The sequence below is a fragment of the Enterobacter cloacae complex sp. ECC445 genome (genome assembly GCF_021892025.1).
In the GTDB taxonomy this organism is placed as follows: Bacteria; Pseudomonadota; Gammaproteobacteria; order Enterobacterales; family Enterobacteriaceae; genus Enterobacter; species Enterobacter chengduensis.
Window position 1 is genome coordinate 1 of the sequence record NZ_JAKLRZ010000011.1, and the last position, 57,671, is coordinate 57,671.

A 57,671-nucleotide genomic window follows, 5' to 3' on the forward strand; every position below is an offset into this window, starting at 1 on the left:
GGCTCAGAGGCGGCAAGTATCGTTCGTTACGCCCATGTTCCTGTTTTCGTTATTCGTTAATTGCATGAAAGCAAGGTGATTTCTGAATGGAACCTGAGGAAGGAACGATGAAAACAGGAAAACCTGACCGTCCGTACTATCAACAAACCGTTGACGAAACCCTGTCGACTATCCACTCCACTCTGGAAGGGCTTAGCGGCACTGAGGCATCCGCCCGACTTCAGCAGCATGGAGAGAATGCGTTACCGCAAAAAGAGGGCAAGCCTGCCTGGCTGCGCTTCCTGGCACATTTTAACGATGTGTTGATTTACGTTCTGCTGGTGGCCGCGTTGCTTAAGCTCTTTATGGGCCACTGGGTAGACATGCTGGTGATCCTTGGGGTTGCGATCGTCAACGCGCTGATTGGCCATATTCAGGAGAGTAATGCTGAAAAATCGTTGCAGAGTATTCGCAATATGCTTTCCAGCGAAGCCGTGGTGGTAAGACAGGGGAATCATGAAACAATCCCCACCACGGCGCTGGTACCGGGTGATATCGTGGTGATCCGCGCCGGGGACCGCATCCCTGCGGACCTGCGCGTGATTGAAGCGCATAACCTGCGCGTGGAGGAGGCCATCCTCACCGGTGAATCCACCGTTGTTGAGAAAAACAGCGATGCGTTAAGCGGGGAACTGCCTCTGGGCGATCGCTACAATTTGCTCTATTCAGGGACCACCGTCAGCTCCGGCGGCGGTAAAGGCGTGGTGGTGGCGACCGGGGGCGAGACCGAGCTGGGCCACATCAACCAGATGATGTCCGACATTGAAAAGCACCGCACGCCGCTGATGGTGCAGATGGATAAGCTCGGTAAAACCATCTTCATTACCATTCTGGTGATGATGGTGGCGCTGTTTGTTTTTAGCCTTCTGTTCCGGGATATGCCCGTTTCTGAACTGGTGCTGTCGCTTATCAGCCTCGCCGTTGCTGCCGTGCCGGAAGGTCTGCCCGCCATCATCTCCATTATCCTTTCGCTTGGCGTACAGGCCATGGCGCGCCGCAAGGCCATTATTCGTAAGTTGCCTACGGTGGAAACCCTGGGCGCAATGACGGTCATCTGCTCGGATAAAACCGGCACCCTGACCATGAACGAAATGACGGTCAAGGCGGTGATTACCGCTGATACGATCTATCGCGTGGAGGGAGAAAGCTACGAGCCGGTCGGCAATATTCACCCCGTATATGATCCGACGCCCGTCAGCGTGACGCAGGGTTCCCTGCTGGAACGCTACCTGCGGACCATCGACCTCTGTAACGACAGTCAGCTGATCAAAGACGAGCAGGGACTGTGGAAAATAACCGGCGGCCCGACCGAAGGCGCGCTGAAGGTGCTGGCGGCGAAAATTCCGCTTCCCGCGCTGGATACCGAAATGCGCAGTAAAATCCCGTTTGATTCGCAGTATAAATACATGTCCACCCTGTACCGTCTGGGCGAAGAAGAGGTGATTTTACTCACCGGCGCGCCGGACGTCCTGTTCCGTCTCTGCCAGTACCAGCAGACGAATGACGGACTGCAGCCGTTCGATCAGCCATACTGGGAAGGGAAGATTGAAGAGTATGCTCGCGAGGGGCTGCGCATGGTGGCTGCGGCCTGGAAACCTGCCCGCGAGGGACAGCGTGAGCTGGATCACCCTGACCTGCAGGATGGCGTTATTCTGCTCGGTATCGCCGGGATGATGGATCCCCCGCGTCCGGAGGCCATTACCGCGATTGCCGACTGCCTGCAGGCCGGAATTCGCGTGAAAATGATCACCGGCGACCACCCGCAAACGGCGATGAGCATTGGGCAAATGTTGGGGATTGGTAACGCCGCAAGCGCAATCACCGGACGTGAGCTGGAGGCGATGGACGATCGTCAGCTGAGCGACGCCGCGCAACAGTACGATATTTTCGCCCGCACCAGCCCGGAGGATAAATTCCGCCTCGTGCAGGCCCTGCAAAGTAAACAGGAAGTGGTGGGCATGACCGGGGATGGCGTAAATGATGCCCCGGCGCTCAAGCGGGCGGATGTGGGGATCGCCATGGGGATTAAGGGGACTGAAGTCACCAAGGAAGCCGCGGACATGGTGTTAACGGATGACAACTTTGCCACCATTGCCAGTGCGGTGCACGAGGGGCGTAGGGTTTACGATAATCTGAAAAAGACCATCCTGTTCGTTATCCCCAGCAACATCGCCCAGGCCCTGCTGATCATCATCGCGCTGCTGGCGGGGAACCTCATCCCGCTGACGCCGGTCCTGATCCTGTGGATGAACATGGCGACGTCGGCAACGCTGTCGTTTGGCCTGGCGTTTGAAGCGGGTGAGAAGGACATCATGAACCGGCCACCGCGCAAGGCGAATTTGCATGTGATGGACGGCTATGCCATCTGGCGCGTGGTGTTTGTCGGCCTGATGATTGCCATCAGCGCCTTCGTGCTGGAAGCCTGGCTACAGCCGCGCGGTTACTCGGCGGAATTTATCCGTACCGTGCTGCTGCAAACCCTGGTGACCGCGCAGTGGTTCTACATGCTTAACTGCCGCGTTAACGATGGCTTCTCGCTGAGCAAAGGCCTGCTGGAGAATAAAGGGATTTGGATCGTGAGCGGCGTACTGCTGGCGCTACAACTTCTTATTATTTACGCGCCGTTCATGCAGATGCTGTTTGGCACCGAAGCGCTGCCGTTCCGCTACTGGGTCATTACCTTCCTGATTGGTTTTGTGATGTTCCTGATTGTCGAGGCGGAAAAGGTGCTGACGCGCAGGTGGCGCAAAAAACATTTCTGACCGCCTTTATTCAAAGTTATCTCAGGTTGAGTGCATGTAGATACATACTTTTGGGTGTGTATCTACTCGCGACCAGCAATATAGAGATAATACGTTTAATAAAACCCAGGTGGTAAGGAATATTGAGTGACACGAATATCAATAAAGCCGTTAGGTTTATGTATGACGCGACCGGTGTGTCACGACGTCGTGTCTGCGGGCTTACAGGTATGTTTCTGTCGACCTGCGGCTACAGAGCTCAGCGTCCGGCGATTGATGCGTATTTATCAGGCGCATCACTGAACTGACACTGGAGTGCAGGCCGCTGTATCTGGCAGTGACTGCGCCGTGAAGGGCTTGCAATGGAACGTCTGCCGTTGTTCGGACTGGCGGCGCCCAACCTGAGCTGGTCAATGAACTTCGTCATGGACGCGCTGGCCCCCAGTCGCTGGAGCAAGTGCCTGACCTGTGTGGACGACATCACGAAGGCGTATCTGACCATTATCATCGTATTCGGGATTTTGGGGGCGTTCAGGTGAGGCGTATTCCTGACGGTATTGCACTGTTTCGAAGCTATCCGGGGACGATGAAAACAGACCCGGGCCACCCGGTGAAGAGGCGTTCAGGATAAAATACCGCTTCGCAGATCGTAATAGCTCAGGCAGTATTCAAAACCCATCATCACTATGTTTTCCTCATCCGTCAGCGTAAATGTGCCGATGCGTTCCGGTTACGGCCAGCGGCCAAATTTTTACTGCCTTCCTTAGTCACCTGAAGAGTTGTCTCATCATCGGGCGATCCATTATTTTTGCGGACAAAGCCGGCGTACAGACGTATTACACTTTGTGCAGGAAACAGAAACGCTGTCTATACCCGTCAGCGGGCATTTGCTGACTGGATAGATGAAATCTTTAGTTGATATGCCTGTTACCGCCATCCGGAGCACATTAAAAGTCAGCAGTATTCAGGGAATCTGGCAGGACGGCTGGCTTTGCTTCGCGGATGCGTCCATTCCGGAACGGCGGCTTCACAAATAAAGAGCTGTACCCAAAAATTCAATTCTCCGTTTTAAAAGTAACGCCTCCGGCTAAGAACGCCAGCCGCATCCGGGGCCTCTTTTAACTGAAATGTCTGAGTAAAATATCTTTAAGGATGTGAAAAACGGTCCTGATGCGTTGCGGTACAAGGGTCTGATAGGGCCGGTAAAGATAAAGCTGCCAGGTTTCCAGTTTTAGTTCCGGTAAAACATTCACCAGCCAGCCGTCTTTGATATCTTCCCTGCAGGCCAGATTACTCGACTGGATCACTGCTTTACCGGCTAATGCAGCCTGAATCTCAGACTGGGAGTCGGTAGTCATAAATTCAAGATGTCGTGGTACAAAAGTATCGACGCCATCGAGCATATATTCGAATACTTTGCCGGTTTCAGGATTCAACAGGCCACTGAAAGGATAGCGCTGGCGCAGATCGTCGAAATTTTTTGGCGCATCCAGCCTCTCAATGAGCCCGGGTGATGCCATCAGCGCGTGATGAACAAGCGTAATGGGCCTGATAATAAAGTTTGGATTTGGCTCCCGCTCAATACGGTTCCAGAATGTCATCGCTTAAAGGGAAAGGATTAGGGTCAATCCCACACACGATACCAATCAGCGAAAGGCCACCTGGAGACGCTGACAGAGCCATTCCAGGTCAGTGGGAAGATGACTTGATTCAGGGCTCGAAAAACTCCTATATCATCACCCTCGTAGAACGTCATTCCCGTTTTGTTATGCTGCCGATTCATCTCTAACCGGTCCCGGCTCCACAGTCATCTCAGCGGTGTCAGTCCGGAGACCTTTGATAAGGCCACACCATGAGGACTGAATTTATCTATGTCCAACTATAGGGCAGGGTGGGCAGTCCATCTGGGGTATTTGAGAAACGGCAGCAATGCCGCCTCGCCTTCAAATAAAAGGACAAACACGGTTTCAAGAAGTTGTTATGAAAGGAGTAAAGGCCCCCATTGGAAGCCTTACTTGTTGATCCGGATCATGACTATTATCGGAGGCATACTGGTTTTACCGTTCAGTCAGTATTTGCCAAAGGAACTCTTCGATCATCGCATGGTAAAATGCGACCTGACTATTCTCTGGCGCGCTACCGTGGCCAGCCTCAGTTTCTTCATACAGCCAGACATTGCTATGGCCCTGCTGCTGCATTAGGGCCACCATTTCCCGCGCATGTGCCGGACTGACACGGTCGTCCTGAGTCCCTGTGGTAAACAGCACTGGTGGATAGCATTCAACGGGAGAAACTTTGTCGAAGGGTGAATATCTTTGCAGCCATTGTCTTTCTTCGACAACATACGGATCTCCATATTCAGCAATCCATGAGGGGCCCGCCAGCCAGCGATGATAATTGGTCATGTCCAGAAGCGGAACTTCACATACCAGCGCACCAAACTGTGTGGGATAGTCTGTCAGCATGTTGCCAATCAACAATCCTCCGTTGCTCCCCCCCTGTGCTGCCAGGCGGGTTACACAGGTCACCCCACGTATAATCAGATCATTAGCAACTGCCGCGAAATCTTCATAGGCGCGATATCGATACTGTTTTAGTGCCGCCTGGTGCCACTCCGGGCCGTATTCACCACCACCGCGAATATTGGCCACGACGTAAACTCCCCCTTTTTGCAACCATGTGCCCCCTTTAGAGCCCATATATTCGGGTGTTAAAGAGACTTCAAAACCTCCGTAACCATTCAACAGAGTGGGATGCTGGCCAGTGGGCGCAAGCTCTTTAGTGGCTATCTGAAAATAGGGAATACGGGTACCATCAAGCGATTTGGTAAAATGCTGAGTAACCTGAAAATCAGTTTTATCAAAACATTCTGGGGCTTGCTTCGCCACACGGAGCGTTTTGTTATCCAGATCGCCATAACTCAGGCAATAGGGCTGCAAAAAACCATAACTCACGAGTTGATAACGGTTGCTCTCCATATCAATACCTGAAGCAGAAATCGTCGTAAAGTCCGGTAATGCCAGCGTCTGGACGCAGGTCCACTGCCCCTTCTCTATTTTTAAAACGTCAACGATTCCAACCACATCCCGGATCAAGTTCAATAGAAGATAATCACGGGTCGAACTGTAACCCTGTAATGTAGTCTGTGAATCCGGCGTGAACAGGACGGTTAAGTCGCGCTGGCCTTGTTGAAATTCAATGAAATCTGTCACCAGCAAAGCCCCTGCCGGATAAGTTTTATCCGCTATTTTCCAGGTGCTGGTGAGTGTGATAAGCAGCCATTCATTAAAAAAATCGCAGGATGCATCCTCCGGGATATCGATGAATTCCAGTCTGCCCTGTAGAGTGAGCTGGTACGTGCGACTGCGATAAAAATCCTGACTGCAATGCACCAGTGTTTTTTCAAAACCCGGCGTATGATCATGCCAGCTCGAAACCATCATATCAGTAGTTTCGCCAGCATAAATCAGAGCGGCATCCCGGGCTGAAGTGCCACGCGTCCATCGACGAACACACCGCGGATAACCTGATGTGGTCAGCGTATTTCCCCCCGCATCCAGAGCCAGTAGTAAAGCGTTTACATCAAGCCAGGCAACTGAACTTTTACTCTCCGGAAGAAAGAAACCGTCCCTGATAAAGGTCTTGCTGAGCAGATCGAACTCTCGGATCTCGCAGGCATCGCCACCGCCAGATAAAAATACTAACGCCCGCGTGAAATCAGGATAAAGCAGATCAGCCCCACTGAAACTCCAGTTTGCGCCTTCATCTTTATTCAGACGATCTATATCAAGCACGGTTTCCCATTCTGGCTCTGCGCTCAGATACGATGTTTCATGGGTTCGTCGCCAGATGCCGCGAGGATGATGGTCATCCTGCCAGAAATTATAAATAGTATTGTGATAATGGGTACCCCAGGGAATGTTCGCCTGATCGTTTAAAGATGTCAGGATGAGCTGTTGCATCTGTTGAAAACGCCTGCTCTGGGTAAATTGCGCTATAGTTTTGTGATTTTGTGCTGCTACCCAGGATAGTGCTGCATCGCCAAGTGGTTGCTCAAGTTTACTGAGCAAATCATGAAAATGACTTTGCGTCATAACGATTCCTTTTATTGATAATTCAGGCCTATCAATTATTGAATGAGTTGAAGTCCAGTGATGTGAATAGCAATGCTACACAGCATCACAATTGATTTTGATAAAAAACCGTCTCGAAGTGGCGATATTTTAGACTATAAGTTCCCTAACGTTTTTTTTGTACGATTGACCTAAAAATACTTAATCGGCGAGAAATAAATAAAAGCGATTCTATACTAATTGTCCTTAAAAACTCACATGTAAAACTGCATAGAAAACACGAAAAATTAAAAATTATTCAGCAAAAAAAACAGGGTTATGATTAAAAATAAAAACCAAGGAAAATTTATTTTTAGAATATAGTTTGCCATCCCCCCCCACGAATCGTTAATATTTGATATGTGTTTATAAAAATTGTCATTAAAAATATTTACCACCAAAACCATTTCCAGAAGTCACACAAAATTACATATCTGTGGTTGTAAAGTGCTCGTGTTTTTTTAACCAATTGTTTATGGTATATTGAGCTTTCATCGTGTATGTTTGCGCTTTGTTAAGCTGGGTCATCGCTGTGCATCATTGATTACTTATTGACTGCATCAGTTTGTAGGAACATACATCCACCTCATTCGTTGAATTTATAAGGATATATTTATGAGAATTTTAGTTCTGGGGCTAGCCATTGTCATATCAGCTTCTTATTCTGCTATTGCGGACGTTAGTAACGATATTTCACAGCCGGGACGTTTTAGCGGAGACCTTGCCTTAGGTAGCTTAAGCGGTAAGACCAAGGAGCGTGTATACGACCCAGTTTCAGGTGGACATAAGAACAGCCAGCTCAACTGGAAATACAATAATGCTGCAATCATTAAAGGTTCTCTTGACTGGGATTTAATTCCCTGGCTATCGATAGGTGCCTCTGGCTGGACAACTATTGCTAGCCGTGGTGGTTATATGGACGATACTGACTGGATGGATGAGAGTAAAAAATCATGGACAGACCAGAGCAGACATCCTAATACACGTTTAAATTACGCAAATGAATTTGATTTGAACGTTAAAGGATGGTTGTTAAACGAACCTACCCATCGTTTTGGTATGATGGCCGGTTATCAGAAAAGCCGCTATAGCTTCAAAGCCACTGGAGGGTCCTTCAATTACACCGATGAAGATACAGGCCTGTCTGACGCTGGGACTTTCCCGGCCGGAACGACGGTTATCGGTTACAAACAACATTTTAAAATGCCATACATCGGCATTGTAGGTAGTTACCGTTATGAGCGTTTCGAGTTCGGCGGTAGCTTCAAATACAGTGGATGGGTGCGCGCAACTGATAACGATGAGCACTACCTCGGAGATACAACTTTCAGAACAAATATCAAGAACCAGAAGTTTTACTCTCTTGTTGGTAATGCAGGTTATTACTTAACGCCTGACGCAAAAATTTATCTGGAAGGGGCATGGAACCGAGCAACCAACAAAAAAGGAAGTTTGTCAGCTCATGATTATGGCTCAGGCGAAAAAAATAGCGCGGAGAACAGCGGTGGTATTGAAAGCTATAGCTTTATGACAACAGTCGGTCTGAAGTACTCTTTCTGAGTATACACAAGGCCCGGCTTGATATAAGGCTATCACTCAGTGTGAGTTCTTTCCCCAGCGTTAAAAACTGCACAGCCAATGTACCTCGTAAAAATTATGTAGTATCGTGGATTTGAGGGGCAAAGGAACGAAAACTCACGTTAAGCAATGATTTCTTCCTCAGCCAGTTTTTTTTAATGGCCGTAGATACCATTTATTCATATGTTCTATCAGCGTGGAGGAGTGTTTCGCTGTAACCGTCACGATCCATAATTTTTTTCACTAAGGGTTTAGCCTGGATATCAAACATTATTGTACGTTATGATTATTTTTGACTTTTTGACTCTCGCTGGTCTCAGTCGACGAAAGCTACCGAAAGTGAGTATCCGGTTTTCTTTCCAGATATAAACATCTGTCATATTGGTGTGTTCTCAGCTTAAGGGCAACAGGTGCGCCGAGAGGTATGTCAACCACCATACTTCACAGTTAAACAACTAAGTTAATGAAGCAACGTCAAATTTATCTTTGCGCATCACTGCCCATTTTCCAGCAGAGAGTGTTCTCATACCCAGTCTGTTAAGCATCTCGATTAGTGTCGGATATCCTATTTCCTCCTGTCATTCACGAGCATCAATAACGCCAGGTCTAAAACCTATATCCCGTATAGCCTGACTCTCAGTGTATTCGTAACGTAGTTAAGTTCGGTTGTTATATTCGTTTATTTTTTTCGATTATCGGGTGCGTAAATCAGGGCAGTATTCAGGTATTTCACACTGTATTAATTTACTAATTATCCATCAATTAGATTTATCAAGAAGAGGCTGCCCGCGACCGTCTGTAATGTTATCCCTCCATGAATTCCGTATGTTATTGATAACCGAATCAGGTAGCATCGCATAATCTAGGTCTTGGGCCAGCCAATGTCCGTTATGAAATGACCAGTCAAAAAAATTAAGGACTCCGCTTCCTCTGGCTGCATTTATTTGCTGCTTATGGATTAATATAAATGTTATAGCAGTTATTGGCCACGCGTTTTCACCTTTTTGATTTGTCAGATCCAGAGCTAATTGTTTTCCCCAGTTCGCTCCTTTCCCTGCAGCACTAAAAGACGATTGACTTGGATTGACAGTTTTACCATCAGCATTTATCATTCTAGTATAAGACATATTGTCAGGTTTTGCGTAACTATATTCGACAAAGCCGATGGCGCCACGAACACGCTGAACAAATACAGCAACGCCACTGTTTCCCTTACCTCCCATTCCGGTTGGCCAGTTAACGTTTGCTCCGGCTCCAATCTTTCTATTCCATTCAGGGTTAACTTTTGACAGATAACGAGTAAATATATATGTCGTACCTGAACCATCAGCCCGGCGAATAACTGCAATAGGAATGTCTGGCAAATTAAGGCCAGGGTTCAACCTTGTGATAGCTTTATCATTCCAGCGTCTTATGTTGCCAAGATAAATATCACCCAACACAGCTCCATCAAGAATCAGGTCTCCAGAAGAGATACCAGGAATATTAACGGCCACAACAACACCACCGATAACTGCGGGAAACTGGAAGAGCTGGAGCTTGTCAAGCTCTTCATCTTTCAGTGGAATATCTGTACCTGCAAAGTCAATTGTTCTGGCTTTTATTTGCCTGATGCCCCCAGAAGAACCAATTCCCTGGTAATTTACTCTTTTGCCGCTTATTATTCGATATTCAGCTGCCCATTTCTCATAAATGGGGACAGGGAATGTACCGCCCGCACCTGTCAGGCCACTTACTGCATGGGCTGGAATTAAAAAAAAAGAAAAAATAATAGTGGCGCTGGAGGTAAAGATATTGCGTGTGAAGCTCATATTTTACTCCAAATCAATTTTGATTCTTAACGAAAAAACCACTCAATGTCAATTTAGTGTCTGGTTGCGAGCTTTACATAATTACAAACTTACAAATTATGTGACATGGTTCAATATTTTATAATTTTATTCATTACTGGACTGACCCCACGCCCATAGACAAATTCTGTCCTCACGACGAGGCTTGTTCGAAGGCCTCCGGACTGACGCTGCCGGGTGACTGTGGCGCCGACCCGGTTGAAGAACACTTCAATGTAATCGAAGATATCCACCCGGGCCAGAACCCGGGTTTTGTATATTCTTTTCCTGATGCGTTATTTCTTCAGTGAACTGAAGAACGATTCGGCCACGCATTATCCTGGCAGTTGCCACGCCTGCTCATGCTCTGCGCCAGGTTATTGGCCCGGCAGAAGCGCAGCCAGTCGTCACTGTCGTACTGGCTGCCCTGATCGCAATGTGCGATTAACCTCGCCATCTGGTTTTCGACGCCAGACGGCCATCATCAGCGCGTCCAGCGCGAGCTCGCGAGAGAGAGTGGGCTTCCTCGATCAGGCAACCACGTTACGGGCGAAGATATGTTGGATAAATCGAACTTTTGCCGAGTAGTAAGATCAGATCCCGCATACCCTTATTACGTAAGCAATCCCGTAGCAAAGCAGAAGTTCAGAGTAACCAAGTGGCCCACCTACAGCAAAGCCCTTATCAACCGTGACTTCATGTCTGTCTGGCTGGATGACGGGGCTATTCAGCCCTGTGAATCACCATCGATCATGCAGAAACTTTAAGCCATTATTTGGGCTGACCTACACTGGGAGCATATAAATTGGCTGCTTCTTAAAACCCCAAACCCTTCGACTGGCTGGGAAAGGTGGATACAGAGACAGGGATAAAATAGCATACCTCCCGTGGTGTGATCTCCTGGTCTGGTTGACGGCGGGAAGATACAGGCCGGACGAAGTGTGCTGGGATAGTTGCCAACTGAGACTTAATTACAGGGCGTAGATTATACTCACTCGTGTTATTGGCCACCTCATTCTATAATGGGGGGCGTTATACGCGTACGGAGCACCTGATACCAGAGATATGTTCGACTGACGAAAAAAAACGAGAAATAAATTTAAATTACTACAATAGGATGAAAGTGTGATTATGACAGAAAAGAACAAGAATGAGCGTTCGACAGAAAGTTTCGTACGGATCTGTTTTGTTGTTAGTGTGATGGGAATTGGTTGGGTATTGGGTGTTTTAACTGGTCCGGATGCGTGGTACGCCAGCCTTGTTAAACCCTCATTTAACCCGCCTAATGCTGTATTCGCTCCCGTATGGACCGTACTTTATTTCATGATTGCGATGGCTGGTTGGCGAGTCTGGCTGCGCGCCAGAACGAGTTTCCCCATGTTGTTATGGGGAATGCAGATGTTGTTGAACTGGATGTGGTCTTCTGTATTTTTCCTAGCACATCAACCAGGGATTGCGCTGATTATTATCACGATGGCTTTGGTTTCAGTTCTCCTGTTTATTATCCTTGCCAAAAAATATGATAAATTAGCCTCTTGGCTTTTCGTCCCCTATGCTTTATGGCTTGTCTTTGCCACAATAGTGAATGCATCTATTGTCTGGTTAAATTAAAGCTGTGCTTATAATTTACTACGGACTGGTAGTTTAATCTGGTTAATATTAACTTCACTTCATGGTCAGGTATATCAATAGCATGTGTATAATCCTGGCCATGAACATAACGATCGATGCGAGCATCATCCTCAGAACCGCACTGACCGGGTGGGTTAAATTTATTTACCGTGCGGTAACTTTATATAAAACAGCAGCTATCTGGCGAGTTTACCTTTCCTTTCGCCGATATAGCGCCCGGTCAATATTATGCGGTTTTTCTGAAGAGAATATCAGTTGTAAAACATTAAACAGGAACAATGTAATGCGTTGAAATCAGGGTGTATCATCAATAATAGATGCTTACATCCGTCAAGGATATTACTGGAAGGTGACAAAAAATGTTGTTTGTTGTTTCTTTATTGTTGGTGATTTGTTTGTGATATAGGCGTTTACAGTACTTTTTTAATTTATACAATAAAAGCACTCTTCTGCATAAAAGTACTGCTAAGATTTTTCTTAACGAGTAATACTTAGATGGGAAATTAACCTTTTAAATACTCACAATGACGTGGCACAGGATGTTGTTCATCCATCATCAACGTATCTACTCGTGAGCGATTAACTGTTTATTCAGTTTATATTGTTTAATTCTGACAGAGAAGGTAATAAAATGATGTTGAAACGATACACATTGGCATGTGCCACTTTGCTGCTTCCTGGTTTAGCTTTTGCTTCGGGTAACACTATTACATTTCAGGGCGAAGTGGCGGCTCAAACCTGTTCGATATCAGTAAACGGGAATGATGCATCACCGGTTGTTTTGTTGCCGACTGTAGGTACCGCTCAGCTTAATGAAGCTGGAAAGGTTGCGGGCGCGACGACTTTTGATATTGGCGTTACGGGGTGTACCGCAAGCGATGACGGAATGAGTTTCTCAACTGTCTTTGTCGGTAATCAGGTAACCAAAGCAGGTAATTTAGGTAATACGGGGACTGCCCAGAATGTTGAATTGCAAATTCTTGATACTAAAGGCATAGAGATTGATTTTACGAACGGTTTCACTGGAAACCGGGATTTGGTTCTTGCATCGGGACAAACCAGCACGAACTCAACTTATACTGCGCAGTATTTTGCAACAGGGGCCGCAGTACCCGGCAGCGTAATGTCAACGATGCAGTACGCAATTTCTTACCAGTAAATTACAGGGGCCTGATTGAGGGCCCTTTCTCCTTGACGATCAATACCCCTGAACAGGGAGCAAGCTAAGTTTGATTGTGCGGCAGTTTTTTCAACACTGACTTATAATCATCGTACCCAGAAAACTATTTTCCTCTTGTCAGAACAGGGTATGAGTATGATTGCATCAAAGCCATCGTATTTTCTGCGTTGCCTTACTCTCGCTCTCCTTGCGTTAATGGTGAGCGTGTCCAGCTGGGCCAATGTGACCATGACCGGAACACGTATTATTTATCGTAGTGATGTACGCTCCGTTGATGTCAATCTGGCAAACAATGGAAATATCCCTTTTGTAGTACAAACCTGGTTTGACGCTGGAAACATCAACGATGGCCCGGAAAGTAAAACAAATGTCCCCTTTGTCGCAACTCCTGCCTCATTTCGTATCCAGGCCCGGGCCGGGCAGGTTGTGCGCGTCTCTCACACCGCTTTGCGTCGTCTACCCGAAGACCGTGAATCCGTTTTTTACTTTAATTTCCAGCAAATCCCACCGTCTAATGCCGGTGGTTCTGCCGCTGAGGGCAGAAATAAAATGTTGGTGGTTTTACGTAACAGGGTAAAATTATTTTATCGTCCTTCACGGATAGGTAGTCCTCCCGCGAATGTCATTTCAACTATTAAAGCCTCTACTGCGAGAGAGGGTAATCGCATCGGTGTGACACTTACCAATACTTTACCTTTCTATCTCAATTTAACGCGCATACAGCTAAACGGAGCCAGTGGCTTGAAGCTGACCGCTGGAGATATGGTAACACCGTATGGTAGCCGCACTTTTTGGTTTACTCGCGCCGCGAATTCGGGGAATAACACGATTTCGCTGACCGTTATCAACGATCAGGGAGCTGGCATCAGTGGTGACATACCGTTATAGACGGTCCGTTTGCCCTCTTAAAAAGGCCGCTTTCTTGTTAATTCTGGGTACTGGAAGTTATGTTCCGCTTTCACTGGCAAAGGACTACTACTTCGACCCGGAATTATTAAAAGGAGCATCATACGGGCAGGATTTGGCCAGGTTTAACCAGACGCAACCCGCTGCCGAGCCGGGAAAACATGTACTGGATGTCTTCGTTAATGGTCAGCTTGTTGCAACGGGCCAAACCATCATGTTCCATGCGGAGGAAAGCGGCGAGATTTCAGCTTGCCTGTCCCCGGATCTTATGCAAAAAACGGCTATTCGCGTTCAGTCACGAAAAGAACGTAAATATCCTGATTGTTTATTGCTTTCGGAAACAGGCCAAGCCGTCACTGAAGCGCTGGATATGACGACTCTGCGTCTCGATCTTCGTGTACCACAACAGGCTCTAGTGCATATGCCGCGTGGTTATATTCCCGTGTCTGAATGGGTCAGCGGCGTACCGGTAATGTATTTACGTCATAACACCAACTTTACCCGAACTGATGATACTCGTAATGACTTTAGCTATAACTATCTCTGGAGTGCCGTAAACGCAGGGACAAACCTGGGTCTTTGGCAGGTACGTCATCAGGGTAATTTACGGTATTACGAAAGCGATGTAGCTGGCAGTGAATATAAATACAATTCAGTACGCTCCTGGATTGAGCGTCCTCTTCCCGGGATCGATAGCGTGCTGGCAATTGGAGAAAGCTATACCAGTAACAGTCTGTTTGGCAGTTTATCTTTTAACGGGATTAAATTAGCGACGGATACGCGAATGTGGCCCCAGAGCAGGAGGGGCTTTGCGCCCGAAGTACGCGGGGTTGCGGCAACCTCGGCACATGTTGTAATACGGCAGCTAGGACAAATTATTTATGAGACAGACGTACCGCCCGGTGCGTTTGTGATCCGTGACTTGTATAACACGCGCGACCAGGGCGATCTTAGTGTCACGGTCAATGAAGCTACGGGGCGGGTTTCATCCTTTACCGTCCCTTATACCTCCGTCCCTGACTCCATGCGCCCCGGCAATTGGCAGTATGAACTTGCTGCCGGGAAAGTCAGGGATTTCTCCTCCGTTGATAATCAGTTTGTTGAAGGTGTTATACAGCGCGGGATAAGTAATACGCTTACTTTGAACAGTGGCGTGCGTGTCGCGGATGATTATTTTGCTGGCCTTATCGGAACGGTTGTTAGCACCCGGGTGGGGGCATTCGGATTAAATGCCACCTGGTCTCGCGCAGAAATAATCGATCAAAGCGAAACAGGATGGCGCAGTGAGTTAAGCTACAGCCGAAACTTTAATACCGGAACCAGTATTGTCCTGGCGGCCTGGCGCTACTCCACGGACGGCTTTCGTGACCTGCAGGATGTACTCGGCCAACGTCGTCAATACCAGAACAGCGTGGAGTACTGGTCTGACAGTTTAAATCAGAAGAATCGTTTTTCTGCTTCGGTTAATCAATCGATGAATAGCTGGGGTATGCTTAACTTCACTGCCAGTACCAGCGATTACTACCATGATTCATCGCGGGTAACGCAACTACAGCTGGGATACAGCAATAGCTGGAAAAGTATTGGGTACAATCTCAATGTTGCACGTCAGCGTACTGTCATGGACAGGGGGCGTTTTTTCAATAGCGTTAAAGATGCAGACTTTGATACGACAGGAGAACAGCGAGTCACTGAGACGCTCTTCTCGTTTGGGGTCTCGATCCCGTTTGATTTTGGTAAAACAAAAGCCATCGCCTCGCTGGACATGACACGCACCGGTGATTCCCGTTCCGGAATACTCAATATTGCGGGGACGACAGGTGACGACAATCCGCTAAGCTGGTCAGGATATACGGGACTGGAAAATTATCAAAACAGCCATACTGCCACGACTGCTGGAGGCAGTCTTCAGCAAAATACGTCGCTGGGTTCACTACGCGCGTCAGCCAGTACCGGGGAAGGTTACCGACAATATGGTGTTGGTACTTCCGGTACATTGCTTCTGCATCAGGGGGGAGTCACGGCAGGGCCTTATGCGAGCGATACCTTCGCACTCATAAATGCGCCAGGTGCGAGGGGGGCGAAAATCCGCAATGGACAGGGAGCGCAAATCAATCGGTTTGGCTACGCGATTCTCCCGTCCTTGACGCCCTATCAGTATAACACCATAACGCTGGACTCTAGCCAGATGGATGAAGACACAGAATTGTTGGGAGGCAGTGAAAAAGTCGTCCCTTACGCTGGCGCGGTGGCGAAAGTTACGTTTGCCACGCTGCGAGGGCAAGCAGTTTTAATCACCACCCATTTACCAAAGGGGGAGTATCCCCCAATGGGGGCTGATGTGGTTGATGTCAGCGGAGATAGCAAGGGAATGGTTGGCCAGGGAGGGCAGATTTATGCGCGAATTGATGAGCAGAGCGGGATTCTGGTCGTTAAATGGGGAGAATCTATGAATGAACAGTGTGAGGTGCATTACGTCTTACCTTCACGTTCCGGCGAGCGCTTTATCCATTTAAATCAACCCTGTGTTCCACGGGGAGACAGATGAGCATGGGTATTTTAAAGATTTCAGGAGTGCTGGCGCTATTGCTAATGTGCCAGATGTCCTGGGCAGTATGTAGCCGCGTCACGAGTAACAGCACGCTTTCTCAGGCCGCGATAAACGCCGGATATACGGCGACAAGCTGGACCGGGGCCTGTGATACATGCAACGGCAGAAATATTGGTATTCCCGGAGTTATCAGCTTGAGCAGCGGAACATTTCAGCCTTCAGGCACATTGCTCGCCAGTTCATCTATTAGCTTTCTGAACCAGGGGGCAACAACGGCCTATACTGCAAATCAGATCTTGTTTCGCTGTAACGTGGCCGATGCCGATAGTTTATATGAAATGTATGCCACGAACGGAGACAATACCTGGACAGGAATGTATGCAGCGAGCGAAGTGGAGGGGGCTTACTATAGCTATGTGCGTAACGTTGCCGTCCGGCTCACTAACCTGAAAACAGGGGCTTACTTTTCGCGTTTCTGGCAAGGAAGGAAGCTTTCTGAAGAAGACTGGTTCTCCGACGGCACCTATATTTATATACCAGCCAGTGCGTTTAGTGACGTCATGATGGAAATTTTTCGTATCGACAGCACAACTTATTTCAGTAACGCCTCCAATCGATACACCTATATGTATTCGCAACCTCATGGTTACACTGCTTTTAAAGGCCCTGGGCTGAGCGCCAACGTCACGGAGGGGGCCGACTCCGCCTCAAACTACAATGGTTGGTACAACGCTTGGCCGGGAGCGTGGAGCCTGTATAGCACCGGTGTGACGTTTGTTCGCGGCGCGACCTGTCGGGTGAGTGATTTCCCTAATGTGGTGGCTCTCCCCACCATTACGGCAGCGCAGTTGAGCCAGGGGGGATCCAGTCAGGCGGGATTTAACGTCACCATTGAATGCGAAACCGGCGCGTTGTCCAGTACCAGTCAGTCAACAACCAGCGCGGCAAACGTCGCAATGGGATTTTTAGTGAATCAGCCTGGCGCGGTAGCCGCGGCCAGGTCGCTAGGGTTGATCACCTCCGGAGGAGGATTAACCTGGCTGCTGGATAACCATTATGGTGCTGGTGCAGGTGAGGCCTCCGGAGTGGGGATTCGTATTTATATGGGCAGCGGCAGCGCGTTAAATCTGTTGCCGGACCTCACCTCTTATGGCACGGGCAACCCTCGGGGATGGTATGCATTCAGAGATTTAACGACCCTTGTGTCGAGTGGCAATACGGACATCTACACGGGAAGTTTTACTGCGTCGCTTGAAGCTCTGGGCCAGCAACCAGTTACGCCAGGTACGGTGAATGCGCAATTGCAGATTATGGTCAGCTTTCAATAGAGGGAAAGAAATGAAGTTTTTACCCGCCTTGTTGATTATGTTTACGTTTCTGCCCGTTGCTCGGGCGGTGGTTAACGTTGAGGGAACCAGGGTAATTATTCATCAGGGCGAACTTTCGGCATCGCTCACACTCTCTAATTCAGAGGAACAGCCCACGATGGTCCAAATCTGGAGTGATAATGGCGATCCCCTCACGCCGCCTGAAAAAACGACCACGCCGCTTATTGCTGTTCCTCCGGTATTTAGTATGAAACCAGGTGAAGTTCGTGTGGTGCAACTTATGCTGACGTCTACAGGAACTTTATCGAAAGATAAAGAGTCACTATTCTGGCTGAATATTTACCAAATCCCACCTAATACCGCTGCTGTATCTGGGGTCAGGCAAGTAGTGTTGCCACTGCGTCTGAGGATGAAAGTCTTTATTCGTCCGGAAGGGGTAGATGATCCGGTAGAGCAAGATGGTAATAAACTTCGCTTTATTTTACAGTCAACCCAAAATGGAGAACGAATGTTAGTCACAAATCCCACGCCGTGGCATATGACTTTGACAAATATGAGTTTTATGAGGTCTGGCCTCGGAGGCGTAATGGTGGCACCGGCGTCGAGTGTTAACATTCCTGTTGAACCAGGAAAGGGAACGCGACCGTTCAAGTACGAACTTATTAACGACCTGGGCACCCGCTGGGTGTACAGTGTGAGATAGCAAATAACTCACACTTAATGATACAGTCCACTGTGCTGAAGATAGCTAATTATTGCATATATCCTCCCGTTCTCGTGTGGTCACAATATATTTGATAATTAATACTGTGCGCAAAGCGCGCAACTATGATAAACAAAGATCAGCGTAAATGAGTCTCAACTGAGTATTGTTTTTTAGTCCGGAAGCCCAAGACCCTTTAATCCCATTTGCTTAATGACTCGCAAGTTTTGCTCGTGAAAACGGGTATCATTCTGGTCTTTTTCCTGCCGTCTGTCGGCTTTCTCAACCAGGTAGCAGGTATCTTTACTTATACCTTTTGCCTCACAGTTTTTTAATCGTTCTTCTTCTGTTGTCATCATTGAACATCCTGCCAGTAAAAAAATAAACCCAACCGAAAAAAGTGATAAACCTTTCATTTTCTTCCTTAAAATAAACGAGGTTGTCTAAGGGGAAATACACGGTGTGGAATCCTACAGCGTATACCTGAGAGAATTATTCACTTTGTTGATGTACAGTCAATGTCATAATGCTGGTTCGTTTAATAATTATTAATATTTATAGTGTTTTTTTTGAGAGTAAAGTGGGAACTAAACATATAACCCATTATTTTAGGGGGTTATTGCCTTGGTTGAGAAATTTCTGTTCGCTGAGTGCAGTTGGATATCTGTGCATAAATCATTTTAAGAAGACAGCGAACAGCAGTTTGGGGTGCACATTTTTGCGTTTAATTCAACTGTTATCATTAAGTGTAAAATAAAGTAACGATAACTGTGTGTTATTGTTTTCAGTCTATATGCTTGCTACTTTTTCATTTCAGGACCTATATTTTAATAAAGGAAACATATGAAAAAGATGATCGGTATTATTGGTTCGTTAATGTTAATTTCTGGAACTGCAGGTGCAGCTACCTCTACAGCAACTTGTGTAAAGACAGACAATGCCGCAATAGAGGCGCTATTTGATCGCTGGAATGCTTCGCTAAAGACCGGTGATCCGCAGAAAGTGGCTGAAAACTACCTTTCCGATGCCGTATTATTACCAACAGTCTCAAACCAGGTACGCCTGACAGACGCAGAACGTGAGGATTACTTTAAACATTTCCTGGAAAAGAATCCCGTAGGACACATTGACAGTCGTACTATTCGTATTGGCTGCAATAAAGCCATTGATACCGGAACTTATACATTTACTTTTGCCGATAATTCAAAAGTTTCAGCCCGCTATACTTTCACTTACGCCTGGACCGGTGACGAGTGGAAAATTTCATCGCATCATTCTTCCGCTATGCCGGAGTCCTAATGTTGAACGGGTGGTGGCCGAGAGGCTACCACCATAAGAATGCACCCACCTCATGTTCAACCCTGCATAATACCGTCACCATCCAGCCAAAGTTTATATATTGTTGAACTTTTTAGGTGATATTAGACTCCTAATACGATTAAACTATTCATGTCTTCGATGATGTAGCGAGGTGGGGCAGAGTCATACCTGCTATCACTGTTTTGAAGACAGGTCAATATCATTATTTCCTGTTTTTTAATGTTTCCAGGGGGGGAAGGCTTTGAGTGGCGTTGTAATTAAAAAGAATGATAAAGGTAGCTCAATCTTGTTGGTTATATCAATACTGAATTTCGCGATTTGGTTCGTCACGGGCTGGATCTTTTTGCATAAAGATTTTGCTGAGTATGAAATAATAATCCCTATGATTATTTTGTTATTACATACAATAGTAGCACTAACCACGTTTGTTTTTGGCGCCTGTTGTTTAAGAAGACATAACAAGCTTAAGGTATTGATTGCTATGTTTATTTCTTTATACTTGATCTCAATCGTTTTGAGCATAATCTATCAAAACTGGAGTTCAATTATAAACGTGTGAAGCTTGGTTTTGGATGTGTCGGGTTGTTTTTCTGGCGTGTGCACATTTACGTAGCGTGCTTGTCAAAAAAGAAACCGTAAAGTCCATTCTTCTCTGAGCACTGACGTGAGCAAAAGAAGCGTTTAGCTCTCTTCTGGCATCCCAAAATTCGCTATCCGCGATCGCCCAGGCTCTTTTGCTCGTTACAGTGTGTGCTGAGGATTGCTGGCGATGCGGTACTATTGCATCTAAGTGAACGGCGGAATGGCTTACCGTGACATAGAATGAAAGCCAATTGATGTAAACTACATTGCAGAAGATAACGGTTATTTAGTCCCTGTATACGTTGTTACATGTAATCTGGTGGTGCAATTAATATTCATTTTCTTATATAAGGATGTAATAAATGAAAAAGCTCACTAAAGTTCTTCTCTCCTCGTTTGTTCTGTTCTCGTTTTCTTCATTGGCGGCCGAAGATTTACACAATAAATTGACTATCCAGGCTATTCCTTCTTCAGAGGGAACCGTTGTGGTTGAAGGGAAGCCAATGTACGAAAAAACGTTCAACGTTGTTGTGTACAGCAAAGCTAAAGAACCGATTGAATTAACTGGTTTTGTAGGCTGTTACAAAGCTTTTGATGAAAACGGTAAGGAGTTCGATGTGAGAATGGTGCAGGCAGATCTGCTCGGAACTCTGAAGGCAGGAGCTAAAGAAGGTGAAATATCTTTCGTCAGCAACGATGCATCTGTCTACAATGCCAAATTTGTAAAATGGTCTTCCCGGTGCCCCAATCTGGCAGAACGTCCATAATAAATATGATCTGACCCCACACTTTCCTCACGATGATTGATTCTAAAGAAGATGGCGCTGGCTCACCGGTGTGGGTCTCTCAGCGCAAGGATGGTCATCAACGTTTTGCATCGTCTAAGTCGTTTACGAATCCAGATATATTTCTCAAGATTTTGCGTGTAACGAGAGGCTCTAAGCCAGTATCGGCAGGCATTAAAATATTCACCACTACACTCGTAGAATGATGCCATTTCTATATATATTTCTTCTCTTTCCATTCCTGACCTGCGCATGACCTGTAATCAGCATGTTAGTGTCATGCTGGTTATCTCGCCGATATTTGATTTCCCGGTTGGCTTACGTCACTTAAATTAATCGGTGATAAAGAAAAGGCTTCAGCCATACTGCAAGCTTTTCACGGCGAGATTTGTTGGATTTTGCCGGTCGTGCCTTTTGGTTGGGGCTCGCACCGGCATGATAGGGTTCAGTCCACAGGCTTGGGCTTGGCCTGGCAGGTATCACTGATCTTTATAAATTTGTCGTTATAGACAAGATAGTGATTTCCCGGCAGACGCAGCGCTGGCTGACGAACCACATCACCGGGACGCAGATACCACGCGTCACCCTCATCTTCGGTCGAATCACAACCGGGTTTGATCAGTAATTTAAACCAGGTATTACCGGTATTACTCACTGTTCCTGCTACCTTATCGAACGTCCATTGGAACTGAACCTGACGCGGTCGTACTACCAGAATGGTATCCATCACCACCACCGGCTCCATGCTGACCTCACCGCCAGTCGGACTTCGCATCGTCAGGTTGCGCGTAGGGATCTCGCGAAATGAAACCCGATAGTAGCGTTCGCGGTTATCTCGGGGGCCGTGATAATAAAATTTGAAATATTCACTTTCACCAGCCTGTAACGTGAGCTGTCGTGGGGCAAACAACAGTTCACCATCCCCAGGCCGGGAGCGCACTTCGCTCCCACCCGGGCGATCGATGGCGCTGATGGTGATGCGATACAGCCGCGCACTTTTGTTATTGTTCACTACTCGTTTACTGGCGAAATCCATCTCGGCCGGCAGGGAGAAGGTGAGGTTGCCGACCGAGATAGCCTGCGTCTGAGTGGCTGCCAGAAGACAGACCAGGCTCAGCAGGGCCTTAGTCAATGTTACGCCACGTCGCCTGAACATGAATTTCTCCTGAAGCGCTGACTTCGCCAAACCAGCCGTTATCGTCCACCGTACGCAGTGAAATGGGGTTATTCATCGGAATAGAAAATTTTACCGTCGTCTTATCCAGTTGCCCGACGTCCCCGGAGATATCGGTCCATGGCGTAGTGAGCCAAAGTGCTTCGGACATATCCCGCCAACTGTCATCGCACCCGGCATCGTAGGACTGCTCCGTTCCGTTGCGGGTAATGAATGAAAGCGTCGCCGGAAACGGCACTTTTTCCGTGCCGTCATCGGAGCTGAAGAGACAGTAGGAACGCCCACCAATCACCTGTGCCGGTCCGGTCACCTTAATGAGCACTTCGTCGGCGGCTGTTTTACCGCTGGTGGTGACGATGTAGCCGAAATCAAGTGCTGGTTCCTCGCTCCCGACAAATCCCTCTCGTGACGGAGAGGTTGTATATTCGTCGGAGACAATGCTGACGCTAAAATCACGTGGTTTGATAATCAGTGTATTGGAGGTGGAAAACTCATACCATCCCGACTCCGGCGAGGTGGTGTTCTGGAAGCGAAAATTGAACAGATCCTTGGTGTTGATATCGCTGATTCCGAGGTTCACCATCTGCTTAAAGAAGTTGCTTGAAAAGAAAACATAGACCGAATCGGCGCCTTTCATCTCATTAAAGTTATAAAAATAGGTGGTGTTGCTCACTGGCTTCCAGGAACTGCCATTCAAACTGAATTGCATATCGTATATGCCTACGGCAGAGGCAAGCGACGAGTTAGCAATTGCCGGGAAAATACGAATCGAGGTGTTACTTAACCCATTAGTCTGCAGGGTGTAGCTCACCATTTTGCAGCTTAATCCCGATCGGCTGCCAATGGTTTGGGGCCGACAGTCGGCATTGCCCTCACCGAGGGTCGGTACGCCGTCACTGTTGATAAAGACCTCCGCAAGGGAATTGGTGTTGATCAACCTCAGATTTGCGGCTTTAGTATGAGTGACGTTGCGCACAAACCAGTTGCCGGAGGCCTGATCTTTACAGCGCGCACCGCTGCTGGCGTCATAATTCACAGAGGTCTGACAGGCATTGATGGTCATCGTAAAGCTACCGCCGACCGGCATTTGTTGCAGATACTGATAGAACGCGTCAGACATCATGCCATGCATCCACTTTGCGTTTCCGCTGGTCACTGTCGCGCCATAAAATCCGCTGGCGTCGGTGGTTTGTGGCAGAATAAGGCTGGTGGCGATATCACAACCGGTATACCAGTTGATGCAGCGAAGACCGGTCAAAGGGTGCGACACTGGTGAGTTTTCCACCCACATATCAAACTTCCATCCAGCTGTCAGGGGGGTGTTGTAGCCATTATCGATATAGCCCAAGCTCACCTGATATCTGCTTCCAGAGCCGTTATATTTCAGCCCCGTCCATCGGTTTGACCCGGTCATACGTGGATCCAGCGGGCCGCCGGGCGTGACAAAATAGTTATCATCCGAGTTGTTTTCCACGAAGACAAACTGCCTGTCCGGTGCATCTGGCCTGATGGTTTGGGTGACCGCAGCGTTCACCCGCGTGATACAAAGCGCCGCTGTGAACATGACCAAATATGCCAGCCATTTAGCTTTCATTTCCTTCTCCTGTCTGCTGCGTGCGGGCATAAGTGGAGAGACCGGTACAGACCACATCCCCAACCCAGATGGCACCACGTGCGTTGCTGAGCTCCAGCGCCACTTCGCAGGTCTTATTGCCCCCATAGTTGAAATCGATGGTGGGATATTTCTTATCAACATCCATAACAAATTCGCCGTTTTCATCGGTTCGGGTCCGGCCGATATGATTATTAATCCGCGCGTTAGCCATTAGCGTGCCGTCTTCCGCGCGGATACGACCGGAGACAGTGACCATTTGTTTTACCTCTGGCTCAATCACTGCGACGTTGCCGGGATAGAGCGTCAGATGGCTCTTGCGGCCGCTGACGATGTCGTAGCTGTCGAGTGAGTTTTTACTGTTCTGCAGCTCCACCTCATACCTTCCATAGGGAGAAAGTGGCAGATAGTTACGCTTCCCGCTGAGTGCGTAAATTCGCCCGTTGACTTTGGCGCTTATCTGACCATCGTCATCCAGCCCGGTGTTGAGTATCACACCGGCATTACCGTCGGTGCGCCCGCTGGCGGCCAGGTTTTTGCCCTGCCAGCCAGCACTGCCGCTGGCCGTCAGGTTGGTATTCACGTAGCCATCCGCTGCACTGTTGACGTTTAAGGTTCCACTGGCGTAGCGGGCATCAAACTGGGCATAGGCGCCACCGCTGAGGGTCTTGTCATCCCCGGTATCCCCGGAAATAGCCCGCGACACATTGGCGCCGATGGTACGAATTGTTCCTTCATCAAACTGCTTGCGCGCCGACAGGTTAGCCATGGTGTAACCGTTCTGATGGGTCATCCCCGCACTGAACCAGTTACCCAGAGGCAGCGAGAGGTCAAGAGCAACATATTTCCCGGTATTAGTGTTGCTGCTGCCATTGTTAAAACGCTGGATCCCCGCCCGCAGGCCAAGAGACCCAAAGGTGCCACTGTAAACTGTCTGATAATAATCCGCGGTGTAGTAATGGCTGTTATAACGTCGGTCATCGTTGTAGCTGATAGTAAAGGTGCCCAAATTCGACCACAGTGCGTTGAGGTTGAGGGTTCCTCCAATAGCCCGGTTATCAGCATTGCTGCGCCGTAATTGATCGCCAATACGCGTTTTCTCCTGGTTAACCCAAAGCGAACTGAAGCCCCCGGGCAACGTGGCGCTGATGCTGCCAATGCTGCTCCATGAGCTATCGCTGGCCAGCATATTTTGCAGGTTAACGTTAACTGATTCAGTGAGCGGCAGTGTCACTCGGGTCTCGCCCACTGCCTGATTGTCATAACCATATCCGGTTGCAGCCCAACTCAACGTGTCGAGCGAGCCGGACGCCGAGACGCCGGCCAGCCAGCTCTCTTTTGCTGGCCGAGTCTTTTTCCCGCTCTCCGACCAGCGATCCATATGAAAGCTGCCGCCCCATACCTGCCACGCCAGTGGCGATCCGACGCCGCGTCCCCGACTGAAAAGCTTATTGACTCGCTGGGTGCGTTTACTGACTACGCGGCCGTTAACAATCACTTCCACTTCCACATCGTAAATACCGTACGGTAGTCCACGGGTATCCACTTCATAGCTACCCATAGCGAAGTTCTGAACGCTAAGCAGTCGCCCGTCACGCAAAAGATGGACCTCTCCCGCCGCCGGTAAAAAAGCAACCACCGGCGTGGTCGACTGGCTGCTGTCGAAAACGGTGGAACTGGCCTGATTTCCCCAGGAAAGACCGTAAATCTTCCCGGCCGAAATGGCGGTCATCGGTCCCAGCGACTGCAGGTTCCATGTATCGAGCATTCCGCCCGCAAAACGGTGGCCTGCAAAATCGCGCTCATACATTGCCTTATATAATTCGCTGTCTTGTTGACCGCTGCCGATACCGTACAGCGAACCATCCAGCACTACATGGTGCTCCCGCAGAGCGGTGACGTTGTTCAATGACAGGTAACTGGAGGTATTGCTTCCACCATTGCGCATCTGGTTGTTATAGACGCCAAGGTTATAGGTCAGGTTGCTGCTAACGGCGTTCACGCTGGACTGGCCAATATCTTCGCTGCGCGAGCGCAGCACAGTACCCAGCGCCTCGCGTTTGACCACCAGCTGTAGCAGTAACTGGCGCAGACTGAGATCCAATTGCGCATTGTCTGTCAGGGTAATGGTGAGCGCTTCGCTGAAGGGAACGTTGGCGAGACGAGTCAGTTGCTGCCGGGTTTTCTCGCTTACGCTGGCGTTATCGTCTCTCTCCTCCAGCTGTATCTGTCTTATACGCAGTTGGCTACCATCCAGCCAGATAAAGGCACTGCCGATCCGCTGATCGTCCTGAGTACCCTGGCTACCAGCGAGATGAATATAGAGCGGGACGCTCATGCCGTCCTGCAACGCCTGACTGAAGGCCTGCGGAATCATCACGCCGCCAATCTGCTGTACGCTGGTGTCAGCAGCGCTGGCATCAGGCTGAACGAACAAAAAGATCATGCTGAAGGCAAACCGTGTCTTCAGTTCTTGGGAAATCCGTCGTAGAGGCATCGTCATTATCCATCTGCACAGCTGTCTATTTCACAGGAACAAACTGCTCACCCTGCCAAAGCGCAACACGTCCTTTTTTATCTGCAATATTCACACGCGTAAAACGACGTGATTTACCCGGCATCAGATAGTAATTTTCTTTACACTCCTTGCCGTCAGCAGCCCTTAGGCAGGGACCATAAGCCAGGATCCGCAGCGTTGCATTTCCTGAATTAGTTAACTCACCGTTGGCGTACTGAAAGCGGTAATTTACCTGACGGGGTGCCACGACCAGGATTGTGCCAATGCGTGCAGAGGCGGTCGCTACCGCGCTGCGGTCGGCTTTATCACGCTGCAGGTCACTGAGGGCCTGATCAAACCAGACAATGCGGTAATAGCGTTCTTTGTCATCTGATGGACCTTTGTAGAAGAAACGGATCACATCGCTCGCCTGGGCGGGCAGCAGCAGGCTGGCAGGGGTGAGCAGTACCTCATCGGGGTTGTCCATAGGGATAACCTTTCCGTCATCCAGCGGTGAGGAAAGTCGTTCGAGATGAATATTGATCAGGCGTCCGCTGTCGGTACTGTTTTTGATAGTCTTGCTTAGTGAGCTACTGCTGCTGTTCATAAAGGAGGAGATATCGCCGACGTCCAGCGCCTGCGCTGGCGCGCCCCCGATGAGCAGCAGCCCGAGGGCCATAAGGAATTTTTTCATTACAATGCCGTCCGTGAAAAAAAGCAGGGGAGGGCCCCTGCTGGTGCATCAGGTGGGTCAGCTGGCTTAGCTGGTCCAGGTGGCGTCGAACTGTACGCTGACGTCGCCGCTCCAGATCCCTTCTGGCAGGGTGCTGAAATCGGTGACTGCGGTAGTCCCGTCGGTTGTGCCACTGATGATGGAGAAGGTGAATCCGTCCTGCACGGTGGTACGGCCACTGGCGTTGTAACCATTAGCGAGCGCACTGAGGTTGCCGCCCAGTACTCCGTTTGCGGTATCGATCATTACGGTATCAGCAGCTTTTTCGACTGCCGCGCCGTTGTACTCAACGCCGACGTTAAGTGTGGAGCCGGAGGTATCTAACTGCGTTAAGGTATTAGTGATAAGACGCGAGGTCAGCTTAAAGTCGGTAGCCGTTGAGTCGCCCTCAATCGCCACGTCAAACAGACCCTTTTGCGAGTTGAAACCTTTGACACCTTCTGCATACTGGAACGCCAGGCTACCGAGGGGGGTCACCACAAGTTTGCTGGTCGTGTCCTTTTTGGCAGTCGCAGACCAGGTCGCTACAGCTTGAGCTGTTACGTCAGCCGCCTGTGCCACACCCATACCGGTAAACGCCGTTACCAGAGCTAATGCCAAGACCTTTTTTTTCATCGCTTTTTCATCCTGAGTTAAATTAAGGACATGATGTCCCGGTGAATCATCTTGAAATTTTTACGAGCTGTTAAACTAATTTATATAATTTGGAGTACAGCTTTGCCTCAGCGTTACGCCGATGGGTATATACTGTCTTCACGCTACAATTTTCTATTCTGGCAATCGATTTAGGTTGCATGCCTTGAGCTGTCATGCGAATTATTTCCATTTCCCGATCAGTGATTTTGTCTTTTTTAATATCTTTGCGGAGAAACCGACCGTTGATGACATAGGCCAGCTCTTTACGAATGTCACGACACAGGCCGACGTATACAATGCCCCTGACATCACTATTGTAATACCAGTAATTTGCCAGAGCCTCTGATTTTCTGGCCGCAATCAATACGACCTGTTTACCCTTTACGGCAGACAACCATTCGCTATCGCGCCTGATAAAGTCGGTTAAAGAAGCCGTGTTGATATTGATAAAAACAAAATCTTTTTTTATTTTTTCCGGCGACAGATAAATTAATTCCTCGATATCCAAAATTAGTTCGGATAATCCTTTGTAGAAGAAGGAGTCATGGGCAGACCAAATGTACTTATTGGAGCAGTATTTATATTCCATATGGTTTTGCACCTCATTGTCCTTGAAGTAATCATTTTAAAATGTCACTGCATACCATGCCTCTAAAATTGCAGGCGCGTATGGTTTCTCTAATCAGTCTCCATCAAATAAACGTCACATTACCCATCGCTATTGGAACGACAAGATCAATTTTTGATAATTATCTGCTTGGAATGAAATTTAAGTTTTTTCCTAATGAGTGTCAACGCGAGCGAAGAAAAGAGATTCTGTGTCTGGGTCAATATTTACAAAAAATGAAAATATCGATTTTTTGAGATGAGGCAAAAGGTATTTATTTTCATGGGGTTATTTGCATTATTAGATTCAATTCTTACCAATGTTTTATATTAACCAGGATCTTAGCCCTAATGTGTTAGGAATATTCTCAATGAGAGGGGCGATAAATATATAAAATCATCTGTGATTTGCGTCAAAATCAGGCAGTTAAACCAAAAAATAATTAAAGTCAGGTTTTTTCTCTAATGTTTAAAGCTGGCATTCAGTATGATATGCCGCACAAAACAGTTATGTTTATGTTAATAATTAGTAGATTCTGAATACATAGTGAAGGTCTATAAAATATCTATTCGCCAAAACAGATCCAGGCAGCAAGATTAACCGGCCATTGCTGAGTCTTCTTGCCCTCCCAGGCAAGTACTGGTGGCTTTCACCAGAAAAGCTTAGCTGCTTTTCTCAACGTTGAGCGACTCCGCCATTTCTGGAAGGACGATGCTTTTAAAGTCGGTCTGAAATTCAGGCTTTACCTCGACGATCACCAGATTATTGATGGTTCGCTCATTCGGTATGATGTGTTTGTCCCCCAGAAACTGGGGCTCCAGGGTGATTTTCTTTTTCCGATCGATTATGTCAGGTGCACGAGCAGCAAATGCCTTGTACGGATCGGCATTGAGATGTTTGCGGTAAGCACTCTCATTTTCATAGAGTTCGACCATGAATGCCTGACCTGGAACGTCGCTGCGTTGCAGGGCGTACATCGCCAGCGTACCTGCTTCCTGATCAACCGAAGCGGAAATCGTCTGTCTGGCCACGTCTGTAAAATCGTTGTCCCGATCGTGCCTGACGCCGAGCTCAAAGATATTCATCACTTGTTTATCCGGCGTGTCCGGTGTTGTTGCAAAGACAGGGCTGCTTATTAGCAGGCCAAGTAAAAGCATAAGAGTCTTTTTCAAGATGATCCTTTTACTGAAATGGCTGTTTAAGACGTTCGATCAGCTGGTGTTGGTAGGACGAAAGCCGATCGCTGCTGGCGCTCTCAAAGACCAGCGGAGGAAGCCACGTCATACCGGCGTGCAGGGCGCTTGCCTTCATCGGTAAAAACACATCCGCAAGCGTTACCCCGATCCTGCCGTCCGGCCCGTAAGTTGAGCTTCCCCCCGCAGCCGTACTGACTACAAGCATCTCCTTTCCCTGCCACAAACCGGGTCCGACACTCCCCCAGGTTTCATTCAGCCAGGCTTTCATCATCGGCGTAATATTGAACCAGTGGGTCGGGAAGATAAAAACGACACGATGGTGCGCACGCATCATTTTTCGCTCCGCGTCGCCATTAATCTGACGTGTGTCATAACCATACAACGTCTCAAGGTTGCGAACCGTCACGCCCTCCAGACTCTCCGCGGCTTCCTGCAACCCTTTTGTCAGAACGGAGCGTTCCGGATAAGGGTGAGAAACGATAACGAGCGTTTTCATGTTGGTCTTTTCACGACTATGAGCATGTCCAACGGACACGAGGAAGATTAAGGCAAACAAAAACTGTGCTGCTCCGCGCTGACGCACCCCCATCATAAAACCTCCTTTGTTTTAATACGGCAGTAAAGCGCTAGGGCGTAACGGGAGCCAGTTCCGGTAATCTTTCGACACTATAGGTTCGCGAATTGTCGGCACGGTGACGGATAGGGATGATCTTCTGGTACGCGGCCGAGTTATACCAGTCCTGGGCATTTTGGAGGCTCTCAAACTTGATCACAACCAGTCGGCCCTGTGCGCCAAATCCTTCTTTAACATCGGGTTCACCTCCTCTGACGATGAAGCGTCCACCAAAGGGCCTGAAAGTGGACTCAACCTGAGCGCTGTACGGCTTTATTTCCTCACGATCGGTCGTCTGAAACTCTGCGATATAATAAGCAGGCGTTGCTGCCAGGGCTGTCGCGAACCCGGAGAGTGTGAAAAGAGAGGCTATCGCTGTTTTAAACACCATCCTTCCTCCTGATTACCTTTCATAAAAGTGAATAAGGGCTACCGCGTCCAGACCTGCATGGCGTCTTTGGTTTGCGGCGTGTTTTGCGCCATGATCCCCGTCAGAACATGCGGCTGGTAGGTTTCTTCCAGAAACCGGATGTCCTCCGGGCTCAGTTGAAGATTTACGGCGTTTACCGCGCCATCGACGTGCTCTTTTTTTGTGGCCCCCACGACAGGAGATGTGACTTTTGTCAGCAGCCAGGCGAGAGAAATTTCCGTCATGGACACCTGATGCCGTTCGGCAAGTTCGGCGACGCACTCAATGATGATCCGATCCTGTTCAGCCGTGCTGTCATATTTCCCCCGCGCATAGCCATCCTCCGTGGCTCGCGGGGTGTGGCCTTCTTTACGGGAGAGACGGCCGCTCGCCAGCGCGCTATAGGGGGTCATGGCGATATCATCTTCAGCGCACAGACCGAAGAGCTCACGTTCATCTTCCCGCATGATCAGGTTGTAGTGGCTTTGCACGGAGACGAAGGGCGTCAGGCCTTCGCGTTCGGCAAGGGCGTTCGCCTTCGCCAGCTGCCAGGCATAGCAGTTTGAAATACCAATAGCGCGCACTTTGCCCGCCGTAACGGCGGCATGCAGCGCTTCAAGCACCGCGATCACAGGCGTGTTGTAATCCCAGATGTGGTAGATGTAGAGGTCGATGTAGTCCATCCCCAGATTCTGCAGGCTCTGGTCGAGCGATTGGGCTATGGCCTCTTTTCCGCCGATCCCCGCTGCAATTTGCGCGGCGGTTCGTGGCAGAAACTTGGTGGCCAGCACCACGTCCTCACGTTTTGCCATCTCCCGCAGCGCCCGGCCAACGTACCGCTCGCTGGAGCCGTTCTGATAGGCGATGGCGGTATCGTAAAAATTGATGCCCTTTTCGAGACCGTAGCGGATGATGTCCCGGCTTGCTGTTTCGTCCAGCGTCCAGCGGTGCTGGCCCGTTAACGGGTCGCCAAACCCATACATCCCATACAGATGCGGGAGACCAGTAAGTCACTTTTACCGAGCCGGGTATACTGCATCGTTATTCTCCCTCTGGATTATTCACGACGGTATTGAGCAGATCGACAAGCCTTGATGCGTGTTCCCGGGCGAGCGTTTTTTGCTGCGCGATTTTGTCGGCATCCCTGTCGGCGTAGCTGATACCGCAGGTATAAACCGGCGCCAGCAGCTCAAGATTGCACAGCCTTGCCGTGGTCTCGAACGGAATAAGATACGCTTCAATGGCATGGCCAAAGAAACCGTCAGCGGTATAGAGTGCCTGTGGCGCCCCCGTTGTGAAGGAGAGGATCAGCTTTTTGCCGCCCAGTTTCGCCGCTGAGCCATGCGCGAAGCCGTGGACAAAGACCTCGTCCAGCCAGTGTTTCATTAACCCGGGCACCTGCCCTGAGTCTTGCGGGATGCGCATGGCATGCTCATCATGTCTGGTGCAGCGTCGCAGGCGTTCCGGGTCATTACTTGCTGTCTGTTCCACCGTGTGCGCCAGTGCAGAGTGCTGCCCATGGCTCGATTCGCCACAGCGGACGGGCCGCAGGGGAACCGGCACCGAGTGACGAAACAACCTGGCAGGAGAAGGCAACGGTAGTCAGGATGTTGCATCCTGATGTTTTTCTGAGGGGAGCCGTCTGTGCCATATATGGCAGGTGAGGTTTATCCCGGACGGTGTAAGGTAGGGCTGAAAGCGAAAAAATATTTTCAGTTACCTGCTTCATTTAAGGACGCGATTCCCCCGGAAAGCGTCCTTTTTTTATGTCTGCCTCGGTAATGAAACGTCAGGGATGGTTATCCGAAAGAGAGACTTCCTGATTTGCACAGAAAAGCCCCGGCGAAAAGATGACGCCGCCGCAGGTTGTTGCGAACCGCCCACGCACTGACCACCGTTGTCCTTCTTTGCCCCGCCGGACAGCGGAAAGTGTACCGAATCGTCTTAAAACGGATGCTGAGATCCGCGGATATCCCCGTGCGAAAGGGATGGTTGATACCGTGTTGAAAGAACGGCTTATATCCTGAGACACTTTTACTGAACGACCGACAGGTGGGAACGCATGGAAACCAGGCGGAAGAGCACTGAAAAATACGGGGATAAGCAGGAATGAAACGCTATGCGGTTTAGGATGACCGTTTTTTTACTGGCGGCAGCCACGGTCCTGGCGGGCGTGAAATTTTTTCCCGCGGTGCTCGCGCATATCCATCACAACGGTGAGATCCGCGAGCTGGTCAAACACCCTGACACGGTCTTTCATAACTTCAGCCGCTGCAAGCGGGAAGTTGAAGATGCCAGCTACTGTTATAACGCGTACAGCGCAGCCATACAGATTGCAGAATCAAAAGACTGTACGCCTCAGGGCATTATGATGAAGCGCAAGTTTAAAAATCTGGTTGAACACAACGTATCGTCGGTTATCGAGGAAGAAATTATTGCGGAATGTGGTTCAGGAAACACCAGGAGGTGGCCGCATCGTGATGCCTGGCGAGTAACCTGTATCAGCATCCCTTAGCCGGCGAGTTCGACGTCACGATGGCCGGATGACGTTCTGGCCCTGCCTCACCGGAAAAGAAGAAGCACGCCCTGTCGTATTCATGACGGGCATGGGGATTTCCGGGGCGAATATCACCTCCGGAGATGGGTATGTTCAGGGTAAACCGTCTGCCCGGGATCCGGACAGAATGGGAAGGGCCGGGACACAAGAGCGGAGAAGGCGGACAGGCCTGTGGTGAGGGGTAGTATTCACATGCACGCAGCTGTACCCGGATGCCAGATCCGGCGGTACAGGGGAGACAGATTTTAGAATACGGATTATTTACCCTTATCCGTCGTGACAGGAGTGCTACGCTTAGCAGTCTCAGGCACCTGCGGACATCAGGGATGTCCTTACGGTTACGGCAGGTTGCTTTCATTTTTCCGGATGAGGATGAACCATGACGGATGATGCCCGTAAACAGCCCCAAACCGATCCAGCTGAAGAGAATGCCTTCTTTCCCTCCGCGTATTCGCTCAGTCAGTTTACCAGCCCTGTCTCCGATCTCAGCGGGGCAGATTACCCGAAACCGTACACTGGCACCCATAAGATCCTCGTGATTGCCGCGGATGAACGCTACCTGCCAACCGATACCGGGGCACTGTTTTCCACCGGAAACCATCCCGTTGAGACCCTTTTGCCCTTGTATCATTTGCGGGCGGCAGGGTTCGATTTTGACGTGGCCACCCTGTCGGGCCAGATGGCAAAATTCGAGTACTGGGCGATGCCCCGTGAAGATGACCGTATTATGCCTTTCTTTCGGGAGACGCTGCCGAAATTCAGGAGCCCTCAAAAACTGTCTGATGTTGTCAGCCGGCTGACGAAAGACAGCGCCTATGCCGCGGTCTTCATTCCTGGCGGGCATGGTGCCCTGATTGGACTGCCCGGGAGTGAGGACGTGGCGACGACCCTGCGCTGGGCCATGCGGGAAGATCGTGTTGTCATCTCACTGTGTCATGGACCTGCCGCGTTTCTGTCGCTGCACCAGGGAGACAATCCGCTGCGCGGGTATTCGGTGTGCGCCTTCCCGGACAGTGCCGACAAAGAAACCCCGTCGATGGGGTATATGCCGGGGCATCTGACCTGGTACTTCGGTGAGGCCCTGCAGAAAATGGGGCTGAACATTGTTAATAGCGACATCAAGGGAACGGTACACCAGGATCGTAACGTACTGACGGGGGACAGCCCCTTCGCGGCGAATGCACTTGGCCAGCTGGCCGCAAACGCGTTGCTGGCCCGGTTTGCCGGGTAACGGCCTGTAAGGGGCAGGGCGTAAGGCGGCTGCCCCGGTTGTTCGACTCTCTCCTGAGTCTCAACCTGGTCCCCGTACCCGTAAAAGGGGACCGGACACGAGAAGAGAAAAGGGCAACTTTTAGTTACAACATACATCAAGGCCTGATACCCCAGCACCTGATACCCCTGCGCCAGCCTGAAACCAAATAGCCCCTCTCCGCCACTTATCGGCCCCGTGCACAGAGGTCATAACGGCGCACACCTCCCCCCTGCAAAGCGCCGCCGCCCCGGCCAGAAGGGCCGGAAAGCCCTTGCTGTTATATAATGAATGTTGTAACTAAACAAAGTCATTGCTGTCATGAAAAGAAGGCTTAGCAGGAGAAGGAGGGCTTACTGTAATTGTGGGTGGTTCCTGGACCTTCAAATTCATACGAGGACCGGATCCGTGCCGTAGAACTCTATTATCGGTACGGAAAGAAAGCCTCGTTGTTGTCAAAGAAATACATCACGCAAATCCCGCTTTTCTGTGACAAGCTAAGCTTCTCTACCGGAGGTGGGGGTGCGGACATTACTATTGAGCCCCTACAATCTTTGCGCGCATAACAAAGATTATGTCATGGTAGCTATGCTACTTATGAAGAATAAGGGTGGGGCTTTTGTAAGCACCATTATCAGCGTTAAAATTTATACAGAAAATGGATGAAGGAGTGAAACCCTAAAGGTTCGTAAAATGTTCTTAATAGAACAAAAAATAATCCCCGCCAGTTCCACTGGACCTAATTACATTCTGAATAGCATACCACCTGCCTCATCCAGTTCTCTTCTCAGCTGCGTCAGTAATTCTGTGAGCATGTTTTCAAGGAACTCGCTGAACCCCTCTTGACCGAGACTGGTCTCAAATACGGCTGCGGGAATAAATCGCTTCATCTCAGCATGGAACAGTCCGTCCTGAATGATTGCAGGTATGGATGTAATTCTGTCCTGCAGTCGCCTGTCAAAGTCGTCGAGCCGGTAGTCACTGAGCTTCTTTTTTACCAGCTCCACATCCGGAGTGGCTCCCTGCCGGCGCAGCCAGACCAGGTCCCATATATCACGATAACGAACACGGCTGGTTGTAGCCGGGAAAGAGACCAGCTTGTCTGCCATCACCTCATTCAGGGATTCCACGCCGACCAGAATATCGGTATAGCCGTCCGGCAGTATGGTGTAGTTCCGGACGAGCTGGCGCGGCGTCCGGGTATAGGCCGGGATATTTGCCACTTCAATCTTGATTCGCTGCCGGGGCATATCCCTTCTTTCCGGGGCAGTGGTGACGGAAATCTGCCATTTATCGACCCTGACTTCAGCATATTCTGGCTCATCGCGTAATTCACGGGGCTCTTTTACCGTCACCTCGAGACCGTAGCGTGCCCCCAGATAGGCCTCAATGCATTCTTTCATGACCGTCAGGTCTGCCGAGCAAAAATCATGTCCGCCAGCGAAATCCAGGTCTTCACTGAACCGGTTCGAGCCATAGCAAAGACGCAGGGATGTTCCGCCCTGAAACGTCAGCGTCCTCAGGAGACCCGCTTCGGAAAGACAAAACAGAATGTCATAGTGCAGAAGCTCTTTTTCGACGACAGGCCTCAGGTTTGACAGGCCTCCCTGCCGGATGGCTTCTTCAACAAGAGTTTCAAAATCAACCTTAATGGACATGTTCCATCTCCTTAATATCGACCAGATGCAGGTTCCGTCCCACGCGGCGTAAATCCCGCAGCGCAGCCTCCGGAAGGGCCATTCGCAACGGGCCGGATGTCGGGGTGGTACCCTGTAGAATATCAGCGAGGCTCCTTTCGGTGTGCGTCATCTCAATGACGCCCCATGGCGTCCTGAATTCGCCTTCCCGGCCCGTGGTCATCAGCGTTAAACGATCGACAGGGATCTGAGAAATCACGCCGTACTGAGACAGCGCGGATTCGAGACTGATGTAGCTGTATTCGCCCCGGCGAATGACACGGCTGATGTGCTCCAGAATATAGCTGTCTTTGGCTGCACGGTTATAGATATAGACTCCCTGAGCAACTCGCGTGAGAATACCGGCTTCGTTCAGCCTCCGGACAGATGCTTTCAGACCTCGTTCTGATTCCTCAGGAAACATATTTCTGAGATCAGACAGGCCAAATACGTACCGGCCGGATGAACTGTAATGGTCAAGCATGTTCATTGCTGAAAACGTGTTCATTATACCTCCTTAAGCATCTCTACACAAAAGACACTTATTAACGTCTTTTGTGTAGAGATAGAATGAGTTTAGCACATGTCGATTCAGGGAGGTAGTCAGTCAAAAGTCGAATGCATACGCTGCAGCTAACCTACCAGTTTCACTACAAATTAACGGGCTGCTTATCCACACATCGGACCAAGCCTGGATACTGTTGACCGGTTTGTTTCTTTCCACTTTTTCCCTTACCGGTGCGTCCTCCGGACCGCGCTTTCTTTCCTCCACATCCCCCTCCGGCCCGGAGTTTCCTGCCGTTTTTGACCGCAGCAGAACAGGGAAAGTGTCTTTTACTTTAACCTGCGCGAAATCCCCCCCAAAACAGCAGGCCTAATACGCTAATTTTGGCAATGCAAAAAAGGCGTAAGGTGTTTTTCAGACCCGTCGCCCTGAAGGTAGACCTGATATCCGGAAGGTGGCCTCAGGATTCTACCGGGAAGACGTGAACCTGACGCTCAGCTGCGAGCCCGGGGAGCTGATGCTCAGCGTCACTGGCAATGCGGTCGGCTTCGACGCCGACAGTGCCACCGTGGCCACGCCGCAGCAAGCGACCTGGCGGAGTTGCTGCAGGGCTTCCAGCATGTCGTTCTGATTCAGACTTCGTTGTGATTTCTTGCCAGGTTGCTTCTTTCTACGTGAGGTCTGGCCGTCAAGTGATGGCAGGGCCTGCGAGCGGGTGTTGTCCCGTTTATCCTGAACCAGCTTTATCATCTCCAGAACTCGTCCCAGGCGCTTGTTATCGACGATAGCTCCCTGGTCCAGATCTGCCAGCGGCTCGTACGTGATGAAGGGCAGGGAAGTACCGTTAGCCCGGAGCTCAATAGTGCCGTCCGGATACTGCCAGACATCAATGTATTTCCCCTGAAAACGCCGGTTTTCTTCATTATCTTCAAGCAGATATAGCTTCTTATCGTACTGTAATGTCAGGTTTTTTGAGACCTTACGTAGTTCACGCCAGGTGAATGTTGCCTCCAGGTTTTCATTATTCTCAAGCGGACGGTGAACATCGAAATCGTGACGAGGTGACTTTGCAAACCGGCGGTTGTAGTCAGCCATGAACTCTTCGGCAAAGGCGTTTGCGGCCTCTTGTGTGCTGATACCACGGAGCCGCAGCTCCTTGACCAGGCGGTCCTGTAACGTGAGGTGAGCCCGTTCTACACGGCCTTTGGCTGAACTGGTGTTGGCACAGATGCCGGTGATGTTCAGCTCGTTCATGGCACGACCAAACTGAGTCTGGCCATCTCCGCCGGTGGCCTGCTTGTTATTGATCCTGAAGACACTGGCCTTGTCACTGTTGAACGCCAGAGGCTTACCGTAACGCTCCAGATAACCCTGGGTGGCTTCAAAATAGGTGAAAGTGGACTCAGAACTGACGAACAGAAGCTGCATCAGCCGGCTCGTCGCATCATCAACGTAAACGAGCAGTGTGCAGGCCGGACCACGATCCTCGAACCAGCGATGCTCACAGCCATCAATCTGGATGAGTTCTCCGGTGCAGGCCCGACGCGGTCGTGGCTGATGTACACGCGGCGGCCGTAACTTGCGGGGGATCCATAAACCAGCCTGTGTCATCAGCTTGCGTACCGTCTCTTTGTCCAGATGCAGCCCATGAACCTCGGCGAGCTTCTCACAGGCTAAAGTCGGTCCAAAATCAGCGTATCGTTCGCGGATAATACGCAGTGCTCGTTCAGCGAGGCCCGGCATGAGTTGCCGGTTGCCGGGCTGGCCACGACGACGGTTAACAAGTGAAAGCGGCCCATGTTCACGATAGCGCTCCAGCAACCGTCGGCAGTGTCTGTCAGATATCTCAAGCCGGGTTGCTGCAAGACGTGTGGTAAGACGGCGGTCGATAACGTCCTGAAGGATCTTGAGTCGGTTTACATCGTTCATTGAGAAAAACTCCGTTCCGTATGCCGTCATGAGTTTCATCCTTTGAAAGCAGTGATCGCTGTGTTGAGACTGTAGCGCGGACATGTCATTTGGTCAGAAACGGACATCTCAATTTAGCTACTACACTATTAGTACGTATAACAAAGATTATGTTAAATATAATAATAAAAAGCATATTATTCAATGGATTACAATATCGTTTATCTGCCGTTTCGTTAACATTGACCGTTTTAGTCGGCCCTTTGGACTAAACTGCTTAAGTTTGCTGAGTCAGTTCATCCAATAAATCGTCGATATCCTTCAGGAGTGACATTTTTCCATCGCCCTCCATAAATTCGGAGCTGAAGATCTCTAATATGTACTTTGAGGAGTTCAAATTCTGAATCAGCGTGTGTGTTCTGATGTTCCGTTCCAGTATGGCGTTCGCTATGTGTTCAATAGTTTCACTTGAGTGACGCGTAAACTCGAGCACTGTTGATTGCAACGCTCTGTTCCCGTCAGTCATGCTGCTGCTGAGTATCCTGTTCAGAACAAGGCATCTCAAACGGATGACTTTAGTTGCTATTATATATAGATTCTTCATGCTTTGGCTCATTAAAGTTATTTTGAATAAATCAGGATACTCTGCCATAAGACCATAGTCTTCAACAAACAGGTATACCACGGCAAGACATCACTAACCTTCTGCAGTTTACCTTAAGTGAAATATAGACCGTTAGCTGGATTTTAAATTCCGGAGAATGAGAAACTGTTCAGAACAGGATTGTTTAACGCTTCAGACTCGTTGAGTTGTCCGCACAACTGCCAGTGAAACCCGGTTGATTACAGAAGCTTCAGAAAAAGTGTCCGTTCCTGCGTATGTGAGGCCTTAGTTCCGTGGTGTAAATAAAACTCTTTAGCTTGTTCAGTAAGTGCATGAACCATTATAGCGCGTACACCTATATTCACGGCTACCCGATAGCAGCGCAATACCACATCATGAAGCAAATCTGCGCCAAGGCCTTTTCCACGGAATGAGACATCGACCGCTAGGCGTGCAAGTATCATTGCGGGTATGGGATCTGGCATTTTGCGCCTGAGACTTTCCGGAGCTTTCACGTGGGTAACGCTGCCAATGGCCAGAGAGTAAAAGCCAGCAACCTGTTTCGTGCCAATTTTACATACAACATACGGGCGCCTCCGAGAGTCTGATTTTTTATCCCTTTCTGTTTAAGCCAGCCATCGAGCACAACCTCCCCGCTAATGAACTCACCTAGTTGATGGGTGCTTAACGGTTCTGGTGCTGTTACACGTCCCACTGAGAGTAGGTGCAGCCCCCTTAATATCACAGACCTTCTTTGTCACCCTATCGCGCCGCTGAGCCCGATAATGGTTTTATTATTGCTCTTCACATTCCAGCCGGGCCTTAGCAAGATACAGAAAATTGTTCGCGATTTTCCCGCGATATATAAAGGATCACAACATTCAGGGATCATGATTAAAACCGATCTGTCAGATGACGGTGCCATGCTGGCTAACATTAATGGACGCAACTATCCGCTTAGCGGGAAAAGAAACTATATTAACTTGCCGCCTTATGCAGAGTATAAAGTCGAACTTATGAACGATAAAAAATCTGAAGAAAGCGTGTCTGTGGTCAGCGGACGTCAAAGCCATCATGTCCTCTACCCAGGAAATATTGGTATTATCGAGCCTGAAGTGAAGCAGCTTGTTACGGTATTTGGTCGAATAAAGCCTGCTGGCGGTGATACCCTGGCAGGGATAGAAATCAAAAATCATATCGGACGAACCCAAACGGATGAATATGGCGAGTTCTCTATGGACATAGACAAACGCTATCCTGTCATCGCCATTCTTAATAAAAACAATGAAGTGTGTGAAGCCAGTCTGGATCTGCGTCAAGCCCGCGGGGCTGTTTGGCTTGGTGATATATACTGCGAGAAATCATAAGCATAAAAATGACCGGGATATAAGGGGCAATTTAATGAAAAATAATTTCAAACATTCAGGCCGGACAGGGTCAGACTATGGCCTGCCAACTCTGGCCTTGTTGATTGTACTCTTTTACTCATCGGTAACATTTGCTGTCACGCCATCGACAGTTAACGATGGCAACAATACGTATGTTTTAATAGAAAATGAAGTGGATGGTGACTACCTTATTACACCTAACAGCTTCAGTCCGCGTTTTACCGGAGCAAATACATGGACAAAACTTAATACTAATCAGACCAGCCTGGGATTTATGGGGCATGCGTGGAGTCGTCCCAACAGATATTTCGATATCTGGATTGATAACTCTCCGATAGATACACCATTTCGAGGGCTTCGCTGTATCACTGATGGTGCTAACTGCCCTGCATCAGGATATTTATCGGCAGATGTTTCTGACGCTAATGGTATTTATCATACGCTTGGAGGTAGTAATGAAAATAACGGGAGTTATGCTTATGGCTCTCTGACTGATTCAGCATATCAGTACTTTGCTTCACGTCCTGTCGGTGCAAACGACGCATATGTACTGAACGTTTGTGTAACCACAACAAATTATGACTACGCTTCAGGTGTGAGATGTAAAGACTTAACCACAAATGCAACGTGGCGTGCAGTTAATATGACCTTGACTAAGGTTGGTCATCTAAAACTTTATAGCACTAACGCTCTTGCAGAGGTATGGGTCGCAAGCGACGGTACGCCAAGTACCTCATTGAACTCTGAGCACTGCAATGTCGCCATCGTTAATAATGTCAACGGTATTACATGCCGCATGGTCTCTTACAACTACCAGCGTTCAGCAAATATCACTTCAAGCCTGGTTTTCAGTATGGTTATAGATACTGGCACATTAGGCTTCAGCCCTGCTGCCAGCACGATTAGATATAGCGGAGATGGTGCAACATGGTACAACTATAGCTCACGTACCTCTTACAGTAACATATTCAAAGAGGCTGGTGATGGTTATGTTTATGTTTTTCTGACGAATACTTTTTTGAAAAATCTCGTGGATAGAGGGATTTCCATTACTAATAATGACTCAATCTTTACTTTTAATTTTTACAATTCCGTAGTGCCAAAATCGGGGTTTTATCAGTTCACGGCCTCTAATTCATTAAGTATATTACCAAAAGAATACGGTATTAGTATTGTCTCAAGCGATGGTCAGGCCCATCCAAAAGGCTCAGGTGAAATAGGCAGTCAGCAGCCCATTGAGCTTGAATATACAGTGACAACGTCTGCGGAACGGCAGGCAGACAGTATTACCGCTCAGGTCACCGGAAACTCAGTAACAATAGAATCTGTGCCGTACTGCCTTTTTAGTTCTCCGGATAACACATTTAAAGTTCCGATTCCGGCATATCTTTCTTATACCTCGCAGACTGGCGCGACCGTAAATGAGCGCAATAGCTGTGCAGACGAGCCTGTAGATTTAACTGGCGCGCTCTGGACACAGACGACCTGGGATGCGTCTACGGATAAAGGCTACTTTTTTACCACTAACCTTAAGCTCCTTTTCCCGATGAATAATTCACGTTCTGACTATACACTTGAGGGTGACACCTGGATGGGTACAGTCAGTGCAAGTGGCGAAATCAAGGTTGAGGCGACCTGGATTGGCGTTAACCGTTAGGATAAGCTGATGCGATTTTTAACATTCTTTTATTTAGCCTGTTCATTACTGCTCACAGCATGGCCTGCGGCTGCCATTTATCTGAATTCAACGGTATTTTCAGTTGAAGCTAAGGACGCATTTCTTTCCATTCCGGTAGTAAATAATACGTCTGTGGCTAATATTTATTCCGTGCAGGCCTTCAAAATTAATAAACCCGGTAAGGGGGGGGAGAATCGCGTTCATGAGAACGGAAAGGATGTCATTTGGTCCCCGCTTAACATCACTATCCCTCCTGGCGGTAAGGATTATTTCAAGGTTTTCTACCGTGGTCCGAAAGACAGACAAGAGCGCTACTTCAGGATAATTTTCAGGGAGGTCCCGGTTACCATTGTCCCTTTCAAAAAAAATGCCAGAGCGACTGAAGTGGTATCGACTATTTCAATGAGCGCAGTTTTGATTGTACGGCCAAGGACTACTGTGCTGAAATATGCCTACGATGAAAGCCAGGGAATATTGAAAAACAGCGGTAACACCTTCTTTAGAGTCATCATCCATAAGGGATGCGCAGGAGATGATGAAAGCTCTCATCAGTTCCATATGCTGCCCGGTGAACGTTATTCATCAGCGACATTAAAAGGCATGAACAGGAAGTTCATTGTGGCAGAAGGTAGATATATTCCTTTGGGCACCGCTTGCTTTGGGATTTAGTCATAAAGCAACTGTCTTTCTCTGGCTATGTTAAATAAATTGAACTTTTGCTGGAACGATACTTGAACAGTAAATCTTTAATGATCATTCTTACGGAAAACATCTGGTTATATCAAGGACTTTCTGCCCTGATGCCGGAAATCCTCTGTGTGCATTCACGTTTCAGTGACAGCCACCTGCCTGATATTGTAACGGAGGCTGAGCGTGTACTTATTGTTGTAGACAGTCGTATTTTTTTTAGGGGTGAATGGTCGGCCCTCAGTGCACTTAATGTGAAAAGACCGGACGCACGAACAGTCTGGCTGCTACTGTACGAGACAGGCTGGTTATTTCCTGAGAAGAACCGTAAAGACTGGGTTTTACCCCAGAAACTGGAGCCGACCTCGCTGCATCTGGCTCTTCTGAGATTATTTTTCGGATTTAATGACGCGGAGCGTGTCAAAAAAATCAAACTGACGCATACAGAGCAGAGTCTGCTACCTTATTTTATTTCAGACTTAAGTATGCGTATAATCTCACACCTGACGGGAAAGGACACCAAAACACTTTACACACATCGCCATAGAATCCTTAAGAAAACAGGATTGAGATTACCGGCGTTCTTAAAGTTTATTTATAAACGTAACCAGGGAGTACTGAGTATTACATGTAAAATGCTGGATTGTGAAATAAAAGAATAAAATAGGAAGCGAATGCATCGTATAACAGCAGTTATAAATAAGACTGGTCCCCCCTGTATTCTGGACCAGTTTTTCAGGGCGTAGAATGACGTTAGAACAATATTAAACGATGTTATCAAGAGGTAAGGAAACAGAAGATATAAAGGATATCGAGTTACCTTGTCGGAGTTTTCCTGCAAAAAGATTCAAAAATAATGTAACGGTCATTATTCTCGCGCGCGGCCTCGTCTCAGTAGAAATATAAATGACTTAAAGTAAAATTGTTGCAGGGAAATATATCCAAAGAACTTTGTTCAAAGTAGATCCGTCAGACATTCATATAATCTTCTCTCGACATATTTCTCCACAGCGTATTGATAACAAGAAACATTACACATTATGGAAATGGACTGCCCCCCCCGTAGACATGGGTCAGTTGCAGGAATAGCCGCGAAAGCGGCTTTCGAAGATACTTCCCTGAACTGCTTTTCTGGTGTGCAGATCCACTCAGACAATGAGCCGCAGGACATAACTGATATTGAGGCCTGTCATATTGGCATTGAGGGCCTTCATCATATCTGCACTCGTATACTTGATATTGCCTTTCAGGCTTCCCTGATAGCCTTTTGACGTGACCACTGCCAGTTGGTCCGGATTGTAGAGAGCTTTCATGTCTGCGAGCAGGTCTGACTCAACGGCACGCAGATAACGCGGGGAGGCCGCCACCACAAACCGATCGTCAGGCCTTGCCTGCATTAGCATCTTCAGAGAGGTGCACCGTCGTTCCGAAGGTGGACGCGTTGTCAGCCGTTCCCAGTGAGTACGATGACAGAACGACATCGAAGAGAATATCGCCTCATACGGGACCACGGAATCAGAGATATGCAGCAGCCCCAGGCCAGCTGAAATCCCCCACATCTCAGCACCGTTACGCGCCGCAGTTGCTGCTGCCCTGCTCCAATGTTGGCCAGTATACAGCTCGCCGGCGGTCATGGGGGCGACCCGCGACGTGCCTGCGCCAGTCTTTCCAGCCAGATCCCGTAAGCCCTGCTGGCATCGCGCTCATCCGCAAAGAGCGTATCACCTGCAGGCACGGTTTTGCGGCGCGTGCAGGTGACGATGACATGGACGTTACCTTGCCCAGTCATTTTGTCCTTACGCGGTTTCTTAGTAGTTGATGCCGATTTTATCATGTGAGTCACCTCTGTCAGAGATTTTACTCACTTAGTCGCGTGTCCACTATTGGTGGGTAAGATCAGCTGTGGGCTGACCGTGATGGTCTGTGCCTGTTCACCGAACGACTGGAACGGGGGCACTTCGCGTAGCCTGTGACCCACGACGGTAAAGTCCACCTGGCGCCGACGTAGCTATCCATACTGCTGGAAGGAATTAACTGGAAACATCCGCAGCAGACGGAACGACCTGTAATACTCATATAACCTGCTGTAAAGTGAGGTTTTGGAAACCCCATACCCTGGTGAAAACGCCCGCCTCAGGGCACTGCTACAGGAACAGCAGACCATCATCCTCAAAATGGCGGAGTATAACCGCCTACTCTCACAGAGGATGGTGGCGTACGGCAGCGAAATCAACCGGCTGAAGGCGCTTGTCGCTGAGCAGCAGCGCATGCAGTGCCGCTAAAAAGCCGAAAAAGCTGCGTGAGAAAACCGCCCGCCAGTCCCGTGAGGCGGATGAGCGCATCAGCATCCTGCAGGAGGAGATGGCGGGGGAGCTGGGTGAACTGCATGACCCGGTACTCACGCAGCCTTTACGCCAGTCTTCCGCCCGTAAGTCACTGCCAGCCTCGCTTTCACGCGAAACCCGCATGTGTCGCCGGCAGAAACAGCCTGTCCGGCATGCGGCGGAGCACTCAGCGCGCTGGGGGGGCGACGTATCGGAGCAACAGGGGCTCATCAGCAGCGACTTCCCCGGTCACGTCTCAAAACCGTTTCAGGCCTCCTCCGATTAAGAAGGAAGCCTGTTTCAGGATATAACTAGACTCGCGTTTCTAAAACAGAATTAATAACTTCCCTTGACGAAAATGGCGAGAAATGTTCAATTCGGATGTTGTCAGTAATTTGCGGCCTTGATAAATCGTAGTTGTGTTTCATATATTGCCATCCCCTCCAGATAGAAACAGAACTTACTTTAAGACCAACAGTCTGAGTCCCTAAATAGAACCACCCCAGAATATCAGCCGTTCTTTCATCAACAAATTCTGAAGCGATGCTACTACCAATTCCGGCAACGCCTGTTACAACCCCAGCCCCAGTCAGAAGTATGTCAATAGTTGTAAGCTCCCCCGTTAAGCTGGTGAATCCATTTAGGTAAACATTTGTATTTTGTGCCCCGGTGGATGCACCCTGAACTGTCAGTCTTTTTGATACAAACGAAGATATCGTTGAAGTCCCCCCCGAAATCAGGCCTGCAGCGCCAAATCCCGTACTAATCCAGCCAAGGATTGATGATGCCTCCGAATTTTTTTCCGACAATGCTAATGATGCTATGGTCAAAACATCACTGACTGCTCCCAGCGCCACCGAAATAGCCGCGACCTTTGAACTCACAGCCATAGAAGCGAGTAATGCGGAGCTTGCCGCAACAGCCGGAATAGCTGCACCAAATGACAGTATCGCTAACAATAAACTGACAGAAGCGAGTGTGATACCAATAATACTTGCAGTGCTGAGATGCCCATTCAGATCCATACGGTTCACAGGATCACCCAGAGAATAAATATAAGGGTTAATGCCGCCTACACCAAAGGGGCTCCAGCTATCCGGACTGTGAAAACGCATTAAGGCAGGATTGAATACGCGGTAACCATTGCCCAGGAAATACCAGCCGGTAACCGGATCAATCTGTGCACCAGCCATACCAGGAGACGCTGAAAGTAAGCTGCGGAAACCATAAGGCGTATGGCTAAGATGGAGAACTTCATTGCCAGACTGAGCAAGACAGGGAGTCCCGTTAGTCAGCAAACCGTATTGATAATCCTTTTTCTGCTGGCCAGTAACACAGGTATGCCCAAGACGCTGATGCGTGTTGTCATCCAACCATGTCAGTTTTTCATCACCAATTTCGGCATTGGAAATACGTTGCTTAGCATAATGAGAGCGGTTAGTTTTACCGTCAGGAAGTATCTGAGCAATCAGCTTATCCTGCGCATCATATTGATATCGACAGACCAGTTCATTACGCTGACTCCAGACCTCTGTCAGTCTGTTTTTGCTGTCATAAACCAGTGTTTGCCTTTTTTCATCACTGATCAGGTTACCATTATCATCGTAACGTAGTTCAACAATATAATCACTACCGGTCACAAATCGCAATTGTGTTGGATCGGACTCGCTGTATTCATAAAAAACCGGTTCGGTAATCGAGCCATAGGTGTTATCAAGCCGTACAATATTCCCCCATTGATCATAATGATAACGTTGACCTGAAAGTATTCGACCCGTGCTGTCAGCTGGCGCTTCGATACCGGCACAATGATAATTTTGCAGACGGCCATGACTGTCATATTCAAATCGTTCATTATTCAGAACAAGGCTGTCCCTGACTAACAGACGCTGACTGAGCCGACCTTCTGGCGTATATGATTGTGTTAGAATTTCGGCTGAGGTATGGGTGCTGTATACCCGACGTATTTCACGGCTGAACTCATCATAATCGATAGTTGTCGTTAGTTTGGAGTGCCCACCCTGTACTTCAGTTCGGATTAGTCGGCCAAACCCATCATAGTGATAAGTCGCTGACTGTTCATCCTGCCTGGAGCGCTGTAATCTCCCGTAAACATCATAATCATAGAAATGCTCATTTCCCAATGCATCACGATAATATTGCAAAGCACCGGACATGGAGTAGCGATAATCACAGGATGAAACCACCTGTCGGTTCTCAGTGATTTGTTCTTTTTTTACCACTCCCGACGGATAATATTCATACTGGTTGTCGACATTGTTCTCTGAGGCATTTTGCAAATTTGCTGTTTTAGAGAAATAAGAGAAATTTTGATTAAGTTGTGGTGTCTTAATACGGCTTAGCACACCGCCTAAGTGATACTGATAGCTCCGGGACTGGTTACTCCCTGAAGGAGTAGTGATTCTTTCCGGTAAAGACTCTCCCTGATTATAACCATATTGCGTTAACCTGCCGCCCACCGTGTCGCGCACTGTACGTCCCAGGCCATCATACGACGCTTCACCATACTGCCTGTTATTTACCGAAACAGAGGCAATATACTCAGCAGCAGAAAAAGGAGCGTAAGTAGAATCCAGCTGAGTACCATCAGGCAGAATTTTACGAATCAACCGATCAAAGATGTCCCACTCATAGCGAATGACGGCGCCATTATTGTCAGTTTCTAAAATTTTACGTCCAAATCCGTCATACTCAACGATTGTTCGCGCATAGACCGTCTCATTCTGCTTAAGAATGTGAATAGTTTCAGGCTTACCAAACAGGTTTTTTTTACTGGTGACATTCCCCAACCCTTGTAAACCCTGCCGGGAAACCATGGTAACGGGATCATAACTGTCTTTCTCCACCCGGCCATCATCATATGATGTAGAGATCAATCCTCCCCATCCATCATACAGATGATGCTTCGTCTGGCGATACGGTTGCGCCAGACGTTGCGGAGAAGCGGAAGATAAATCCCATAACCAGTCGGTTTCCGTTTCAGTCACGACCAGACCCTGAACATTAAACTGTCGGGAAAACGTTTCACGATAGGTGCCGGTGTAACTGCCGGAAGAGAGGAATGCATCGTCATCCTGTTCAGCAATTGAAACAACCCTGCCCATCCCATCATAGGAAATTTGTCGGCTGACACCATCCGGTGTGGTTTCAGTCATAACAGGCCAGTAATTGCCTTGCCCGGCCGCGGGGTACTGATAAGAATAGTGACGCTTAACTTCCTGCGCTGTTCCGGCGGAAATAATCTCCTCACTCAGCTGCCCTTCTGGCGTATAACGGTAATCAATAGTCGTCCCGTTTTCATCGACCGCGCGCAATTGTCTGCCGGAAAGGAAGGCTGTTGTTTCTGAAGTCTGCTTCCGCGCGCCATCATGGCCAGTGACAGTTTCAGTACGGGTCATGCTTGCCGTTGTAAACTGGTAGCCGAAGGTCGATGAGGTGGCCAGATTATTCATCGAAGAATCAATACGGGCCAGCAAACTATGTTGACGCTGTGTGGGGGTGTTCGTGTAACCGTATCTTTTAGTCAGGAGTCCGAAAATCTCTTCCTGGGCCAGACAAACATATCCACTCAGCAACGGAACTCCACTGAATGCAGGCAGATGCTGCCAGCTGAAGCGGGTGACTTTATCTGCTGCGGTTCCATAAGCCGCTTTCCTGACTGTGGATTTTAAAAAACGAGAGAAGCCGAGCGGATCGGCAGGACAATTATTTCCCTCTCCCGTCGCAGGATAATAATCATTAATCTCTCGGGTTCCATCCGCATGGGTGGTCTGTAATGTATTGCCCCACTGATCGGTTTGATAGTCTTCCTGCTCTTGGCGGGAGGCCCCGGAAATTAAATCTGTATAGACAGTAACAATCCTGGAAATTAATTGCAAATTGGCTGGCTGCTGATAATAATTTACCCCAGCCGTTTCGTTGTAACTTAAATCTCGCGTCAGTCGTTTGCCGTCCTCTGTTTTCTCTTCTTTAATTAACAGATGGAAGCGGTTAAAAGTGCGTTCGGTGCTGGAAATAACATTTCCATTTTCAACTACTCGCTCGGTAGATGAGTAGTTGTAAGTGCCGCTGACTAAATATAAATTATCTTGGTCCCGATCAATCTGACTTTTCCCTGAAAAGAATCCAGTGAAATTTAGGGTGGGACTATATTGGTAGTTTTTCAGGATGGCTGGCTGCCCATTGCCTGGAAATGCATTTAATGCCACTACACACGGGATGGTGCTGGTATTGGTGATCCTCATGCCTGTGGCATTATACTGAATCTGTTCAATATAACCAGAAGGAGTCCGGTAACGTTCAATTGCAAGGAATGAATTTTGTAACGTAAGATAGTTAAAAACATAACCAGCCGAAGGGCGAACAGATGAAGAGAAGGGAATGCTGATACCGGTGAGTCGGTTATTACTATAATCCAGCACAATTCTCTGCATAATACCAAGGTCATCGGGATATTCAATCTGACTACAGGTCACACCAATATAGGATAACCGCAGTACGACAACATTTGTCTGACGATGCCTGATCTCCGTCAGGCAGGGATTTCCCGCAATGATCGGCCCATAGGTGAAGTCATATATTTCACCATTTTCAAAAGTGACTGACGTAGTAAGCGCCAGCTGGCTGCTCAAATACCTTCTTTCTAGAGTCTCAACCGTACCATCTTTATGGTAAACATAATAAAGATTAGTACTTTGAGAAACCAGCCTGACATTTTTTAATTTTCTATCCCGCAATATCACTTCTCTACCAGCAACAACAGCCTCACTTTTAAAACTTTCTCCACTGTACCTTGTAAATAGACGATTTTGTAAATCATAGCGCGTAGAAGACAGAGTCCAGCCAGTACCAAATCCATTATTCAGACTGTTAAACATTGAGAAGGATAAGGTAAGTGGATATGTAGCCCCTTTCATATTAAAAGGGCTCAACGAAATCAGCTCCAGCGAAGCTGAATATTGTCCAGTTCTTGGATCCACCCCCGTAGAAACAGATGAACCAAAATTAAATGCATTAGAATATAATTCGCTCATACCTGAAAGCCTTAATTTTATAAAGTTACACTAAGCCATTGTCATCACAAATGACAATGGCTTGTTTTCCGTTAAAAAAGAATTAATTACCAATTCGGTTTAGTGATAATGTTCTTCCAGTGTCTGACTCTGAAATTCTGAAAACATGTTCGGTACCATAATTATCAATCATTGTAATATCATGAGAGCCGGGACGCATTTGCGACGTCCACGAACAACCAGTGACATGAAGGATATCAGCACAAATTTGTCTGTCAGTAACAGTCACACTATAGCTAAAATCCCAGACACATCCGGTACCTGGGGTTGTATATTCTCGAGCATTTGTGCGAGTTGTTCCCACAGGATAAACCCTACCTTGGGTCAGAAATCGGTTATTCTCATGGGTATTACCAAGGCTGTAAATACGTCTGTGTTCATTACCGCGATTTCGAGACATTGAACGCAAATTGTGCGGTAATATCCATGTATACAAAAAAATCCTTTGGTGGTGAACATCCCATTTTGTGACATTTTCCTCTCTATTTTGCAACGTCGTTATTTCAGGAATAATATTATTAATAATAACAGGACTGATCGCCTGCAGAGAAATTGAACTGTTAAATATATTGTTGTTATTATCTGACATGTTCGTTGTCAGCGTCATGGTATTGTTCAGTATCCCCCCATCCTCCATAACATCAAATTGCATAGTCGCCATCAACTGCTGCGTACCTGTCGCTGAACTACTGATATAAAAGTCAAACGTATCTGGAACATTATTGACATTAAATGGGTCTGTTGGGTTGGTCATCTGAACTTCGGCTACTGAATTTTCGCCTGTTCGGCATTCCTGGAAAAAAAACGTACTATCTCCAGGTTTTCGTATATCCTCTTCTGTCTCGACTGGCAGCCAGCGTGTAACAGGTTGTGATAATGTGGTTCTAATCAAACCAAGATCATATATATTGCGTGTATTTGTGCTGGACCAGCCGGCTGGCATGCTGAGATCATTAACATTCAGGGAAGAAGAAAAAGCCACAGGCCGGAGTGAGCGCTTTTCCCGGTCACTTAATGGGACTTTCACCATGTTCCAGTTGCTGTCCTGCCCCTGCTTAAGCACTGAAATACGAATCTGGCACTGGTGTCTGCCGTTAGCATAGAAGTTTTCGGATAACTTTTCAATTTTAAAGGTAACTACTCGTATATTAGTGATACCATTCAGATTGCTAATCATAACGTCTCCGGATCGTAATTATTTGTTTAAGAAATAATATCAATTTCAAAACCATAATAAGGTGGTTTAAATTCAGTGATAGTATTTACCCTATATCTCTGTCCCATCTCATCATCCCGGTTAGTCAATGTTCTGGAAATAAAATCACCGTATAACCCTTTAGCCTGAAAAATAAATTGTGTTGTATCTGGATTTATCGAAACGTAATAACAGAGAGCTTTGCGAATTGTTGTGATAAACAAAGGCCCCAATTCCGGAGATGAGAATGTCAATTCATCTCCTCGCAACATCCCCATATAATTATTTTTGCTCAATTTATAAAGATTGATTTCACGATACTTCCTTCTCATCAGAAAATGAGCACCATCATCAATGAAATAAAATTTTGGTGATTTATCGCTGTTTAACAAGTGTTCTGGTAAAACGAATTCAATAATCAGCTGTTCATCACCGATAAGCAAAGGGAGAAATTCCTTCCCCTTTTCAAAATAACTGAGCCGACCAACCCATCCAGAACCTGTGGCATTTTTATACAGAGCTTGGGCATGCCCCTGACTTAATATATTCACTATAACCTCACTAAAATTATATTGTAATTGAATCACTGACTAATTTCAGATACTACGTAATTAACCAGTTGTTCAAGAGTGCTAATTTCATGTCGAATGAAAAGTTCTTCACTGATATTGACACGATACAAATCAAGTATAAAAACCTGAATTTCGACATAATCCAGACTATCAAAGTTTAAATTTTTGAATGAAACACCCATCGATATTTTATCCGCTTCAATATCTTTCATGGATAAAATTCTCATTTTAACAGCTTCAAAAACATCATGACCTGTCAATTCTTCCCTCCTCTGCAGGATATAAAGATATCACTGTTGTTCTGCATTTCAGCATTAACACCCCATCAAAATGACATTCATAATAAAATAACCTGAGATATTTACACCTTTTCTCATCATAAGACTGACACACCGAAAGCATAATCGTAATATCTCCCGGATTACTCATTAAGTTGCGCCATAAGAAAGGGGTACTTATCCACAATGCAGATTGATTAATTTGCAGTGTGTTCGTTTCCCTCAGGAAATTTTTCAAATCTGAAAATTTAAAATCATATAAATTAAGAAAACTACGAGAGTGAATAACCTTACGGAAAGTTAACGCACAGATAAAAGTGCGATAATCTGCTTCTTCATTAAAAAGCGAAAGAAACTCAAGATAAAAATTATCTATCTCAGCCCGGGTAACAATCAGTTTTTCCGCAATCTGTTCCTCTCTCAGGTATCGTGTACGTAAAGGTCTGTCATTATAAATAATATTTCCCGTGATATTGTCCTGCCCGTTAGGATCACTTACCTTTAGCTTTCTGTTTCCTGGATCATATGAAAGATAATATTTATTTTCAGTACACACATGCTGACGAAAAAGCAATTCAATCCCTGCTGCCTTCGCCTCATTGGCTGCCTGGGTGGCTAATAATTTTTCCATAATAGCAACAAAAATAAGCATCCCCTGTACCGGATTTTGTGCATCACAGTTCCTGTAATGCACAGGATTTATGTCCCCGGAAAAATCCGACCACTTAACAATATCGTTCTGCCTGAAGAGAAACATACACTACTCTACCTTTGCAATAACCAGTGCTGCATTATGACCACCGAATCCCGCACTGAGATTCAACGCCACTCGTGGCGAAAGGCCGGAAAGATGTTCATTTGGTAAATAATTAAGATCACATTCAGGATCAGGACGATGCAGATTGATCGTTGCGGGTAAAATGTCGTCATTGATAGCCTTAACACAAACTATCGTTTCAAAACTTCCGGCGGCACCAACTAAGTGACCCGTATACGATTTTGTGCTGGAAACGGGGATTGCATAGGCTCCCTTACCAAATACTTTTTTGATCGCTCTTGTTTCATAGAGATCATTCAATTGTGTTGACGTACCGTGCGCATTAATGTAATCGACCTCACTGGTCGAAAAGCCAGAACGCTCAATGGCCATTTTTATCGTATTAGTCAGTGAAGCCATATTTTCGTCTGGACGAGTAATATTCACGCCATCGCCATACTGCGCATAGCTTTTAACTTCAGCCAGAATGGTAGCACCACGGTCCAGAGCTGATTCATACTCTTCCAGACAAACCACAGCACTCCCTTCCGCCAGCACAAAACCGGAACGATCCAAGCTAAACGGGCAGGATGCTTTTTCCGCATGAAGGCTTTCTTTAGACAATGCTTTCAATATATCTATACTCCAGATATTGAATGCTGTTCTTAATGACTCGGCCCCCCCTGCCAGCATACATTTCGCACGTCCTGAGCGGATAATTTCAAACGCATCGCCAATTGCCATTGTCCCGGTAGCACAAGCTGCCATGATGGTATTTTGATATCCCTTCAGGCCATACATCATGGCACAGGCCGCAGTCATAGAACCGGCCATGGTTATCAGATTACTTTTGGGATGCGTAATGCCAGCTGTAGAAAACTGACTCGCAAAATTATAGACATTGTCCAACCCCCCCCAACCACTTCCAAGAATGACACCACAGTCGAAATTATCGTAGTAGTCTGTCGGCATGGCGTGAGCGCCAAAAGCTCTGGTAACAGCTTGTCTGCAGCTTTCCAGGGCCAGTTTTCCGCATTCAGGTAAAAAATGAGTCAGTGACTTTGGTAAATGGCTGAACCGGCCAGGGTCCGGCGGTAAAAATGAAAAAAAACGTGCTGTGATATTTGTATTGTCAAACTCTACCGGTGAAAAAAATAGCTTCTTTTCTTTTATGCTTTCCCAGCACTCATCAGCATTTTTACCACCAGCATTGATGGCACCCATTCCGGTTATCACTACCCTTTTTTCATCCATCTTCACTCACCTCAATCGGTTGGCTTATGTTATTACGACCGAACACTACATTCAGTGTTGAAACATTTACAGGAAACATTAAGTCTTTTTTAATGTATTTTCCCCATGCACGTTCAACGTTTCCCACTCCGTTAATCACTGTTACTACTCCAGTTATATCAACTCTTAATGCTGACATTTGTTCTCCTTCAGAAAATCTTGAAATCCCGTTGCAGCGATTGAATATTTCAGTTATGACTTAACTTGATCATTTTCACGATGTAAGTCGATATGTCCAATCAGTACTAAGGATGAACATTAACGGATAAATACATAAGCATACTCTACATACTTTTTCAAATATCCATATTACAACAAATATCCATTGTTATTTGAATCGACTATTGATCCATAAAGTTACATTCATTGTAATAGTGACAACTAGAGCGCTGCATATAAAGGCTCCAATCGCTCGCTCATCAGTATAAACTCCGGGAACAAACTCATTGAAAACCATCAAAGTTAAATCAGATCCTATCATACCAATAGTAAATGAAATGAAAAATGCAACAGGCCTCTGACTGCGATTGAAATGCTTTTGATTGAGCATAAAGCAAAGCGCCCCAGACAAAGATGCCAGGATTACCGCCATGTCTAAATCACTGATTGCGGAAATCATATACCCCTCTTTCAACACGTTTAATGGTCGACGCCCGAAGATAAATTTTTGTCCTGTTAAGGGCCTTTTCTGAGTTGTGTTCAACTTATTTAAAGCTAGACGTAAAACTAAAAAAACAAAAACTGTTATTATCGATCAGTAACATCAAAATCAATAGGCAAAGACTATCAAGCTTGAGTTAACGATCGGTTAAAGTTATATATTTGTATGATTAATTCCTATAACCTACTGATTTGTATATCTATATAAATAAACTGCAAATGTAAATACATAATCCTTTTGGCATAAAAACTCTTAAATAGAGGTATGCCGGCACTCAGCGAGAGTTATAAGAGTAACACAACGCATATCTGTATTTTGTTGATGTTTCGTTTAGAAAATTCTGTCAGTCAATCGTCATGCATCAGTTATTCTTTGTAAATTTCAATAAAAGATTCAGGCCATGTGGACTTAATCAACAGCTCATACTATTAATAATATGTGGGCAGTATATAGCTTCATGGAGAATCTGCTTTTTTAATGGTTAAAACCCACTTTTAACTGTGGGTGGTATCATGAAAAAGTAGTGGTGTTTTATAGCCGCATCCTGAGTTCATACCTTCAACCTTGATTAGTGATGTATAGAATGGGATAACATACATCATGTTATTCCTTTATAAGATAATATTGCGTCATAGCACTTACCTTAATGATTTAACTATATAGTGAGGGGCGACACATGCCATATATCTCCGAAGAACAAACGGGTGACATTCACCTTTGTGCGTTTTTAGATATGATTTCATGGTCAGAGGGAACGTGTAATACCATCCATTCTTTGACTAAAATGGATGGGTATGATGTGATTGTTACAGGTAGTGATGGTTCGGAGATTTTCTCTGATTTTAGTTCACATCCCTTCAGTGGAGGGAGAGCACCAAAACATATTACAGGTTCCCTTTTTTCCAGCGCATCAGGGCGATATCAATTCCTCAGAACCCACTGGGAACATTACAGGAATCAGCTTAAATTGCCTGACTTTGGCCCACTGTCACAAGATTTATGGGCAATACAACTTATTCGTGAACGCGGGGCTCTGTCTGACATCAAAGAACTGCGGATACGGGAGGCTATTTCAAGAACTGCAAATATCTGGGCCTCTTTTCCTGGTGCGGGTTACGGGCAGCCTGAGCATAAAATGGATCAGCTACTTGTCGTTTTTGACACCGCACTGAATAAGTTAAAAAAACAGCCTTCAACAACTCCGAATGAGGTGGGAGATATACCCTCGGAAGTGGTCAGCATTTTTGATGAGGTAAAAAATATGGCCGAAAACATCCAAAAGATCCGTGAACTGATCGAAATGCATCTTAGTCATAAAGAAATTCTTGATGAATGACCTTTGTTCTATGAACAAATGGATACAGATACTGCCATGCCCTTGTGAGGACCGATTATGCCGTTACCATTGGCTTTCGCACTTTCGCTGGCAGTAACTGCGTCTGGCCGATCCTATGATGAGGTATAATGCTCAAATTTGTTATGTCAGTATAAGATGGCATCAATGCCTGACTAACGCGCCCGTCGGACTGTTCAGCCCCACGTGAGGTCAAATCCTTGGGGTTGAATGGAAGCCAGTTAATGCCCAGCCTGCTGCCGTTCGGTTAGAGGATTTGAGAAAAGATTACTCAGTGGCGGATCAGCGTCAGGTCGTATTCGCTCAGACCCGTCATTTTCATGACGGTATTATGGTCGATGCCGTTCTGCAGCATAGTACGGGCAACTTCCAGCTTGATGATTAGGAAACTGAATCATCTTTTTAGAATTTCCTGATCATGAACAGAAGTGTCAACAATGCAGTAATGATGGGCCATCGGGAACGTTATGGCGAAAAATGCTATTTTCGACCAGCTTTTAATCTGAAAGCTGTTTTTCAGACGCACCTGTCCCGCATTCTGTGCAGAAGCCATCGTTTCCGGTCAATATTATGCAGCCTCTCTGCCACTAACTCCACGGCCTGCCTGTGTACTGCTGAAGCTTAGTCGGTTGCCGCATAGAAGGCATTTGTACGGATCCGTGCGCAGGAATGCCTTAATCAGCGCGGCGAAGCCCGGCTGCTCTGATTTTTTTTCCTCACCTCCATCTCCAAGGTTTCATACACTTTGGCAACAACTCTCCCCGTTTACGGTTTGACAAAAAACCGTAGTAAAGCACCATCTTAAAATGCTTCTCCGGGATATGACTGATATAGCGTACGATCATCTCCTCCTGAGTCAGCGTCTGCTGGCGGTACTGCTGAGTCCGGTGGTCGTAATAATGGTGCACCGCGACATCGCCGCTGTAGTGCTTCAGCTTCGCCGCCGACACCGGCGGTCGCTTCAGGTACCGCAGTGCTGTTATTATTTACGCCGCTGAACATCATAATACGGGGCAATAAAATGCTTAAAGAATGGATATGCCACATTTGACCAGATCACAGCCTCAAAGCTTACTGTCCAGTGCCATATTGAACAGAGCTAAATGAATCGCCACGGATAATCTAGACA

The 57,671-nt window shown here is 47.6% G+C and carries 39 protein-coding genes and 17 pseudogenes (1 of these 56 running past the window's edge); 23 read left to right on the forward strand and 33 right to left on the reverse strand.

The window, feature by feature from the left end; translation table 11 throughout:
- Positions 1 to 107: 107 nt before the first annotated feature.
- Both L6R44_RS11435 and L6R44_RS11440 read left to right on the forward strand, forming a co-directional pair.
- A complete protein-coding gene (locus L6R44_RS11435; protein WP_046889213.1) occupies positions 108 to 2,801 on the forward strand; it encodes a cation-transporting P-type ATPase in 2,694 nt (897 codons plus the stop codon).
- Positions 2,802 to 2,920: 119 nt separating this feature from the next.
- Positions 2,921 to 3,384 (forward strand): annotated as a pseudogene (locus tag L6R44_RS11440) (IS3 family transposase); the annotation flags it as partial.
- 514 nt (positions 3,385 to 3,898) lie between these two features.
- Here L6R44_RS11440 and L6R44_RS11445 read toward each other — a convergent pair.
- Positions 3,899 to 4,366 (reverse strand): annotated as a pseudogene (locus L6R44_RS11445) (LysR substrate-binding domain-containing protein); the annotation flags it as partial.
- Positions 4,367 to 4,407: 41 nt separating this feature from the next.
- On the opposite strand from L6R44_RS11445, the pseudogene L6R44_RS11450 reads away from it, so the two are divergent.
- Positions 4,408 to 4,554, forward strand: a pseudogene (locus L6R44_RS11450) (IS30 family transposase); the annotation flags it as partial.
- A gap of 283 nt (positions 4,555 to 4,837) precedes the next feature.
- Here the strand turns inward: L6R44_RS11450 and L6R44_RS11455 are convergent.
- Complete coding sequence (locus L6R44_RS11455; RefSeq protein ID WP_237424289.1) at positions 4,838 to 6,874, reverse strand: prolyl oligopeptidase family serine peptidase; 2,037 nt, start codon at positions 6,872 to 6,874, stop codon at positions 4,838 to 4,840.
- Between the two features lie 633 nt (positions 6,875 to 7,507).
- Here L6R44_RS11455 and L6R44_RS11460 point away from each other — a divergent pair.
- Positions 7,508 to 8,452 carry an omptin family outer membrane protease gene (locus tag L6R44_RS11460; RefSeq protein ID WP_046889214.1) on the forward strand — a complete coding sequence of 315 codons (945 nt, stop codon included), beginning with the start codon at positions 7,508 to 7,510 and terminating at the stop codon, positions 8,450 to 8,452.
- 776 nt (positions 8,453 to 9,228) lie between these two features.
- On the opposite strand, the gene pstS is transcribed toward L6R44_RS11460, so the two are convergent.
- Positions 9,229 to 10,281 carry a phosphate ABC transporter substrate-binding protein PstS gene (gene pstS, locus L6R44_RS11465; protein ID WP_046889215.1) on the reverse strand — a complete coding sequence of 351 codons (1,053 nt, stop codon included), beginning with the start codon at positions 10,279 to 10,281 and terminating at the stop codon, positions 9,229 to 9,231.
- A gap of 172 nt (positions 10,282 to 10,453) precedes the next feature.
- Positions 10,454 to 10,856 (reverse strand): annotated as a pseudogene (locus tag L6R44_RS11470) (DDE-type integrase/transposase/recombinase); the annotation flags it as partial.
- A gap of 66 nt (positions 10,857 to 10,922) precedes the next feature.
- On the opposite strand from L6R44_RS11470, the pseudogene L6R44_RS11475 reads away from it, so the two are divergent.
- From L6R44_RS11475 to L6R44_RS11505, 7 genes and pseudogenes are all read left to right on the forward strand, one after another.
- A pseudogene (locus tag L6R44_RS11475) lies at positions 10,923 to 11,030 on the forward strand (IS5/IS1182 family transposase); the annotation flags it as partial.
- Positions 11,031 to 11,430: 400 nt separating this feature from the next.
- Complete coding sequence (locus L6R44_RS11480; RefSeq protein ID WP_237424372.1) at positions 11,431 to 11,910, forward strand: TspO/MBR family protein; 480 nt, start codon at positions 11,431 to 11,433, stop codon at positions 11,908 to 11,910.
- Between the two features lie 652 nt (positions 11,911 to 12,562).
- The gene (locus L6R44_RS11485) at positions 12,563 to 13,090 is read left to right on the forward strand and encodes a fimbrial protein (protein WP_046889218.1); all 528 of its coding nucleotides are present in this window, start codon (positions 12,563 to 12,565) and stop codon (positions 13,088 to 13,090) included.
- 156 nt (positions 13,091 to 13,246) lie between these two features.
- On the forward strand, positions 13,247 to 13,999 hold the full coding sequence (locus L6R44_RS11490; protein WP_050871311.1) for a fimbria/pilus periplasmic chaperone: 753 nt from the start codon (positions 13,247 to 13,249) through the stop codon (positions 13,997 to 13,999).
- Positions 14,000 to 14,033: 34 nt separating this feature from the next.
- Positions 14,034 to 16,565: a fimbrial outer membrane usher protein gene (locus L6R44_RS11495; RefSeq protein WP_237424290.1), complete on the forward strand. Its 2,532-nt coding sequence runs from the start codon at positions 14,034 to 14,036 to the stop codon at positions 16,563 to 16,565.
- Between the two features lie 2 nt (positions 16,566 to 16,567).
- Complete coding sequence (stbD, locus tag L6R44_RS11500) at positions 16,568 to 17,896, forward strand: fimbrial usher protein StbD (RefSeq protein WP_046889260.1); 1,329 nt, start codon at positions 16,568 to 16,570, stop codon at positions 17,894 to 17,896.
- Between the two features lie 10 nt (positions 17,897 to 17,906).
- Complete coding sequence (locus L6R44_RS11505; protein ID WP_050871310.1) at positions 17,907 to 18,599, forward strand: fimbria/pilus periplasmic chaperone; 693 nt, start codon at positions 17,907 to 17,909, stop codon at positions 18,597 to 18,599.
- A 173-nt stretch (positions 18,600 to 18,772) separates the two neighbouring features.
- Here the strand turns inward: L6R44_RS11505 and L6R44_RS11510 are convergent, their stop codons facing one another.
- Entirely contained in the window at positions 18,773 to 19,015 is a 243-nt protein-coding gene (locus L6R44_RS11510; RefSeq protein WP_237424291.1) for a hypothetical protein, read from the reverse strand.
- 427 nt (positions 19,016 to 19,442) lie between these two features.
- On the opposite strand from L6R44_RS11510, the gene L6R44_RS11515 reads away from it, so the two are divergent.
- Both L6R44_RS11515 and L6R44_RS11520 read left to right on the forward strand, forming a co-directional pair.
- A complete protein-coding gene (locus L6R44_RS11515) occupies positions 19,443 to 19,898 on the forward strand; it encodes an SgcJ/EcaC family oxidoreductase (RefSeq protein ID WP_046889223.1) in 456 nt (151 codons plus the stop codon).
- A 965-nt stretch (positions 19,899 to 20,863) separates the two neighbouring features.
- On the forward strand, positions 20,864 to 21,268 hold the full coding sequence (locus tag L6R44_RS11520; protein ID WP_237424292.1) for a DUF4354 family protein: 405 nt from the start codon (positions 20,864 to 20,866) through the stop codon (positions 21,266 to 21,268).
- Positions 21,269 to 21,731: 463 nt separating this feature from the next.
- Here the strand turns inward: L6R44_RS11520 and L6R44_RS11525 are convergent, their stop codons facing one another.
- The 11 genes and pseudogenes from L6R44_RS11525 to L6R44_RS11575 all read right to left on the reverse strand — a co-directional run.
- Positions 21,732 to 22,442, reverse strand: coding sequence for a fimbria/pilus periplasmic chaperone (locus tag L6R44_RS11525; RefSeq protein WP_046889226.1), 711 nt, complete (start codon positions 22,440 to 22,442; stop codon positions 21,732 to 21,734).
- Complete coding sequence (gene ecpD / locus L6R44_RS11530; RefSeq protein WP_237424373.1) at positions 22,411 to 24,024, reverse strand: fimbrial adhesin EcpD; 1,614 nt, start codon at positions 24,022 to 24,024, stop codon at positions 22,411 to 22,413. Before ecpD ends, L6R44_RS11525 begins: the two co-directional genes overlap by 32 nt.
- A gap of 19 nt (positions 24,025 to 24,043) precedes the next feature.
- The gene (locus L6R44_RS11535) at positions 24,044 to 26,569 is read right to left on the reverse strand and encodes a fimbrial biogenesis outer membrane usher protein (protein WP_046889228.1); all 2,526 of its coding nucleotides are present in this window, start codon (positions 26,567 to 26,569) and stop codon (positions 24,044 to 24,046) included.
- Between the two features lie 25 nt (positions 26,570 to 26,594).
- On the reverse strand, positions 26,595 to 27,263 hold the full coding sequence (locus L6R44_RS11540) for a hypothetical protein (RefSeq protein ID WP_046889229.1): 669 nt from the start codon (positions 27,261 to 27,263) through the stop codon (positions 26,595 to 26,597).
- Positions 27,264 to 27,329: 66 nt separating this feature from the next.
- The gene (ecpA, locus tag L6R44_RS11545) at positions 27,330 to 27,917 is read right to left on the reverse strand and encodes a common pilus major fimbrillin subunit EcpA (RefSeq protein WP_046889230.1); all 588 of its coding nucleotides are present in this window, start codon (positions 27,915 to 27,917) and stop codon (positions 27,330 to 27,332) included.
- A 70-nt stretch (positions 27,918 to 27,987) separates the two neighbouring features.
- Positions 27,988 to 28,527 (reverse strand): ECP biosynthesis operon DNA-binding transcriptional regulator EcpR, encoded by a 540-nt coding sequence (ecpR, locus tag L6R44_RS11550; protein ID WP_237424293.1) that lies wholly within the window; start codon positions 28,525 to 28,527, stop codon positions 27,988 to 27,990.
- A gap of 689 nt (positions 28,528 to 29,216) precedes the next feature.
- Positions 29,217 to 29,702 (reverse strand): annotated as a pseudogene (locus L6R44_RS11555) (putative quinol monooxygenase); the annotation flags it as partial.
- Between the two features lie 25 nt (positions 29,703 to 29,727).
- A complete protein-coding gene (locus L6R44_RS11560) occupies positions 29,728 to 30,333 on the reverse strand; it encodes an NAD(P)H-dependent oxidoreductase (protein WP_080346004.1) in 606 nt (201 codons plus the stop codon).
- Positions 30,334 to 30,367: 34 nt separating this feature from the next.
- Complete coding sequence (locus L6R44_RS11565; protein WP_237424294.1) at positions 30,368 to 30,745, reverse strand: DUF1330 domain-containing protein; 378 nt, start codon at positions 30,743 to 30,745, stop codon at positions 30,368 to 30,370.
- Between the two features lie 38 nt (positions 30,746 to 30,783).
- Positions 30,784 to 31,802 (reverse strand): annotated as a pseudogene (locus tag L6R44_RS11570) (aldo/keto reductase).
- A gap of 2 nt (positions 31,803 to 31,804) precedes the next feature.
- A pseudogene (locus L6R44_RS11575) lies at positions 31,805 to 32,161 on the reverse strand (NAD(P)H-dependent oxidoreductase); the annotation flags it as partial.
- Positions 32,162 to 32,894: 733 nt separating this feature from the next.
- On the opposite strand from L6R44_RS11575, the gene L6R44_RS11580 reads away from it, so the two are divergent.
- Positions 32,895 to 33,278 carry a hypothetical protein gene (locus L6R44_RS11580; RefSeq protein WP_046889234.1) on the forward strand — a complete coding sequence of 128 codons (384 nt, stop codon included), beginning with the start codon at positions 32,895 to 32,897 and terminating at the stop codon, positions 33,276 to 33,278.
- A gap of 421 nt (positions 33,279 to 33,699) precedes the next feature.
- On the forward strand, positions 33,700 to 34,551 hold the full coding sequence (gene hchA, locus L6R44_RS11585; RefSeq protein WP_046889235.1) for a glyoxalase III HchA: 852 nt from the start codon (positions 33,700 to 33,702) through the stop codon (positions 34,549 to 34,551).
- 761 nt (positions 34,552 to 35,312) lie between these two features.
- Here hchA and L6R44_RS11590 read toward each other — a convergent pair.
- Positions 35,313 to 36,227, reverse strand: a complete 915-nt coding sequence (locus L6R44_RS11590) for a nucleotidyl transferase AbiEii/AbiGii toxin family protein (protein WP_086524774.1) — start codon at positions 36,225 to 36,227, stop codon at positions 35,313 to 35,315.
- Complete coding sequence (gene abiEi, locus L6R44_RS11595; protein ID WP_153682252.1) at positions 36,217 to 36,753, reverse strand: type IV toxin-antitoxin system AbiEi family antitoxin; 537 nt, start codon at positions 36,751 to 36,753, stop codon at positions 36,217 to 36,219. Before abiEi ends, L6R44_RS11590 begins: the two co-directional genes overlap by 11 nt.
- A gap of 306 nt (positions 36,754 to 37,059) precedes the next feature.
- Here abiEi and L6R44_RS11600 point away from each other — a divergent pair.
- Positions 37,060 to 37,181: pseudogene (locus tag L6R44_RS11600) on the forward strand (fimbria/pilus periplasmic chaperone); the annotation flags it as partial.
- A 163-nt stretch (positions 37,182 to 37,344) separates the two neighbouring features.
- Here L6R44_RS11600 and L6R44_RS11605 read toward each other — a convergent pair.
- A pseudogene (locus L6R44_RS11605) lies at positions 37,345 to 38,709 on the reverse strand (ISNCY family transposase); the annotation flags it as partial.
- Positions 38,710 to 39,501: 792 nt separating this feature from the next.
- A pseudogene (locus tag L6R44_RS11610) lies at positions 39,502 to 39,977 on the reverse strand (GNAT family N-acetyltransferase).
- 175 nt (positions 39,978 to 40,152) lie between these two features.
- Here L6R44_RS11610 and L6R44_RS11615 point away from each other — a divergent pair.
- The 4 genes from L6R44_RS11615 (at position 40,153) to L6R44_RS11630 (ending at position 43,677) form a co-directional block, all read left to right on the forward strand.
- Positions 40,153 to 40,629, forward strand: coding sequence for a CS1-pili formation C-terminal domain-containing protein (locus L6R44_RS11615; RefSeq protein WP_237424295.1), 477 nt, complete (start codon positions 40,153 to 40,155; stop codon positions 40,627 to 40,629).
- A 34-nt stretch (positions 40,630 to 40,663) separates the two neighbouring features.
- The gene (locus L6R44_RS11620) at positions 40,664 to 42,307 is read left to right on the forward strand and encodes a fimbrial protein (protein ID WP_172980157.1); all 1,644 of its coding nucleotides are present in this window, start codon (positions 40,664 to 40,666) and stop codon (positions 42,305 to 42,307) included.
- Positions 42,308 to 42,316: 9 nt separating this feature from the next.
- Entirely contained in the window at positions 42,317 to 42,997 is a 681-nt protein-coding gene (locus L6R44_RS11625; protein ID WP_153682263.1) for a fimbria/pilus periplasmic chaperone, read from the forward strand.
- Positions 42,998 to 43,059: 62 nt separating this feature from the next.
- Positions 43,060 to 43,677 carry a transcriptional regulator gene (locus L6R44_RS11630; protein ID WP_153682264.1) on the forward strand — a complete coding sequence of 206 codons (618 nt, stop codon included), beginning with the start codon at positions 43,060 to 43,062 and terminating at the stop codon, positions 43,675 to 43,677.
- A gap of 486 nt (positions 43,678 to 44,163) precedes the next feature.
- On the opposite strand, the gene L6R44_RS11635 is transcribed toward L6R44_RS11630, so the two are convergent.
- A complete protein-coding gene (locus L6R44_RS11635; RefSeq protein WP_153682265.1) occupies positions 44,164 to 44,649 on the reverse strand; it encodes a DUF6884 domain-containing protein in 486 nt (161 codons plus the stop codon).
- Positions 44,646 to 44,804 (reverse strand): hypothetical protein, encoded by a 159-nt coding sequence (locus L6R44_RS11640; protein ID WP_153682266.1) that lies wholly within the window; start codon positions 44,802 to 44,804, stop codon positions 44,646 to 44,648. Before L6R44_RS11640 ends, L6R44_RS11635 begins: the two co-directional genes overlap by 4 nt.
- A gap of 111 nt (positions 44,805 to 44,915) precedes the next feature.
- On the opposite strand from L6R44_RS11640, the pseudogene tnpB reads away from it, so the two are divergent.
- Positions 44,916 to 45,095 (forward strand): annotated as a pseudogene (tnpB, locus tag L6R44_RS11645) (IS66 family insertion sequence element accessory protein TnpB); the annotation flags it as partial.
- Positions 45,096 to 45,114: 19 nt separating this feature from the next.
- Positions 45,115 to 45,583 (forward strand): annotated as a pseudogene (locus L6R44_RS11650) (IS66 family transposase); the annotation flags it as partial.
- A 67-nt stretch (positions 45,584 to 45,650) separates the two neighbouring features.
- On the opposite strand, the gene L6R44_RS11655 reads toward L6R44_RS11650, so the two are convergent.
- The 8 genes from L6R44_RS11655 to L6R44_RS11690 all read right to left on the reverse strand — a co-directional run bounded on the left by L6R44_RS11655 (position 45,651) and on the right by L6R44_RS11690 (position 55,146).
- The gene (locus L6R44_RS11655; protein ID WP_153682267.1) at positions 45,651 to 50,393 is read right to left on the reverse strand and encodes an RHS repeat-associated core domain-containing protein; all 4,743 of its coding nucleotides are present in this window, start codon (positions 50,391 to 50,393) and stop codon (positions 45,651 to 45,653) included.
- Between the two features lie 82 nt (positions 50,394 to 50,475).
- Entirely contained in the window at positions 50,476 to 51,609 is a 1,134-nt protein-coding gene (locus L6R44_RS11660; RefSeq protein WP_153682268.1) for a hypothetical protein, read from the reverse strand.
- A 26-nt stretch (positions 51,610 to 51,635) separates the two neighbouring features.
- The gene (locus L6R44_RS11665; RefSeq protein ID WP_153682269.1) at positions 51,636 to 52,214 is read right to left on the reverse strand and encodes a hypothetical protein; all 579 of its coding nucleotides are present in this window, start codon (positions 52,212 to 52,214) and stop codon (positions 51,636 to 51,638) included.
- Positions 52,211 to 52,459 carry an acyl carrier protein gene (locus tag L6R44_RS11670; protein ID WP_153682270.1) on the reverse strand — a complete coding sequence of 83 codons (249 nt, stop codon included), beginning with the start codon at positions 52,457 to 52,459 and terminating at the stop codon, positions 52,211 to 52,213. The genes L6R44_RS11665 and L6R44_RS11670 overlap by 4 nt, the downstream gene beginning before the upstream one ends.
- The gene (locus L6R44_RS11675; protein ID WP_237424296.1) at positions 52,446 to 53,234 is read right to left on the reverse strand and encodes a hypothetical protein; all 789 of its coding nucleotides are present in this window, start codon (positions 53,232 to 53,234) and stop codon (positions 52,446 to 52,448) included. Before L6R44_RS11675 ends, L6R44_RS11670 begins: the two co-directional genes overlap by 14 nt.
- Before the next feature lie 3 nt (positions 53,235 to 53,237).
- On the reverse strand, positions 53,238 to 54,488 hold the full coding sequence (locus L6R44_RS11680; RefSeq protein WP_153682272.1) for a beta-ketoacyl-[acyl-carrier-protein] synthase family protein: 1,251 nt from the start codon (positions 54,486 to 54,488) through the stop codon (positions 53,238 to 53,240).
- Positions 54,481 to 54,666, reverse strand: a complete 186-nt coding sequence (locus L6R44_RS11685) for a hypothetical protein (protein WP_153682273.1) — start codon at positions 54,664 to 54,666, stop codon at positions 54,481 to 54,483. The genes L6R44_RS11680 and L6R44_RS11685 overlap by 8 nt, the downstream gene beginning before the upstream one ends.
- A gap of 189 nt (positions 54,667 to 54,855) precedes the next feature.
- A complete protein-coding gene (locus L6R44_RS11690) occupies positions 54,856 to 55,146 on the reverse strand; it encodes a putative holin (RefSeq protein WP_153682274.1) in 291 nt (96 codons plus the stop codon).
- Between the two features lie 718 nt (positions 55,147 to 55,864).
- Here L6R44_RS11690 and L6R44_RS11695 point away from each other — a divergent pair.
- Positions 55,865 to 56,356 (forward strand): annotated as a pseudogene (locus L6R44_RS11695) (glycoside hydrolase family 24 protein); the annotation flags it as partial.
- Between the two features lie 457 nt (positions 56,357 to 56,813).
- On the opposite strand, the pseudogene L6R44_RS11700 reads toward L6R44_RS11695, so the two are convergent.
- From L6R44_RS11700 to L6R44_RS11710, 3 pseudogenes are all read right to left on the reverse strand, one after another.
- Positions 56,814 to 56,915: pseudogene (locus L6R44_RS11700) on the reverse strand (ISNCY family transposase); the annotation flags it as partial.
- Between the two features lie 143 nt (positions 56,916 to 57,058).
- A pseudogene (locus tag L6R44_RS25010) lies at positions 57,059 to 57,513 on the reverse strand (transposase); the annotation flags it as partial.
- Positions 57,514 to 57,664: 151 nt separating this feature from the next.
- Positions 57,665 to 57,671: pseudogene (locus tag L6R44_RS11710) on the reverse strand (IS3 family transposase); it runs 1,141 nt beyond the window's last position.

Coding starts and splice junctions, on each gene's coding strand:
- L6R44_RS11625 (WP_153682263.1), top strand. CDS start 42,317: ATGCGATTTTTAACATTCTTTTATTTAGCCTGTTCATTACTGCTCACA.
- L6R44_RS11580 (WP_046889234.1), top strand. CDS start 32,895: ATGACCGTTTTTTTACTGGCGGCAGCCACGGTCCTGGCGGGCGTGAAA.
- L6R44_RS11515 (WP_046889223.1), top strand. CDS start 19,443: ATGAAAAAGATGATCGGTATTATTGGTTCGTTAATGTTAATTTCTGGA.
- L6R44_RS11435 (WP_046889213.1), top strand. CDS start 108: ATGAAAACAGGAAAACCTGACCGTCCGTACTATCAACAAACCGTTGAC.
- L6R44_RS11655 (WP_153682267.1), bottom strand. CDS start 50,393: ATGAGCGAATTATATTCTAATGCATTTAATTTTGGTTCATCTGTTTCT.
- L6R44_RS11510 (WP_237424291.1), bottom strand. CDS start 19,015: ATGAAAGGTTTATCACTTTTTTCGGTTGGGTTTATTTTTTTACTGGCA.
- L6R44_RS11525 (WP_046889226.1), bottom strand. CDS start 22,442: ATGTTCAGGCGACGTGGCGTAACATTGACTAAGGCCCTGCTGAGCCTG.
- stbD (WP_046889260.1), top strand. CDS start 16,568: ATGGGTATTTTAAAGATTTCAGGAGTGCTGGCGCTATTGCTAATGTGC.
- hchA (WP_046889235.1), top strand. CDS start 33,700: ATGACGGATGATGCCCGTAAACAGCCCCAAACCGATCCAGCTGAAGAG.
- L6R44_RS11455 (WP_237424289.1), bottom strand. CDS start 6,874: ATGACGCAAAGTCATTTTCATGATTTGCTCAGTAAACTTGAGCAACCA.
- L6R44_RS11675 (WP_237424296.1), bottom strand. CDS start 53,234: ATGTTTCTCTTCAGGCAGAACGATATTGTTAAGTGGTCGGATTTTTCC.
- L6R44_RS11460 (WP_046889214.1), top strand. CDS start 7,508: ATGAGAATTTTAGTTCTGGGGCTAGCCATTGTCATATCAGCTTCTTAT.
- L6R44_RS11490 (WP_050871311.1), top strand. CDS start 13,247: ATGATTGCATCAAAGCCATCGTATTTTCTGCGTTGCCTTACTCTCGCT.
- L6R44_RS11560 (WP_080346004.1), bottom strand. CDS start 30,333: ATGATGGGGGTGCGTCAGCGCGGAGCAGCACAGTTTTTGTTTGCCTTA.
- L6R44_RS11680 (WP_153682272.1), bottom strand. CDS start 54,488: ATGGATGAAAAAAGGGTAGTGATAACCGGAATGGGTGCCATCAATGCT.
- L6R44_RS11505 (WP_050871310.1), top strand. CDS start 17,907: ATGAAGTTTTTACCCGCCTTGTTGATTATGTTTACGTTTCTGCCCGTT.
- pstS (WP_046889215.1), bottom strand. CDS start 10,281: ATGAGCTTCACACGCAATATCTTTACCTCCAGCGCCACTATTATTTTT.
- ecpD (WP_237424373.1), bottom strand. CDS start 24,024: ATGTTCACAGCGGCGCTTTGTATCACGCGGGTGAACGCTGCGGTCACC.
- L6R44_RS11565 (WP_237424294.1), bottom strand. CDS start 30,745: ATGGTGTTTAAAACAGCGATAGCCTCTCTTTTCACACTCTCCGGGTTC.
- L6R44_RS11640 (WP_153682266.1), bottom strand. CDS start 44,804: ATGACTGGGCAAGGTAACGTCCATGTCATCGTCACCTGCACGCGCCGC.
- ecpR (WP_237424293.1), bottom strand. CDS start 28,527: ATGGAATATAAATACTGCTCCAATAAGTACATTTGGTCTGCCCATGAC.
- L6R44_RS11615 (WP_237424295.1), top strand. CDS start 40,153: ATGATTAAAACCGATCTGTCAGATGACGGTGCCATGCTGGCTAACATT.
- L6R44_RS11480 (WP_237424372.1), top strand. CDS start 11,431: ATGACAGAAAAGAACAAGAATGAGCGTTCGACAGAAAGTTTCGTACGG.
- L6R44_RS11485 (WP_046889218.1), top strand. CDS start 12,563: ATGATGTTGAAACGATACACATTGGCATGTGCCACTTTGCTGCTTCCT.
- L6R44_RS11620 (WP_172980157.1), top strand. CDS start 40,664: ATGAAAAATAATTTCAAACATTCAGGCCGGACAGGGTCAGACTATGGC.
- L6R44_RS11520 (WP_237424292.1), top strand. CDS start 20,864: ATGAAAAAGCTCACTAAAGTTCTTCTCTCCTCGTTTGTTCTGTTCTCG.
- L6R44_RS11590 (WP_086524774.1), bottom strand. CDS start 36,227: ATGTCCATTAAGGTTGATTTTGAAACTCTTGTTGAAGAAGCCATCCGG.
- ecpA (WP_046889230.1), bottom strand. CDS start 27,917: ATGAAAAAAAAGGTCTTGGCATTAGCTCTGGTAACGGCGTTTACCGGT.
- L6R44_RS11540 (WP_046889229.1), bottom strand. CDS start 27,263: ATGAAAAAATTCCTTATGGCCCTCGGGCTGCTGCTCATCGGGGGCGCG.
- L6R44_RS11690 (WP_153682274.1), bottom strand. CDS start 55,146: ATGATTTCCGCAATCAGTGATTTAGACATGGCGGTAATCCTGGCATCT.
- L6R44_RS11685 (WP_153682273.1), bottom strand. CDS start 54,666: ATGTCAGCATTAAGAGTTGATATAACTGGAGTAGTAACAGTGATTAAC.
- L6R44_RS11535 (WP_046889228.1), bottom strand. CDS start 26,569: ATGCCTCTACGACGGATTTCCCAAGAACTGAAGACACGGTTTGCCTTC.
- L6R44_RS11635 (WP_153682265.1), bottom strand. CDS start 44,649: ATGACCGCCGGCGAGCTGTATACTGGCCAACATTGGAGCAGGGCAGCA.
- L6R44_RS11660 (WP_153682268.1), bottom strand. CDS start 51,609: ATGATTAGCAATCTGAATGGTATCACTAATATACGAGTAGTTACCTTT.
- abiEi (WP_153682252.1), bottom strand. CDS start 36,753: ATGAACACGTTTTCAGCAATGAACATGCTTGACCATTACAGTTCATCC.